The sequence below is a fragment of the Stenotrophomonas sp. C3(2023) genome (assembly GCF_032911385.1).
GTDB lineage: Bacteria > Pseudomonadota > Gammaproteobacteria > Xanthomonadales > Xanthomonadaceae > Stenotrophomonas.
Genome location: NZ_JAWJLO010000001.1, coordinates 346029 through 400495 on the forward strand (window position 1 = coordinate 346029; position 54467 = coordinate 400495).

The 54467-nt window shown below is 67.4% G+C and carries 56 protein-coding genes (2 of these 56 cut by a window edge); 31 read left to right on the forward strand and 25 right to left on the reverse strand.

What is annotated here, in order from left to right; all coding sequences use genetic code 11:
* From RZA67_RS01345 to RZA67_RS01355, 3 genes are all read left to right on the forward strand, one after another.
* A protein-coding gene (locus tag RZA67_RS01345) for a TetR/AcrR family transcriptional regulator (protein ID WP_317210727.1) crosses the window boundary here: on the forward strand, positions 1 to 138 show its 3' portion. 474 nt of this gene lie to the left of the window's left edge; the window shows 138 of its 612 coding nt (coding positions 475-612); the start codon falls outside the window, past its left edge; the stop codon is at positions 136 to 138.
* A 247-nt stretch (positions 139 to 385) separates the two neighbouring features.
* Complete coding sequence (locus RZA67_RS01350) at positions 386 to 904, forward strand: c-type cytochrome (protein ID WP_317210728.1); 519 nt, start codon at positions 386 to 388, stop codon at positions 902 to 904.
* Positions 905 to 1088: 184 nt separating this feature from the next.
* The gene (locus RZA67_RS01355; protein WP_317210729.1) at positions 1089 to 2537 is read left to right on the forward strand and encodes an ExeM/NucH family extracellular endonuclease; all 1449 of its coding nucleotides are present in this window, start codon (positions 1089 to 1091) and stop codon (positions 2535 to 2537) included.
* 1 nt (position 2538) lies between these two features.
* Here the strand turns inward: RZA67_RS01355 and RZA67_RS01360 are convergent, their stop codons facing one another.
* Both RZA67_RS01360 and RZA67_RS01365 read right to left on the reverse strand, forming a co-directional pair.
* Entirely contained in the window at positions 2539 to 2952 is a 414-nt protein-coding gene (locus tag RZA67_RS01360; RefSeq protein ID WP_317210730.1) for a DUF3011 domain-containing protein, read from the reverse strand.
* Positions 2953 to 3226: 274 nt separating this feature from the next.
* Positions 3227 to 4093: an EamA/RhaT family transporter gene (locus RZA67_RS01365; protein ID WP_317210731.1), complete on the reverse strand. Its 867-nt coding sequence runs from the start codon at positions 4091 to 4093 to the stop codon at positions 3227 to 3229.
* Between the two features lie 43 nt (positions 4094 to 4136).
* Between RZA67_RS01365 and RZA67_RS01370 the strand changes: the two genes are divergently transcribed.
* The 11 genes from RZA67_RS01370 to RZA67_RS01420 all read left to right on the forward strand — a co-directional run bounded on the left by RZA67_RS01370 (position 4137) and on the right by RZA67_RS01420 (position 17561).
* Entirely contained in the window at positions 4137 to 4805 is a 669-nt protein-coding gene (locus RZA67_RS01370) for an alpha/beta fold hydrolase (protein ID WP_317210732.1), read from the forward strand.
* The gene (gene zapE, locus RZA67_RS01375) at positions 4802 to 5902 is read left to right on the forward strand and encodes a cell division protein ZapE (protein ID WP_317210734.1); all 1101 of its coding nucleotides are present in this window, start codon (positions 4802 to 4804) and stop codon (positions 5900 to 5902) included. The genes RZA67_RS01370 and zapE overlap by 4 nt, the downstream gene beginning before the upstream one ends.
* A 229-nt stretch (positions 5903 to 6131) precedes the next feature.
* Complete coding sequence (locus RZA67_RS01380) at positions 6132 to 6839, forward strand: fimbria/pilus chaperone family protein (RefSeq protein ID WP_317210735.1); 708 nt, start codon at positions 6132 to 6134, stop codon at positions 6837 to 6839.
* A 30-nt stretch (positions 6840 to 6869) separates the two neighbouring features.
* Positions 6870 to 9299, forward strand: coding sequence for a fimbria/pilus outer membrane usher protein (locus tag RZA67_RS01385; RefSeq protein ID WP_317210736.1), 2430 nt, complete (start codon positions 6870 to 6872; stop codon positions 9297 to 9299).
* A 115-nt stretch (positions 9300 to 9414) separates the two neighbouring features.
* Positions 9415 to 10068 carry a hypothetical protein gene (locus tag RZA67_RS01390; protein WP_317210737.1) on the forward strand — a complete coding sequence of 218 codons (654 nt, stop codon included), beginning with the start codon at positions 9415 to 9417 and terminating at the stop codon, positions 10066 to 10068.
* 9 nt (positions 10069 to 10077) lie between these two features.
* Positions 10078 to 10734: a hypothetical protein gene (locus RZA67_RS01395; protein WP_317210738.1), complete on the forward strand. Its 657-nt coding sequence runs from the start codon at positions 10078 to 10080 to the stop codon at positions 10732 to 10734.
* Positions 10735 to 11404: 670 nt separating this feature from the next.
* Positions 11405 to 13807 carry a ribonucleoside-diphosphate reductase subunit alpha gene (locus RZA67_RS01400; RefSeq protein ID WP_317210740.1) on the forward strand — a complete coding sequence of 801 codons (2403 nt, stop codon included), beginning with the start codon at positions 11405 to 11407 and terminating at the stop codon, positions 13805 to 13807.
* A 126-nt stretch (positions 13808 to 13933) separates the two neighbouring features.
* On the forward strand, positions 13934 to 14953 hold the full coding sequence (locus RZA67_RS01405; RefSeq protein WP_317210741.1) for a ribonucleotide-diphosphate reductase subunit beta: 1020 nt from the start codon (positions 13934 to 13936) through the stop codon (positions 14951 to 14953).
* A gap of 136 nt (positions 14954 to 15089) precedes the next feature.
* On the forward strand, positions 15090 to 15503 hold the full coding sequence (locus tag RZA67_RS01410; RefSeq protein WP_317210742.1) for an acyl-CoA thioesterase: 414 nt from the start codon (positions 15090 to 15092) through the stop codon (positions 15501 to 15503).
* Positions 15504 to 15544: 41 nt separating this feature from the next.
* Positions 15545 to 16381: an NAD-dependent protein deacetylase gene (locus tag RZA67_RS01415; protein WP_317210743.1), complete on the forward strand. Its 837-nt coding sequence runs from the start codon at positions 15545 to 15547 to the stop codon at positions 16379 to 16381.
* A 76-nt stretch (positions 16382 to 16457) separates the two neighbouring features.
* Complete coding sequence (locus tag RZA67_RS01420) at positions 16458 to 17561, forward strand: NADH:flavin oxidoreductase/NADH oxidase (protein ID WP_317210744.1); 1104 nt, start codon at positions 16458 to 16460, stop codon at positions 17559 to 17561.
* Positions 17562 to 17639: 78 nt separating this feature from the next.
* On the opposite strand, the gene RZA67_RS01425 is transcribed toward RZA67_RS01420, so the two are convergent.
* Positions 17640 to 18551 (reverse strand): LysR family transcriptional regulator, encoded by a 912-nt coding sequence (locus RZA67_RS01425; protein ID WP_317210745.1) that lies wholly within the window; start codon positions 18549 to 18551, stop codon positions 17640 to 17642.
* Positions 18552 to 18672: 121 nt separating this feature from the next.
* Here RZA67_RS01425 and RZA67_RS01430 point away from each other — a divergent pair, with 121 nt between their 5' ends.
* Positions 18673 to 18933, forward strand: a complete 261-nt coding sequence (locus RZA67_RS01430; RefSeq protein ID WP_317210746.1) for a DUF2798 domain-containing protein — start codon at positions 18673 to 18675, stop codon at positions 18931 to 18933.
* A gap of 79 nt (positions 18934 to 19012) precedes the next feature.
* Positions 19013 to 19864: a formyltetrahydrofolate deformylase gene (gene purU / locus RZA67_RS01435; RefSeq protein ID WP_317210747.1), complete on the forward strand. Its 852-nt coding sequence runs from the start codon at positions 19013 to 19015 to the stop codon at positions 19862 to 19864.
* Positions 19865 to 20161: 297 nt separating this feature from the next.
* Here purU and RZA67_RS01440 read toward each other — a convergent pair whose 3' ends face one another.
* The 9 genes from RZA67_RS01440 to RZA67_RS01480 all read right to left on the reverse strand — a co-directional run bounded on the left by RZA67_RS01440 (position 20162) and on the right by RZA67_RS01480 (position 28600).
* Positions 20162 to 20788: a nicotinamidase gene (locus tag RZA67_RS01440; protein ID WP_317210748.1), complete on the reverse strand. Its 627-nt coding sequence runs from the start codon at positions 20786 to 20788 to the stop codon at positions 20162 to 20164.
* 85 nt (positions 20789 to 20873) lie between these two features.
* Positions 20874 to 21614 carry an energy transducer TonB gene (locus tag RZA67_RS01445; RefSeq protein WP_317210749.1) on the reverse strand — a complete coding sequence of 247 codons (741 nt, stop codon included), beginning with the start codon at positions 21612 to 21614 and terminating at the stop codon, positions 20874 to 20876.
* Positions 21611 to 22036: a TonB system transport protein ExbD gene (gene exbD / locus RZA67_RS01450; protein WP_317210750.1), complete on the reverse strand. Its 426-nt coding sequence runs from the start codon at positions 22034 to 22036 to the stop codon at positions 21611 to 21613. The genes RZA67_RS01445 and exbD overlap by 4 nt, the downstream gene beginning before the upstream one ends.
* Positions 22037 to 22043: 7 nt before the next feature.
* Positions 22044 to 22760 carry a tonB-system energizer ExbB gene (gene exbB, locus RZA67_RS01455; protein ID WP_317210751.1) on the reverse strand — a complete coding sequence of 239 codons (717 nt, stop codon included), beginning with the start codon at positions 22758 to 22760 and terminating at the stop codon, positions 22044 to 22046.
* 56 nt (positions 22761 to 22816) lie between these two features.
* Positions 22817 to 23209 carry a YbaN family protein gene (locus tag RZA67_RS01460; RefSeq protein WP_317210752.1) on the reverse strand — a complete coding sequence of 131 codons (393 nt, stop codon included), beginning with the start codon at positions 23207 to 23209 and terminating at the stop codon, positions 22817 to 22819.
* A gap of 46 nt (positions 23210 to 23255) precedes the next feature.
* On the reverse strand, positions 23256 to 23843 hold the full coding sequence (locus RZA67_RS01465; protein WP_317210753.1) for a biliverdin-producing heme oxygenase: 588 nt from the start codon (positions 23841 to 23843) through the stop codon (positions 23256 to 23258).
* Positions 23844 to 23967: 124 nt separating this feature from the next.
* Positions 23968 to 26886, reverse strand: coding sequence for a TonB-dependent receptor (locus RZA67_RS01470; protein ID WP_317210754.1), 2919 nt, complete (start codon positions 26884 to 26886; stop codon positions 23968 to 23970).
* A gap of 152 nt (positions 26887 to 27038) precedes the next feature.
* Positions 27039 to 28001: a FecR domain-containing protein gene (locus RZA67_RS01475; protein WP_317210755.1), complete on the reverse strand. Its 963-nt coding sequence runs from the start codon at positions 27999 to 28001 to the stop codon at positions 27039 to 27041.
* 101 nt (positions 28002 to 28102) lie between these two features.
* On the reverse strand, positions 28103 to 28600 hold the full coding sequence (locus RZA67_RS01480) for an RNA polymerase sigma factor (protein WP_317210756.1): 498 nt from the start codon (positions 28598 to 28600) through the stop codon (positions 28103 to 28105).
* Positions 28601 to 28786: 186 nt separating this feature from the next.
* On the opposite strand from RZA67_RS01480, the gene RZA67_RS01485 reads away from it, so the two are divergent.
* The gene (locus RZA67_RS01485; RefSeq protein WP_317210757.1) at positions 28787 to 30664 is read left to right on the forward strand and encodes a patatin-like phospholipase family protein; all 1878 of its coding nucleotides are present in this window, start codon (positions 28787 to 28789) and stop codon (positions 30662 to 30664) included.
* Positions 30665 to 30719: 55 nt separating this feature from the next.
* Here RZA67_RS01485 and RZA67_RS01490 read toward each other — a convergent pair whose 3' ends face one another.
* Positions 30720 to 32087, reverse strand: a complete 1368-nt coding sequence (locus tag RZA67_RS01490; RefSeq protein ID WP_317210758.1) for a short-chain fatty acyl-CoA regulator family protein — start codon at positions 32085 to 32087, stop codon at positions 30720 to 30722.
* Between the two features lie 112 nt (positions 32088 to 32199).
* Here RZA67_RS01490 and RZA67_RS01495 point away from each other — a divergent pair, with 112 nt between their 5' ends.
* From RZA67_RS01495 to mmsB, 5 genes are read left to right on the forward strand one after another with little or no spacing between them, the layout of a single operon-like run.
* Positions 32200 to 33705, forward strand: coding sequence for a CoA-acylating methylmalonate-semialdehyde dehydrogenase (locus tag RZA67_RS01495; protein WP_317210759.1), 1506 nt, complete (start codon positions 32200 to 32202; stop codon positions 33703 to 33705).
* A gap of 28 nt (positions 33706 to 33733) precedes the next feature.
* Positions 33734 to 34900: an acyl-CoA dehydrogenase family protein gene (locus RZA67_RS01500; protein ID WP_317210760.1), complete on the forward strand. Its 1167-nt coding sequence runs from the start codon at positions 33734 to 33736 to the stop codon at positions 34898 to 34900.
* Positions 34897 to 35694 (forward strand): enoyl-CoA hydratase, encoded by a 798-nt coding sequence (locus RZA67_RS01505; protein ID WP_317210761.1) that lies wholly within the window; start codon positions 34897 to 34899, stop codon positions 35692 to 35694. Before RZA67_RS01500 ends, RZA67_RS01505 begins: the two co-directional genes overlap by 4 nt.
* Positions 35691 to 36872, forward strand: coding sequence for an enoyl-CoA hydratase/isomerase family protein (locus tag RZA67_RS01510; protein WP_317210762.1), 1182 nt, complete (start codon positions 35691 to 35693; stop codon positions 36870 to 36872). Before RZA67_RS01505 ends, RZA67_RS01510 begins: the two co-directional genes overlap by 4 nt.
* Positions 36869 to 37759, forward strand: coding sequence for a 3-hydroxyisobutyrate dehydrogenase (gene mmsB / locus RZA67_RS01515; protein WP_317210763.1), 891 nt, complete (start codon positions 36869 to 36871; stop codon positions 37757 to 37759). The genes RZA67_RS01510 and mmsB overlap by 4 nt, the downstream gene beginning before the upstream one ends.
* Before the next feature lie 121 nt (positions 37760 to 37880).
* Here mmsB and RZA67_RS01520 read toward each other — a convergent pair whose 3' ends face one another.
* On the reverse strand, positions 37881 to 38306 hold the full coding sequence (locus RZA67_RS01520) for an organic hydroperoxide resistance protein (protein WP_317210764.1): 426 nt from the start codon (positions 38304 to 38306) through the stop codon (positions 37881 to 37883).
* Between the two features lie 110 nt (positions 38307 to 38416).
* Between RZA67_RS01520 and RZA67_RS01525 the strand changes: the two genes are divergently transcribed.
* Positions 38417 to 39268: an AraC family transcriptional regulator gene (locus RZA67_RS01525; protein ID WP_317210765.1), complete on the forward strand. Its 852-nt coding sequence runs from the start codon at positions 38417 to 38419 to the stop codon at positions 39266 to 39268.
* A 211-nt stretch (positions 39269 to 39479) separates the two neighbouring features.
* Here the strand turns inward: RZA67_RS01525 and RZA67_RS01530 are convergent, their stop codons facing one another.
* Positions 39480 to 40436 (reverse strand): cation transporter, encoded by a 957-nt coding sequence (locus RZA67_RS01530; protein ID WP_317210766.1) that lies wholly within the window; start codon positions 40434 to 40436, stop codon positions 39480 to 39482.
* A gap of 263 nt (positions 40437 to 40699) precedes the next feature.
* Between RZA67_RS01530 and RZA67_RS01535 the strand changes: the two genes are divergently transcribed.
* Positions 40700 to 42178, forward strand: a complete 1479-nt coding sequence (locus RZA67_RS01535; RefSeq protein WP_317210767.1) for a SulP family inorganic anion transporter — start codon at positions 40700 to 40702, stop codon at positions 42176 to 42178.
* 146 nt (positions 42179 to 42324) lie between these two features.
* Here the strand turns inward: RZA67_RS01535 and RZA67_RS01540 are convergent, their stop codons facing one another.
* From RZA67_RS01540 to RZA67_RS01550, 3 genes are all read right to left on the reverse strand, one after another.
* Positions 42325 to 43392, reverse strand: coding sequence for an acyltransferase (locus tag RZA67_RS01540; protein WP_317210768.1), 1068 nt, complete (start codon positions 43390 to 43392; stop codon positions 42325 to 42327).
* Between the two features lie 133 nt (positions 43393 to 43525).
* Entirely contained in the window at positions 43526 to 44401 is an 876-nt protein-coding gene (locus RZA67_RS01545) for a hypothetical protein (RefSeq protein ID WP_317210769.1), read from the reverse strand.
* Positions 44386 to 44646 (reverse strand): hypothetical protein, encoded by a 261-nt coding sequence (locus tag RZA67_RS01550; RefSeq protein WP_317210770.1) that lies wholly within the window; start codon positions 44644 to 44646, stop codon positions 44386 to 44388. Before RZA67_RS01550 ends, RZA67_RS01545 begins: the two co-directional genes overlap by 16 nt.
* 3 nt (positions 44647 to 44649) lie before the next feature.
* Between RZA67_RS01550 and dusA the strand changes: the two genes are divergently transcribed.
* Complete coding sequence (gene dusA / locus RZA67_RS01555) at positions 44650 to 45654, forward strand: tRNA dihydrouridine(20/20a) synthase DusA (RefSeq protein ID WP_317210771.1); 1005 nt, start codon at positions 44650 to 44652, stop codon at positions 45652 to 45654.
* Positions 45655 to 45699: 45 nt separating this feature from the next.
* On the opposite strand, the gene RZA67_RS01560 is transcribed toward dusA, so the two are convergent.
* Positions 45700 to 46008: a hypothetical protein gene (locus RZA67_RS01560; RefSeq protein ID WP_317214059.1), complete on the reverse strand. Its 309-nt coding sequence runs from the start codon at positions 46006 to 46008 to the stop codon at positions 45700 to 45702.
* Between RZA67_RS01560 and RZA67_RS01565 the strand changes: the two genes are divergently transcribed.
* The 3 genes from RZA67_RS01565 (at position 45929) to RZA67_RS01575 (ending at position 48455) form a co-directional block, all read left to right on the forward strand.
* Complete coding sequence (locus tag RZA67_RS01565; protein ID WP_317213770.1) at positions 45929 to 46255, forward strand: hypothetical protein; 327 nt, start codon at positions 45929 to 45931, stop codon at positions 46253 to 46255. The two genes, RZA67_RS01560 and RZA67_RS01565, sit on opposite strands and share 80 nt — an antisense overlap.
* Positions 46256 to 46325: 70 nt before the next feature.
* Positions 46326 to 47009 (forward strand): response regulator transcription factor, encoded by a 684-nt coding sequence (locus tag RZA67_RS01570; RefSeq protein ID WP_004136763.1) that lies wholly within the window; start codon positions 46326 to 46328, stop codon positions 47007 to 47009.
* Positions 47010 to 47030: 21 nt separating this feature from the next.
* Complete coding sequence (locus tag RZA67_RS01575) at positions 47031 to 48455, forward strand: sensor histidine kinase (RefSeq protein ID WP_317210772.1); 1425 nt, start codon at positions 47031 to 47033, stop codon at positions 48453 to 48455.
* 166 nt (positions 48456 to 48621) lie between these two features.
* On the opposite strand, the gene RZA67_RS01580 is transcribed toward RZA67_RS01575, so the two are convergent.
* Together RZA67_RS01580 and RZA67_RS01585 are read right to left on the reverse strand one after the other, a co-directional pair.
* The gene (locus RZA67_RS01580; protein WP_317210773.1) at positions 48622 to 49398 is read right to left on the reverse strand and encodes a zinc-dependent peptidase; all 777 of its coding nucleotides are present in this window, start codon (positions 49396 to 49398) and stop codon (positions 48622 to 48624) included.
* Entirely contained in the window at positions 49365 to 49601 is a 237-nt protein-coding gene (locus RZA67_RS01585; protein ID WP_317210774.1) for a hypothetical protein, read from the reverse strand. Before RZA67_RS01585 ends, RZA67_RS01580 begins: the two co-directional genes overlap by 34 nt.
* A 164-nt stretch (positions 49602 to 49765) precedes the next feature.
* On the opposite strand from RZA67_RS01585, the gene birA reads away from it, so the two are divergent.
* Genes birA through RZA67_RS01600 form a run of 3 tightly spaced genes read left to right on the forward strand, consistent with a single transcriptional unit; the run spans position 49766 to position 52275 of the window.
* Positions 49766 to 50731, forward strand: a complete 966-nt coding sequence (gene birA / locus RZA67_RS01590) for a bifunctional biotin--[acetyl-CoA-carboxylase] ligase/biotin operon repressor BirA (RefSeq protein WP_317210775.1) — start codon at positions 49766 to 49768, stop codon at positions 50729 to 50731.
* Positions 50728 to 51468 (forward strand): type III pantothenate kinase, encoded by a 741-nt coding sequence (locus RZA67_RS01595; RefSeq protein ID WP_317210776.1) that lies wholly within the window; start codon positions 50728 to 50730, stop codon positions 51466 to 51468. The genes birA and RZA67_RS01595 overlap by 4 nt, the downstream gene beginning before the upstream one ends.
* Positions 51469 to 51477: 9 nt before the next feature.
* Entirely contained in the window at positions 51478 to 52275 is a 798-nt protein-coding gene (locus RZA67_RS01600) for an SPOR domain-containing protein (RefSeq protein WP_317210777.1), read from the forward strand.
* A gap of 17 nt (positions 52276 to 52292) precedes the next feature.
* On the opposite strand, the gene RZA67_RS01605 is transcribed toward RZA67_RS01600, so the two are convergent.
* The 4 genes from RZA67_RS01605 to RZA67_RS01620 form a co-directional block, all read right to left on the reverse strand.
* Positions 52293 to 52832 (reverse strand): GTPase, encoded by a 540-nt coding sequence (locus RZA67_RS01605; protein ID WP_317210778.1) that lies wholly within the window; start codon positions 52830 to 52832, stop codon positions 52293 to 52295.
* Positions 52829 to 53797 carry a hypothetical protein gene (locus RZA67_RS01610; protein WP_317210779.1) on the reverse strand — a complete coding sequence of 323 codons (969 nt, stop codon included), beginning with the start codon at positions 53795 to 53797 and terminating at the stop codon, positions 52829 to 52831. The genes RZA67_RS01605 and RZA67_RS01610 overlap by 4 nt, the downstream gene beginning before the upstream one ends.
* A gap of 62 nt (positions 53798 to 53859) precedes the next feature.
* Entirely contained in the window at positions 53860 to 54219 is a 360-nt protein-coding gene (locus RZA67_RS01615) for a roadblock/LC7 domain-containing protein (RefSeq protein ID WP_317210780.1), read from the reverse strand.
* An 80-nt stretch (positions 54220 to 54299) separates the two neighbouring features.
* Positions 54300 to 54467 carry the final stretch of a roadblock/LC7 domain-containing protein gene (locus RZA67_RS01620; protein ID WP_317210781.1) on the reverse strand. 294 nt of this gene lie beyond the right edge of the window, so 168 of the gene's 462 nt are visible here — the last part of the coding sequence; the start codon falls outside the window, past its right edge; the stop codon is at positions 54300 to 54302.

Here is a 54467-nt window from a genome sequence, read left to right on the forward strand (position 1 = left end):
GCGGCCTGCATTGTCGGCGCCTTCACCGAAGCCCTGGTCGGCCCCACCGCACCCAGCCGTCAGCCCCATCGCGACGAAGCCGCCCTTGCCGAAGCGATCAGCGCGTTCTGCCTGCGCGCCGCCGGCGCACGAAGGTAGTGACGGGCCATGCCCGTCATCCGATCGAACCGCGCCCTGCGGCAACGACGGGCCATGCCCGTCATCCGATCGAACCGCGCCCTGCGGCAACGACGGCCCATGCCCGTCGCCACGCGCCGGCCCCGCGCCGGTGCTGCGACGCATCACGCGCCCTGCCTGTTGTGGCCCCGTCCCTGCGCCCTATACTGCACCGGCAGGCACGCTCAGCAGCCGTGGTCCACCGACTACCAGCCAGGGGTACCCAAGAGTGCGCAATCACGATCTGCAGTTCCTGAAACGCTTTTCCATGGTGATCGCCACGCTGGCGACCATCACGGTTGGTCTGATCGCGCTGGCCGCCTGGCTGCACACGCGCATCCCGCCTGAAATATCGCCCACGGCGGCCAAGCGCACCGAGCAGCGCATCGCGCCCGAGGGTGCTGTCTATGCCGGCAGCACCGGTGCTGCCGCACAGGCCGCCGCGCAGGCGGCCGCCCTGGCCAAGGCGGCCTCGCAGGTGGCCTACGGTGGCACCACTGACGGCAAGGTGATCTACGACAACCTGTGTACCGCCTGTCATACCACCGGCGTCGGCTTGGCGCCGACGCTGGACCACGGGCACTGGGATGCGCGCATCGCCCAGGGCAAGGACACCTTGTACAAGCACGCAATGGAGGGCTACACCGGCCCCGATGGCGGGATCATGCCGCCCAAGGGCGGCAATCCGGCCCTCACCGAAGAGCAGATCCATGCCACGGTGGACTGGATGCTGGCCAACCTGAAATAGCGCAACCGGCGCGCCGGGCGGGATGGCGGCCCGGGGACCGGTCGGTGATGAGCCTGGCCGACCTGGTCAGCAGCCCGCCTCCTGTTTTGCCGCTTGCGGTCACCTGCCGTGCGGGCGGCAGCGCGTCATCATTTATCGGTAAAGTGACGGGCTATCCGTCAGACCTGCCATGGAGTTGCTGTCGATGCGCCGTTGTTTCCTTGCCGTCGCCCTGGCCTTCGCGGCCTCTGCTGTTTCCGCGCAGCCTCAGCCCCAGCCGCAGCCGCAACCCGGAGCCCCCGGCAGCCTGGCTCAGGGTGCCGCCAGCATCACGCTGACCCGCGCGCCCAGCGACTGGCGCGCGCTGGAAGGGCAGTACGTGCGTATTGCGGCGCCGCTGACCCTCGTCGGGACCGACGGCCTGGAGCGCCTTGGCGAACTGGCAGTGGCCTTCGACGGCCGCCTGTGGCAGCCCACCGAAGTGGCCGCCCCGGGCAGCGCGGGGTACAGCCAGGTGGTGGCCGACAACCAGCGCCGTCGCCTCGTCCTTGACGACGGCAGCGATGTGCGTGACCCCGCCAGCGTGCCTTATCTCGCGCACGACGCGATACTGCGCACCGGCATGCTGCTGCGCGGTGTCGAAGGGCGCGTGCAGGTCGATGCGCAGGGGCGGCCACGCCTGCAGGTGGGTCGCACGCTGGCGCTGCCGGCGCCCGAGCGCCCGGCGCTGCCGCAGGTGGCCGGGCAGTTGAAGGTAGCGGCCTTCAACCTCGAGAACTTCTTCAATGGCGATGGTCAGGGCGGTGGTTTTCCCACGCTGCGCGGCGCCCGCACCCTTGAAGAACACCAGGCCCAGCTGAAAAAACTGGTCGCCACCATCGTGCCGCTGCAGGCCGACGTCGCGGCATTGATGGAACTGGAAAACGATGGGTATGGTCCGCACTCGGCGATTGCGGAACTGGTGACCGCCCTCAACCGTGCCGAAGGCAGCAGCGGCGATTGGCGCTTTGTCGACGCGGGCGAAGGCCCGGGTGACAACCCGATCCGGGTCGGCATCATCTACCGCAGCGGCCGCGTCAGCCCGCTAGGCACACCGGCCACGCTCACCGGCGGGCCCTTCGTCGAGCACAGCCGGGTGCCGCTGGCGCAGGCGTTCCGTGCCGGGCAGGGCAAGCCGTTCGTGGTGGTCGCCAACCATTTCAAGTCCAAGGGCTGCCGCGACGCCAGTGGCGCCGACGCCGACCAGAACGATGGCCAAGGCTGCTGGAACGCCACGCGGGTGGCCTCGGCCCAGCAGCTGAACGCCTGGCTGCAGCGTGACCCGACCGGCAGCGGCAGCACCGACGCGGTGCTGCTGGGCGACTTCAATGCCTACGCGATGGAAGCGCCGATCACCACCCTGCGCGCGCTGGGCTGGAAGGACGCCTTCGCGCTGGCCAAGGTCGAGCGCCCCTACAGCTATGTCTACAACGGTTACAGCGGCAGGCTCGACCACGCCCTGCTCAGCGCCGGCATGGCGGCCCGTCTGGCCGGCGCGGCCGAGTGGCACATCAATGCCGACGAGCAGGAAGCCAGCGGTTACCAGGGCCGTAATCTGCAGGGGCCGTGGCGCAGTTCCGACCACGACCCCCTGCTGCTGGGTTTCGACCGTTGAGCTAGTCCGCGCGGAAGCTGGCGCGGCAGCCGTTGTCCACCCAGACGGCGCGCCGCTCCACGCCCCAGTCGCGTCCTTCGACGCAGGCCGCGCGTGACAGCTGTCGCCGCAGACGTATCCGCCCATCCGGCGCCGGACAGCGGTTGAACCCGTGGGACTGGCTTTCGCAGGTGAAGTCGCGGCCGCCATACGGATAGGGACGTACGTCAACCAGCGCATCACGCCGCACGGTGGTGCTGCGGTCGAGGGGGATGGCAGGCGCGGAGTCTGGCCTGATCTGGGTCACACGGGGGTCATCATCATGGGGCGGCGCGATCTCCAGCGCCGGTGCGCTCTGGGCACCCGCCGCACCGATGATGGCGAGGGCGAGCAGCGCGACGATGAGGGAGCCGACGTTTCGCTTTGGTCTGGGCATGCCACGTCCTTCCTGAGGGTGTGAAGGCACGCTAGCAGGCAACCGCAGGATGGCAGCCGGCTGCCAACGGCACTCCATGCACCTGCAGCCGGTCGTAGCGGGTGTCATCACCGACGCGCGGCGGCGGAATGCATCACATTCTGATCGCTTGCTCCCCGGCATCGACGTCTCCGGCTTGCTGGCATGCGTCGGCGCGCGATGTTGGCATGCAGCGTGGGTTCAGTGCCTGGCTGCAGAAGCGCGCGCGTTGCAGGCAGAACTCGACACGCGCACTTCAGCCCCAGGCGATCAGGCCGATGGCCAGCACCGCGATCGCCAGGCCGATCCGGTTGAGCAGCCGGGTGGGCTCGCCGAAGACGGCAATGCCGACCACTGCCCCCAGCACCACCACGCCGATGTTCATGCCGGCAAACACCGTGGCCGGACTTTCCGGCAGCGCCTGGTGGGCGTGCACGTAGAACAGGATGTTGCCGCCGTTCAGCAGACCCAGCACGAGGCCGCCGCCCACATTGCGCCAGGCCAGGCGGCTGCGCCCGCGCATGTGCCGCCACAGCTGCAGCGCCAGCATGAGGACGAAGGCCAGACTGAAGCTGACCAGCAGAGCGGCCATTGAAGGGGTGCCGGACAGGGCCACCTGCTTGAGCAGGATGTCCACCGCGGCAAAGCCCACCCAGACCGCCAGCAACCAGCGCCCGCCGCCGGCGCTGGTCTGCGCAGCGCTGGCCGCATCGCTGCGCGGGCGGAGACAGATCGCGGCCATCGCAAACAGACCCAGACCGAGGCCGAACAGCTTCCATGCGCTGGCCTGCTGGCCGAAGAACAGGAACGCGGCGGCCAGCGAGAGCAGCAATGACAGGCGCTGGGCAACGTCGGTGCGCACGATGCCTGCCACCGCCACCGCACGGCCGAGCACCAGGAACAGTCCGGGCAGGACCACCGCCAGCACCAGCAGTGCCGCCCAGGGCGCATGCCCGGTGCGCAGTGCATCAAGCGAGGGCTGCAGCAGCAGTGCGGTCATCGACGCAGCGACAAGGTAGTTCCACGTGACCATCTGCGCGACATCAAGGCGGTGGCGCGCTGCCACTTTCAGCAGCACCGACACCAGGACGCTGCAGATCACCGCACAGACAAGATGGATCATGAGGGGCAGGCAGGGAGGCGGCAGGGGACGCTATCATGGTGCCATGCAAAATCCCCCATTCCCCCAAGAAGCGGCGGCGCTGAGCCTGCAAGGTCCGGTCGGCCCGCTGGACGTGGTCGTCGACCTGCCCCGGCTTGATGATGTGGCCCTGCAACCGGTGGTGGCCGTGGTCTGCCATCCGCTGTCCACCGAGGGCGGCACGCTGCACAACAAGGTGGTGACCATGGCCGCCAGCGCGCTGCGCGACCTGGGCGTCACCACGGTGCGGTTCAATTTCCGCAGCGTCGGTGGTTCGGCAGGCACGTTCGACCATGGCGTCGGCGAGCAGGACGACCTCAAGGCGGTGGTGACGTGGGTACGCCAGCAGCAGCCGCACGCACGTCTGTGGCTGGTGGGGTTCAGCTTCGGCAGCTTTGTCTCGCTCAAGGCCGCCGGCGATCTCCAGCCGGATGCGCTGATCTCCATCGCACCGCCGGCCGGACGCTGGGACTTCAGCGGGATCGCGCCGCCGCCGCGCTGGCTGGTGATCCAGGGTGAGCAGGACGAGATCGTCGATCCGCAGGCGGTCTACGACTGGCTCGACAGCGTCGACGCGCCGCATGAGCTGGTGCGTATGCCCGACACCAGCCATTTCTTCCATCGCAAGCTGATCGACCTGCGCGGCGCCATCACCCATGGGGTCAAGGGCTGGCTGCCGGACGCCATGGCATGAGCGTGGAGGCGATGACCCCGTCGCAGCGCTACGCTGACGGCGTGGCGCAGGGGCTGTGGCAGAACGACCCGGCCCAGCATGCCGCATTGGCCGAGCTCGACCGGATCCACCTGGCGCTGCTCGAAGACGCCGACGACGGCTGGCTGGACCGCCTGTCGTCGTTCTGGAAGAAACCAACGCCGGTCAAGGGTCTTTATTTCTGGGGCGGTGTGGGCCGGGGCAAGACCTTCCTGGTCGACCTGTTCTACGACGGCCTGCCGATCCGGCAGAAGTACCGCACGCACTTCCATCGCTTCATGCGCGGCATCCACGAGCGTCTGCGCGAGCACCAGGGCCAGGCCGACCCGCTGGCGAAGATCGCCCAGGAATGGCGCAGCAAGCTGCGCGTGCTGGTGCTTGATGAGTTCTTCGTCACCGACATCGGTGATGCGATGCTGCTGGCGCGCCTGCTCGAACGTCTGTTTGCCGAAGGGGTGACCCTGGTCACCACCTCCAACACCGAAGTCCGCAATCTCTACCTCAACGGCCTGCAGCGCGACAGCTTCCTGCCGGCCATTGAACTGCTGCAGCGCTTCTGCGTGGAGCTGCATGCCGAGGGGACCGAGGACTACCGCATGCGCGCGCTGACCCGTTCGCCGGTCTACCGTGCGCCGCTGGGTGAGGACAGTGACGGCTGGCTGGCCACGCGCTGGGCCGACCTCAGCGGCGGGCAGGCGGCGGCACCGGGCAACATCGAGATCGAAGGGCGCAGGATTGCCGTGCGTGGACGTGGCAAGAGCATTGCGTGGTTTGATTTCACCGCGCTGTGCGAAGGTCCGCGCGGCCCATCGGACTACATCGAAATCGCGCATGAGTTCAACACGGTGCTGCTGGGCGGCATTCCGGCGTTCGATCGGATGAACGAGGACGCGGCGCGTCGCTTCGTCAACCTGATCGACGAGCTGTACGACCGCCACGTCAACCTGGTCTGCACCGCCACGACCTCGCCGGTCGAGCTGTATAGCGGCACCCGCCTGCAGGGCGCGTTCGAGCGCACCGCCTCGCGTCTGATCGAGATGCAGAGCGCCGAGTATCTGGGCACCCCGCATCGCGCGTGATGCTACGTGCTTGCTGAAGCGGAATCGGGTGAAACTGACATTGCGGTGAGGATAACCCCTGCCTGCTGATTGGTAGAGCGGGGACAGAAAATGTAGTTTTTCCCGATAGTTACACATCCGGTCGACTCTCAGAATACGTCACTCCAGCGACGACGTATGAAGCAATGCGGTATGCGCCAGCAATGGGCATGAACAGCATCTGCTTTGCGTCACACCCAGAGAGAGACCTATGAAAGCCTGCTCATTGTCATGGCGCGCGATGCAGCGTGCCATCGTTGTCACCGTGCTGTCCGTTGCTGCCGTGCTGCCTGTATCTGCGACCAGCTTCATGCTGGAAAGCAACACGATCGTGTTGAAACAGGCAGACGGCCGCGTTGCGTTCACGGTCACCAACCCCGGCGACGAACCCATGCTGCTGCTCAGCCGCCTGGACGACCTCGACGATGCGGCACTGGCAGATGAGGTGCTGGTGACCCCAGCGGTGACGCGCATCGATCCCGGTCAGAGCCAGGTCGTTCTGTTCCAGCTCAAGGACAGCGCGGTGCTGGAACGCGAACACATGTTGCGCGCCTCCTTCGAGGGCGTGGTGCAGCAGGGTGGCAGTGGCATGCGCATGCCGGTGCGGCAGCAGATCGGCTTCATCGTGCAGCCGCGCGGGGTACCTGTCGAGCTGGCCCCGTGGAAGGATCTGCTGCTGGAAGTGCAGGGCAATGAGCTGGTGCTGCACAACCGTGGCCGGCATGTCGTACGTATGGGTCCTGATCTCGAGCTGGACACGGGCGCCGAGGTTGAACCGCTGGACCACCCCTATCTCATGCCCGGCCAGACCGTACGTCGCGCGCTGAAGGCCGAGGGTCCGGTGCGGCAGGCCAGGATCGTACCGCTGAGCCGTTCCGGATTCGCGCTGCAGCGCGTTTCGCTGCCGGTCACGCCCTGATCCCGCCGATGCGGTTCCGAGGGCGTGGCCATGATTCGACACTGCAGACATCACGGTGTGGCCCGCGCGCATCCGCTGGCCGCAGCGCTCACCCCGGCCATCGTGGTGATGGGAGGGATGCCCTGCCTGGCGTCAGCCTTGGAAGCTGCAGCACCGGGCGGCGCACAGTTCGACATCGCACAACTGCAAAGCAGTGGCTACTCGCCTTCGGTTGCTGCGTACTTCAGCAATGGCGCGCGCTTTTCACCGGGATTGCAGGTGGTTTCAGCAAGCGTCAACGGCCGGAAAGGAATACCGCTGCAGCTCGAGTTCGACGGTCAAGGAGAGCCCTGCCTGGACGCGGTGGCACTGGCGCGCCTGGGCATCCGCCCGGCGCCGCCCGGCGCGGGCAGCTGCATCGAGCTGGGCATCGTCCATCCCGGCGGGCGCGTGCATCTGCGGCCGTCGCAGGCCAGGGTAGAAGTGCTGGTGCCGGAGGGCGCGCTGCAGGCAGAGCAGGATGGCCTGCAGCGAGGTGGTGCCGCGCTGATGCTCAACCACGATCTGTTCGTCGTGGCGCAGCGCTCCGCACATGGCATGCGGACGTCAGGCTCGGCCCGAGTGGAGCTTGGCCTGAATGCAGGCGGCTGGGCGTTGCGGGCGCAGGCCAGCGCGAGCACTGGAGTCCGCCAGCAGGCGTTGTTCCAGGATGCCACCTTTGCCGAGCGTGCCGTCGAGCGCTGGGACGCATTGCTGCAGGTCGGCCAGCTTGCCGTGGCGTCGCAGGCCTATGGCGGCCTGCCGTTTGACGGGGTTCAGCTGATTCCCGACCGCGCGCAGGTGGCAGGACGACGGCTCGCAGTGCCGGTAAGCGGCGTAGCACGCAGCCAGGCGGTCGCCGAGGTGCGCCAGCGCGGCCAGGTCATCTACCGCACCATTGTCGGCCCCGGGCCATTCCTGATCGACGACGTCGGCGAGGCGAGCGGTGGCAGTGACCTGGAAGTCGTCGTCACCGAAGACGATGGCACCACGAGGCGGTACCCGGTGCCCGCGCCGCTGTTGTCCGCGCAGGCCCGGCAGGCGGAGCCTGCGCAGACCAGCCTGAGCGTCGGCCGCTATCGTCCCTCGCGGGGGGCGCCGCAGCGGGGCCCGCGGCCATGGATGCTGGTGCTGGAACATGCCAGCGACCTCGGCCCGTCGGGCAGTGTCAGGGTCGCGGGACTGCTGGCTTCCGCCTACCAGGGAGTGGCCACGCAGGCGTCGCTGTCCTTGCCCCACGGTGGCTGGCTTGCCGCGTCCGTCCGGGGCTCACGGCATGCCGTGGCAGGCGTGGGCAGAGAGGTACAACTGCAGGGGAGCCTGCAGTTGCCCGCGCAGTTCAGCGCCGGCCTTTCGTTGAGTCACCGCGATGCGCGCTTCACGGCGTTCGAGCAGGCGGTTGGCCTGGATGCCGGTGAACCGCTCGTGCGCAGGCCGGATGGGGCTGAACGTGCGGTCGGGCTGTTTGCAGGGTGGGCCAGCGCCCGCTGGGGCGCGGCCAGCTACAGCGTCTCGCGCAGCTGTACGCAGGCTGCCTGTGGCGGACATCAGAGTCTGGGGTGGTCGCGTCGTCTCCTCGGGGCCTCGTTCACGGTGTCGGCGCAGCGGTCTTCCCTGCAGGCCGGAACCTCGGTGTGGCTGAACGTGACGGTGCCGCTGGGCGGACGCAGAGGCAGCGCCGGCTTCCGGGCGCAACGTCAGGGCGACGGCCCGCTGCGCCTGGGTGCCAGCCTGCAGCGGGCCATCAGCGATGACGTCGAGGTGAGCGCGGACCTCACACGCAGTGACGGCTCGCGCTACGTCGCCGGCCGCCTGCAGGCACGAACCGCTGTCGGCAGCGTGCAGCTCGGCTGTGCGTCCGGTGGCAGCAGCCCGCGCTGCCATGCCGGCATCAGTGGCGGCGTGGTCGTGTTACCCGGTGGACGGGTGGCGACCTCGACGGCTCGCATCGGCACCACCTTCGCGGTGGTCGATGTGCCGGGTGTTGCCGGGCTCCGCCTGCAGGGTGCGGGCTATGCAAGAACCCTCGTCGGCGGACGTGCTGTGCTGCCCCGCCTGTCGCCCTATCAGAACAACAGGATCCGGTTCGACGGGCGTCACCTGCCGTTGAACCTCCAGCTGGCCACCACTGCGTTCACAGTGAAGCCGGCGCATGCGGCGGTTGTGCTGCGCACGGTGGACGCACGTGAGCGCAGGCAGCTGCTGCTGCAGGTCACGCTTGCAGATGGCACGCCCGCGCCGGTGGGCAGCGTGCTGCACGACCCGCAGGGCGGATTTGCAGGCACCACGGTCAGCGAGGGCAACGTGTTTCTGGTCGACGCCCAGATCGGCCAATCGATGTCAATGGAAGTCAACGGACAGCGCTGCCAGCTGCAGTACGCCGTGCCACCACGCTTCGATCCACAGCGCGCCTATGAGGAAGCGACGGCGCGCTGCAACTGAGCAGGCAGGGAAGACCCGACGCTGCGGCAGGAGTGCCGCCCACCCGGCAGGCGACTGCTGGTCTGCGCCGCAGCGCTCTGCGCGGCGGCGCCTCACACCCACTGGATAGTCAAACATGAAAAGAATGCAGGTCTTACCGTGTGCCATCGCGATGGCACTGCTTGGAGCCAGCGCTGCGCAGGCGGCAGAGATCACACCAACGCCGCTGATGGTGCAAGGCACGATCGACGTGCCCGCGTGCACCGTGGTCGTCGACAATAACGGTCTCTATGAGATCGGCGAGCTGGGGCCCACCGACGTCAAAACCGGGACCAGCACCTCTACGCTCACGCCGATAACGAAGAAGTGGACGGTCAGCTGCGAAGGCGACACCTTCATGAGCTTCAGTGTCACCGACAACCGCAAGGGCACTGCCAGTACAAATGACAACAGCCAGTTCGGCATGGGCCTGGTCAACGGCACCGGCAAACTCGGCTACTACTCGCTCGCGATGAAGAACCCGACCGTCGATACCGTGGCCAGCCACGTCTTTGCGACCAACCGGAAAAATGCGGGCGACAACAAAGGGGCATCCACCGTGGTACGTACGGACGGCTTCGTGATGGGCTGGGCGGCACCCACGTCGGCAACACAGCAGATCGGTCGCGTGTTCGCCGTCGACATGGAAGCGACGCCAGTGCTGGCCGGCAGCCAGACGATGAACGGTCCGATCATCGACGACGTGTCGCTGTCGGGTTCGTTGACCTTCGATTTCGCTTACGGTCTCTAAGGAGCAGACATGAACATCCAGATTTCCGCTGTTGGCGCGCTGCTGCTTGCGCTTGCACCCTGCGCCTGGGCCGCTTTGCCGCAACAGTCGGTGGACATGACAGGCACGTTGAGGGCGCCAGGATGCACCGTTCTGGCCGACAACCAGGGACTGTACGATTACGGCAAGATCAACCCCTCGCTGATTCCCGTTTCAGGTTCCAATCTGACCCTGTCGGTCAAACCGGCGCACTGGACCGTGGACTGCGGACAGGCCTCCACCTATATCGGCATCAAGGTAATGGACAACCGGGCGCAGTCCTCGGGCGGGGCCGGCAACGCCAACTTCGGCCTCGGCCGGATTCCGGGCAACGACACCAGCAAGCTGGGCTACTACACCGTCACCCTGAGCAATCCCAAAGTCGACGGTGTGGCCGCTGCGGTCGGCAAGGGGGCGCCCGGATCAGCCGATGTGACGGGTGCTGCCAGCATCGTCCTGGACACGGGCAGCGTGCACACCTGGGTGAAAACCGCCACAAACAAGCAGACACCGCTGGCCGGCAAGCAGTTCGAGGTGGACATGTCAGTGGGCGCGGTGCTGTTGAACAAGGCGGCGATGGGTGGCGACATCACCAGCGAGGTGCCGTTGGACGGCAACATCACACTCTCCTACACCTTTGGATTGTGATCGGCGACGCTTGAGGCGCTGACGCCCGGACCAGGGCGCACGGCGCTGCGGAGGGCGGCGGCCGGGCCCAGCCCCGGCCGTCGCGCAGTCAGTCTTGTAGAGCGCTTGTGAAGTGCCAGTGTTCCGTTTCTGGAGTGCGTCATTGCATCCAGAAGACGCTTTCCGGTCTTGACTGCGCACGCGGTTCCGGCAGGTTCGCGGCGTCCAGCGAAGGCGTAATCGGCTTGGTCCTTACGCCACAAGGGATTTGGCGATATCCCCATATTTGGCGTTGACGATCACCTGCACCCCCACTATCTTGTGGCCGTCGGTTGCGGCGACCACAAGTCGCCGGGTCCGCAGGCGGAACGCCCACACCTGTCCCGGTGTGGCGCCCGACCCCGCCTGCAGCGGTACTGGGAACGCGTTCGTCGCCGTTGCTGGAGCCGTCCGGTTCCATCTGGAGACGGGTGGGCGGAGGCCTGATGCCTTCGCGCCGATTCCACCAGAACCCTGCTGACTGCCGCACGCCTGCACCCGTGCGGTGCCGGACCGTCGCCGCCAGGCCGCGGGCAGGTCGGCGCACGGTCTCATCACGTGCGACGCCATCGCCGCAGACTGGTGGACCATGGCCCGGGCCTGCGCCCCCGCGCACCGTGCATCCGTCCTATCACGCCAAGAGGAAAACGCCGTGAGCACCGATACCAGCGCCACCATCGAAAAGGAAAGCGAGTTCCTGCTGACTTCGCCGCCGACGGCCAACGCGATGAGCGTGACCAAGCGCAACGGTACGACCGAGCTGGTGGACCTGAACAAGATCGTGCGCGCGGTGCAGCGTTCCTCGGAGGGCCTGCATTCGGTGGACCCGATGCGCGTGGCAACCCGCACCATTTCCGGTCTGTACAACGGCGCCACCACCCGTGAGCTGGATGAGCTGTCCATCCGGACCGCCGCGCTGCTGATCGGTGAGGAGCCCGAATACGGCCGCCTGGCCGCGCGCCTGCTGGCCAACTACATCGCCAAGGAAGTATCGGGCCAGGAAATCTACGCCTTCTCGCAGTCGGTGGGTCGTGGCCATGAAGTGGGCCTGATCAACGACCGTCTGTTGAACTTCGTACAGACCAACGCGCGCAAGCTCAACGATGCCATCGACATCTCGCTGGACCTGAATTTCGATTACTTCGGTCTGCGCACCCTGTATGACCGTTACCTGCTGCGTCACCCGCACACCCGCAAGGTGATCGAGACGCCGCAGCAGTTCTTCCTGCGCATCGCCAGCGCGCTGAGCGAGGACGTGCCGGAAGCATTGTCGCTGTACAAGCGCATGGGCAACCTGGACTATCTGCCGTCCAGCCCGACCCTGTTCAATTCCGGCACCACCCACGAGCAGCTGTCCTCGTGCTTCCTGCTGGATTCGCCGCAGGACTCGCTGGAATCGATCTACTCCAAGTACGGCGACATCGCCCAGCTGTCCAAGTTCTCCGGCGGCATCGGCGTGAGCTACAGCCGGGTGCGTTCGCGTGGCTCGCTGATCAAGAGCACCAACGGTCACTCCAACGGCATCGTGCCGTGGCTGAAGACCATGGACTCCTCGGTCGCCGCGGTGAACCAGGGTGGCAAGCGCAAGGGCGCGGCCTGCGTCTATCTGGAAACCTGGCATGCCGACATCGAGGACTTCCTCGAGCTGCGTGACAACACCGGCGACGAAGCGCGCCGTACGCACAACCTGAATCTGGCCAACTGGGTGCCGGACCTGTTCATGAAGCGCGTCGAGGCCGACCAGGAATGGTCGCTGTTCGACCCGCGCGTGGTGCCGGAGTTCACCGACCTGTTCGGCGAGGCCTTCGAAGCGGCCTACCTGCAGGCCGAGGCCCAGGGCAAGGCCAACCGCACCATCTCCGCGCGCAAGCTGTACGCCCGCATGATGCGTACGCTGGCCGAGACCGGCAACGGCTGGATGACCTTCAAGGACAAGTGCAACCGCGCCAGCAACCAGACCCTGCGTGCCGGCAACGTGATCCACCTGTCCAACCTGTGCACGGAAATCCTGGAGGTCACCTCCAACGATGAAACCGCCGTGTGCAACCTGGGTTCGATCAACCTGGGCAACCATTTCGACGAACACAACGAATTCGATTTCCAGAAGCTGGCCGAGACCGTGCGCCTGGCCGTGCGTCAGCTCGACCGTGTCATCGATCTGAACTTCTACCCGATCGAAACCGCCCGCCGCGCCAATCTGCGCTGGCGCCCGGTCGGCCTGGGCTGCATGGGCCTGCAGGACGTGTTCTTCCGCAAGCGTCTGCCGTTTGACAGCGCCGAAGCCCGCGCGCTGTCGAAGAAGATCGCCGAGACCATCTATTTCCATGCGCTGGAAACCTCCTCGGAGCTGGCCCAGGAACGCGGCAGGCACCCATCGTTCAACGACACCCGTGCCGCCAGCGGCGAACTGCAGTTCGACGCCTGGAACGTGGTGCCGGAAGACACCGCGCGCTGGGACGCCCTGCGGGCACGCATCAAGGAACATGGCCTGCGCAACTCGCTGATGATCGCCATCGCACCCACGGCCACCATCGCCTCCATCGCCGGTTGCTACGAGTGCGTGGAACCGCAGGTGTCCAACCTGTTCAAGCGCGAAACCCTGTCCGGCGACTTCCTGCAGGTCAACCGTTACCTGGTCAACGAGCTGAAGAAGCTGGGCCTGTGGACGGCTGACATGCGCGATGCGATCAAGCTGGCCGAAGGCTCCATCCAGGGCGTGGCGCAGATCCCCGAAGCGCTGCGCCAGGTCTACCGCACCGCGTGGGAGCTGCCGATGCGTGCGCTGATCGACATGGCGGCAGAACGTGGCGCCTTCATCGACCAGTCGGCCTCGCTCAACCTGTTCATGGAAAGCCCGAACATCGGCGCGATGTCCTCCATGTACATGTACGCCTGGAAGCAGGGCATCAAGACCACTTACTACCTGCGCTCGCGTCCGGCGACCAGGATCACCAAGACCACGGTCAGCAGTGGTGGTGCGGCCAGGACGTTCACCACCGACGAAGCCATCGCCTGCTCGCTGGAGAACCCGGAAGCCTGCGAGGCCTGCCAATGAGAGCGGCCGTGCTGGCCTTTGGCCGGCACACCCCTTTGTAGAGTCGAGCCATGCTCGACTGCAGAAAATACCAAGGTGGCGCCGGGCCAAGCCCGGCGTTTTAACCCGAGAATTCAAGGAAACACCATGGCCGACAAGCCCAAGCAGATGCTGCTCGATCCCGGTTTTGAACTGACCCTGCGCCCGATGCGCTATCCGCAGTTCTATGACATGTACCGGAATGCGATCAAGAACACCTGGACGGTGGAAGAGATCAACTTCCAGATCGACATCACCGACCTGCACAGCAAGATGTCGCCGGGCGAGCGCCACCTGATCCACCGTCTGGTCGCGTTTTTCGCCACCGGCGATTCGATCGTGTCCAACAACCTGGTGCTCAACCTGTACCAGCACCTCAATGCGCCCGAAGCGCGCATGTACCTGTCGCGCCAGCTGTACGAAGAAGCGCTGCATGTGCAGTTCTACCTGACCCTGCTCGACAACTATCTGCCGGACCCGGAAGAGCGCGTCAAGGCGTTTGCCGCGGTGGAGAACATCGACTCGATCAAGAAGAAGGCCGATTTCTGCTTCAAGTGGATCGACTCGATCCAGGACCTCACGCGCATCGAGACCCGTGCCGAGCGCCGCCAGTTCCTGCTCAACCAGATCTGCTTCGCCGCGTGCATCGAAGGGCTGTTCTTCTTCGCGGCGTTCGCCTACGTCTACTACTTCCGTTCGCGCGGCTTGCTGCCGGGCCTGGCCTCGGGCACCAACTGGGTGTTCCGCGACGAGAGCGCACACATGGACTTCGCGTTCGAGTCGGTGCGTGTGGTGCGTGAAGAGGAGCCGGACCTGTTCGACGACGAAATGAAGCAGCAGGTCTATGACATGCTGGCCGAAGCCATCGAATGCGAAGTGCAGTTCGCCGAGGACGTGCTGTCCGGCGGTGTGGCCGGCATCTCCACCCGTGACATGCGGCAGTACCTCGAGCATTGTGCCGACCAGCACTTCGCCAAGCTGGGCATGGAAAAGAAGTACAACGTGCGCAATCCGCTGCCCTTCATGGAGCTGCAGGACGTGCAGGAGCTGACCAACTTCTTCGAACGCCGCGTCTCGGCCTACCAGGTGGGCGTGCAGGGCGAAGTAGCCTTCGACATGAACTTCTGACCGTACCGGTCAGATGGCGAAGAAAGACCCGGCTCCGGCCGGGTTTTTTCGTTGCGCCGGAGGCGCCGGCTGCCCATGCAGGGCGCTGCCCTGCTAGGGAGGTAAACTGCCGCCACCCCCGTAGCCGACCACCACCATGACCCCGATCGCCGAGACCGTGCCGCCCATTGAAGTGCGCATGGCTGAAATCGTCTTTCCCAACCACACCAACCACATGGGCACCCTGTTCGGTGGCCAGGCGCTGGCCTGGATGGACAAGGCCGCCTTCCTCGCCGCAGCGCGCTACTCACGCCGTACCGTGGTCACCGCGCGCAGCGACCAGGTCGATTTCAAGCTGCCCATCCGGGTCGGCGAGATGGTGGAAACCATCGGACGCATCGTGGAAGTGGGGCGCAGCTCGATGAAAGTGGAAGTGGAGCTGATCGCCGAGGACCTGCACAGCGGCCAGCGCAAACTGTGCACGCGCGGCCACTTCGTGATGATCGCGCTGGATGAGGAAGGGCACCCGACCAGCGTGCCGGCGCTGCCCGAAGGCATGCCGGCGCCCTGAGCGCGCTTGTGCCGGCGGTTTCACGGCCCCATCTGGCAGAGATGAGCCTGCCTTTGGATGCCTTCATCGACCGCGCCCAGCGCCTGTTCGTGCTGACCGGCGCCGGCTGCAGCACCGCCTCGGGCATCCCGGACTACCGCGATGCAGCGGGGCAGTGGAAGCGCACCCCGCCGGTGACCTACCAGGCCTTCATGGGCGAGGCCGCCACCCGGCAGCGCTACTGGGCGCGCAGCCTGCTGGGCTGGCCGCGTTTCGGCTTTGCCCAGCCCAATGGCACCCACCAGGCGTTGGCTGCGCTGCAAGCGGCCGGCAAGCTGCGCACGCTGCTGACCCAGAACGTCGATGGCCTGCATCAGCGCGCCGGCAGTACCCATGTGATCGACCTGCATGGCCGCCTCGACCAGGTGCGCTGCATGGGCTGCGGCGAGCGCAGCGACCGCCAGGACCTGCAGCTTCGCCTGCTGGCGGCCAACCCGGGCTGGGAGGCGCTGACCGCGGGCATCGCCCCGGACGGTGACGCCGACCTGGAGACCGACTTCGGCGCCTTCGTCGTGCCCGATTGCATCCGCTGCGGCGCGCTGCTGAAGCCGGACGTGGTGTTCTTCGGCGAAAACGTGCCGCGCGAGCGCGTGGAACAGGCGTATGCCGAGCTGCAGCAGGCCGATGCCATGCTGGTGGTCGGGTCCTCGCTGATGGTCTATTCCGGCTTCCGCTTCGTGCAGGCGGCAGTCAAGGCCGGGTTGCCGGTGGCCGCACTGAACCGCGGCGTGACCCGTGCCGATGAGCTTCTGGTCTTCAAGGACGAGCGCGACTGCGCCCAGGCCCTGTCCCGCTGGCTGCAGCCAGCGGCCAGCCAGCCCGCTGCCGCGAAAGTGTGATCCAACAAAACAGTTGATCCGAAGCGCCAGCAGCGCTGCAATACCCACCCCTTCCCCCGTCTGTGGATACCTCTTCGTGAGCCAGCTGTTCTCGCCCGTCACCTTCGGTCCGTTGACCCTGTCCAATCGCATCGTCATTGCGCCGATGTGCCAGTACTCGGCCGAGGAGGGGCGCGCCAGCGACTGGCATACGATGCACTTGGGCCAGCTGGCGCAGTCCGGCGCAGGCCTGCTGATCCTGGAAGCCACTGCGGTGGAACCGCGCGGGCGCATCAGCTATGCCGACCTTGGCCTGTGGGATGACAGCACCGAGCAGGCGCTGGCCCAGGTGCTCGCGTCGGTGCGGCGCTGGTCGTCGATGCCGATCGGTGTGCAGCTGGCCCACGCCGGGCGCAAGGCCTCCACCGCGCGGCCCTGGGACGGTGGCGGCCAGATTGCCGCCGCCGATGCCAATGGCTGGACCACCGTGGCGCCGTCGCCGCTGCCGTTCCATGCCGGCAACCCGGCCCCGGAGGCGCTGGACGAGGAAGGCATCGCCGCCATCGTCGCCGCGTTCGCCGACAGCGCCCGCCGCGCCGAGCGGCTGGGCCTGGAACTGATCGAGATCCACGCCGCGCACGGTTACCTGCTGCATCAGTTCCTGTCGCCGCTGAGCAACAAGCGCACCGATGGCTACGGCGGTTCGTTGCCGAACCGGCTGCGCCTGCTGATCGAAGTGTTTGACGCCGTGCGTGAAGCGGTCTCGGACAAGGTCGCCGTGGGCGTGCGCATCTCGGCCAGCGACTGGGTGCCCGGTGGCTGGGACCAGGAGCAGAGCGAGACGCTGGCGATGATCCTCGAGTCGCGCGGCTGCCACTTCCTGCATGTCTCCAGCGCGGGTCTGGACGAACGTCAGAAGATCGAGGTGAGCCCGGGTTACCAGGTGCCGTTCGCTGCGGCGATCAAGGCCAAGGTACAGCGCATGCCGGTGATCGCCGTGGGCCTGATCACCGAACCGGAGCAGGCCGAGTCGATCCTGCGCCACAACTACGCCGACGCGATCGGGCTGGCCCGCGGCATTCTCTACGATCCGCGTTGGCCGTGGCATGCCGCCGCCGCGCTGGGCGACAGCGTGGTGGCCGCACCGCAGTATCTGCGCTGCGAGCCACGCACGGCACGCGGTGTGTTCAGCGCCGGCTGAGCCGTTGCGGCGCTCGCAACGCCGCTTTCAGCACGCTCAGGTCGCACCTCGAAGCGACACGGGTGATGGTCCGCCCTGTTACACCTGCCATGCCGATGGCAGGTGTGCCTGGATGTGCTGGTGCAGCGCGCGCACGCGCGGTGTGAAGTCACGCCGGTCGCTGACGCAGAACGCCACCTGCATCCGCTCGTGCGCCCAGCCGGGGCCGTCGGCCAGCACCGCCTGCAGGCGACCGTCGCGCAGGTACGGCTCGGCCACGAACTGAGCCAGCCGGGTGATGCCGGCACCGGCAGCGGCCAGCTCGGCCAGCGCGTCGATGTCATCGCTGACCATGGCCGGCGCGAGTGACGGCTCGTACCGCCCGTCCTCACGGGTAAATGCCCAGCGCAGCAGGCGGCCCTCGGTAGGGAAGCGATACAGCAGGCAGCGATGCGTGGCGAGCTGCTCCGGCGTCTGCGGCACGCCGGCCTGCGCGAGATAGACCGGTGCGGCGCAGAACACGAACGGAATGCGCGCCAGCGGCCGCGCCACCAGCCCGTCGTGCATCTGCTCGCCGATGCGGATGCTGGCATCGACGGCCTCCTCGGCATGGCGCACCGCGCGGTCGGAAAGATGCAGCTCGATCTGCAGTTGCCGATGGCGCCGTTGCAGGCCCGGCAGCATCGGGGCCAGTACGTGCCGGCCGAACGCACGCGTGCAGGCGATGCGCAGCGGCCCGGCGGGCTCGTTGGCCTGTTCGCTGGCAGCGGCGTGGGCGCGGGCCAGGTCGGTTTCGATGTGCGCCACCTGCTGCAGATAGCGCGCACCGGCGTCGGTGAGCGCCAGCGCCCGGGGGCTGCGGTTGAACAGGCGCACGCCCAGATGGGCCTCAAGCCGGGCGATGTTCTGACCCACCGCTGCTGCACTGATGCCCAGCACGCGGGCACCACCGGCAATGCTGCCGGCCTCGGCGGTACGGGTGAAGCTGCGGATGAGCTGCAACAGGTTCATGGACCTGCCAGCTTGCCACGGAATGTCCGCAAGGGGCGCTTGGGGCTGTGCCAAGCGTGCGGGCACTGACGGCACTGCGTCGGGGCGGGCATGCTGCCCGGCCCTTGATGCAGGAAGCCCGATGAACGCCTCCGTCCTCCGTCCCCGCTGGAAGCTGCCCGCGCGCAGCACCCCCTTCGTGTTCGCCTTCTTCATGGCCGGCATCATGGCCATGCTGATGTGCATGGTCATCACCGCCGCCAATGCCGGGGTGCAGGCCGACTATCCGGCACGCGTGCTGCAGGCCTATCTGCTGGCGATGCCGGTGGCGTTCTGCTGCGTGCTGCTGGTGCGCCCGCTGGTGATGCGGCTGGTCGCGATCACCGTGCACCCGCACCGCTGAAGACCGCGACGTCGGTCGCATCGGTTGCAGGTGAGAGCATCGCTACCGCAGCGCAGCATGCTCGCCTACACTCGAGCCGATGCGACCTGACTCCATTCTCACGCTGTCCTGCCCGGACCGCACCGGTATCGTCTACCGCGTCTCCGGCCTGCTGTTTGAACACGGCTGCAATATTCTCGACGCGCAGCAGTATGGCGATGAGGAAAGCGGCCGTTTCTTTCTGCGCGTGCACTTTGACCGCGATGCGACCCTGCCGCTGGACGTGATCGATGCCGGCATGGGCGCGCTGGCCAGCGCGTTCGGCATGCAATGGCAGCTGCATGACGGTCGCCGCCGCGCGCGCCTGCTGGTGCTGGTCAGCAAGCAGGGCCACTGCCTGAACGATCTGCTGTTCCGCACCCACAGCGGCCAGCTGAAGGTGGATATCGCGGCGGTTGCCTCCAACCACGCCGACTTCGCGCCGCTGGCGGCCTCCTACCAGGTGCCGTTCCATCATCTGCCGGTGAGCAACGAAAACCGGGTCGCGCAGGAGCAGCAGATCATTGATCTGGTCGAGCGCGAGAACATCGACCTGGTGGTGCTGGCGCGCTACATGCAGATTCTTTCGCCCGATCTGTGCCGTGCGCTGGCCGGCCGCGCGATCAACATCCATCACAGCTTCCTGCCCAGCTTCAAGGGTGCCCAGCCCTACCACCAGGCCCACGCGCGCGGGGTCAAGATCATTGGTGCCACCGCGCACTATGTCACCGAAGACCTCGACGAAGGTCCGATCATCGAACAGGACGTGGCCCGGGTGGACCACGCGATGACGCCGCGCGATCTGGTACGGCTGGGCAGCGATATCGAATCGCAGGTGCTGGCGCGCGCGGTGCGTCGCCATGTCGAGCACCGCATCCTGCGCAATCGTCATCGCACGGTGGTGTTCCGCTGAGCACGCGCTTGGCAGGTGATCCGACCGGCCGTCTGGCTGTGGCCTGTGGTAGGTGACGACCGTTGGTCGTCACACGTTTGAGTCACCGCAGAGCCAGAGCAGGAGCGTGACGACCAACGGTCGTCACCTACCGGGTTCACGGCGCTGTGGCCTGGCTGTGTCTTGTGGTAGGTGACGACCGTTGGTCGTCACACGTTTGAGCTACCGCAGAGCCAGAGCAGGAGCGTGACGACCAACGGTCGTCACCTACCCTGTGGCTGTGGCTTCGGGGAAGTGATGACCCTGCTCTGCGCGGCGTCAGAGCAGGGTGACGCCGGCCGTCGCCAGGGCCTGCCGGGTGGCATCGTCGTTGGCCGAGGTCACCGGGCGGGTCAGCGCCCACAGGTAGCCCACGGCGAACCCGGCGGTGGCCGCGTCCTGTGCCGTCCACAGCACGCAGTAGTCGCGCGCCAACCCGCACACATGCACTTCGGTGATGCCGCGCTCGCGCAGCCAGGCGGCCAGCCCGGTCGAGGCGCGCCCGCCCTCGGGGCCGAAGTTCTCGCGGAAGGCACTGTAGGAGTCGACCTGCTGGCGCGTGCCCTTGCGCAGGATCAGCTGGGCCGCATTCCAGTCCACGCCCGCATGCAGCGCGGCACCTGCACTGCCTTGCACACAATGATCCGGCCACAACGTCTGCGGCTGCGCGTGCAGCAGGATTGCTTCAAACGGCAGGTGGCCAGGATGCTCGCTGGCAAACGAGGCGTGCCGTGGCGGGTGCCAGTCCTGGGTAGCAACAACGGTCTGGTAGCGGCGCTGCCGCAGCAGCGCGTCGATCGGCTCCACCAGCGCATCACCGTCCTCGCAGGGCAGCGCGCCACCAGGCATGAAGTCCGGCTGCAGGTCGACCACGATCAACGCAATATGGGCAGGCAGTACGGTCATCGACGCAGTATCGGCAGGCGGGGCCCACAAGGGTGGCCTCGCCACCGCCGCAGGTCAATGCAGATGTCCGCGCAGCGCGGCGGGGTCACCGCCGGTGCAGGAAAAACTCCACCGGCACCATGACCTCGACCGGATCACCCGCCACGTCCGGTGGCGGCGCTGGCAGGGGGCTGCCACGCTGCACCGTAGCCAGCGTCTCCTCGTCCAGCAGCGGATGGCCGCTGCTGCGGCCGATGCGCACGTGGCTGGCGTTGCCCTGCCGGTCCACGCTGAAGCGCACATAGGCCACGCCCTGCTGGCGCAGCCGCTCGGCCTGGCGCGGGTAACGCCGGAACTGCTGCAGATGGCCAAGCAGCCGCGCCTGCCAGGTGGCCGCCGCGTCGCCTGGGCTGCCGGTAACGGTCTGCGCCGCAGCGTAGCGCGTGGCCTCCTGCGCCTGTATCGAGGGCGGCGCCAGCGACTGCGCCACGTCCTGCGTGTCGGTTGCCTCGGCCGGTTCAACCACCTCACGGCGCCGCGTCGCGTGCGTCTGTGCGGTTTCGTCGGCCGGAAGCGTGAGTTTCGGCACGGGCGCCGGCGACGGCTCGGGCTCGGCCATCGTCTGCTGGCGCATCAGCGGGCCGGGCGGCAGCGCGCGCGGCGGCACGGGCGGCGCTTCGGGCGCAGCCGCCAGCTCGACCATCAAGGCGTCCGGAGCCAGCGCCTGCGGCGGCACAGGCGCGCGCGCGGTCCACCACAGCGCGACGGATACCAGCACCCCATGCACGGCCAGCACGATGGCCAGGCTGCTGCACCAGCGCAGCAGCCCGCGGTGGGGCGCGCTCATGGCGCCTGCTGTTCCAGCCCGACCAGCGCCACCTTGCGGTAACCGGCCGCGCGCAGGGCGTTCATCGCCTGCATCAGGTCACCATAGGCCACGCGTGTGTCCGCGCGCAGGTAGACCCGCCGCTCGCTGTCCGCGCCGGTGGCCGCATCCAGCGCTGCCTTCAGGCCGACCGCGCTGACCGGCACATCGTTGAGGTGCATCGACAGGTCGGCCTGCACCGACAGGAACACCGGCGCCTCGTCGCGCGGCTGCGGCGATGCACTGCTGGCCGGCAGCTCCACCGGCGTATCCACGGTCGCCAAGGGCGCGGCCACCATGAAGATGATCAGCAGCACCAGGATCACATCGATGAAGGGCGTGACGTTGATCGCGTGGCTTTCCTGCGGTGCATCGTCGTCGTGGCGTGCGGTCCTGATCGCCATGCCGCCCTCAAACGCCGTCGCGCGCCGCAGCGCGGTCCAGGTCACGCGACACCAGCTGCTGCACGGCCGCGGAGAGGTCGCCATGCAGGCCGCGCAGCGTGGCCAGCTTGCGGGTGAAATGGTTGTAGATCACCACCGCAGGAATCGCGGCCACCAGGCCCAGCGCGGTGGCCAGCAGGGCTTCGGCAATGCCCGGCGCGACCACGGCCAGGTTGGTGGTGTTGGCCTGCGCGATGCCGACGAAGCTGTTCATGATGCCCCACACCGTACCGAACAGGCCGACGAACGGGGCGATGGCACCGATGCTGGCGAGCAGGCCCACCCCCGTGCGCAGCTGCCGTGCCTGCTCCAGCTCGATGCGTTCCAGCCGCGAGCCGACACGTTCCTTGATGCCCTCGGCCTGCGGTGTGTCGTGGGACAGGCGCAGCTCGGCACGCGCGGCCTCCAGCAGTGCCTGTGCAGCGCCTTCATCCAGCGGCGCGCCGCTGCCTGGCGCCGGCAGGTGCGCCGAAGCCAACAGGGCGCTGCGCGCCTGGCGAAGCTGGCGCGCATGGCGGCCCAGCTCGCGCTGCTTGGCCAGCAGCACGGTCCAGGTGGCAATCGAGGCGATGGCCAGGCCGATCATCACGGTCTTCACCACCACATCGGCAGCGAGGTACATGCCCCACGGGGTGAGGTGGGCGGGCAGCGGCGAAGCAGCGGCAGCAGGCAGAATCAAAAACATGGGGCGTTGTCGAAGTCAGAGGTTAGGGGCCAAGCCGCACCTGATCGCGGTCGCGTTCAATCGGCAGCCGGGGGCGGAGGAGGATCCAGCGGGCGCGGGCTTGGCCGCGACAGCACGAAGGCCGCACTGGCGATGAAGAACAGACCCACGCCCAGCAGCAGGGGCCAGGAGGGGCGCGCGCCCCAGCAGAACATCGCAAACCCCAGCGCCATGCCGCAGCCGGCGAACAGCTTGCCTTTGCGGCTCACCGCGCCCTGTTCGCGCCACTCGCGCAGCGAGCGGCCGTAGCGCGGGTGCTCAAGCAGCATGCGTTCAAACCGCGGCGAGCTGCGTGCAAAACAGCCAACGGCCATGATCAGAAAGATGGTGGTCGGCATCACCGGCAGCAGTGCACCGATGACGCCCAGCGCCACCATCAACCAGCCTGCGCAGAACCACAGCCAGCGCATCAGTGCTCACCGTGTGGGGCGACCGTGGCGGGCGGGCGCGAAAGCATCAGGCGAACTCTAGCTCGACGTGGCCATGTACGCTGCGGAACGCCGCATCGGCGGCGTCGATCATCTGTTGTTCCTGTTCGGAGGTCAGCGCCACGCTGTCCAGCGCGGCAGTGAACTCACGCCAGTGGCGCGCAGCGCCATCGGGGTGGGCAGCCAGGTGGCGGGCGCCGAAGCCTGCGTCCAGGCCGAGGCGGGCGGCCATCTTGAACAGGATGGTGCCGCCCAGGTTCGAGCCCTCGGCCACGTACAGCCAGCCAAGCGCCGCCGGCAGCGGCAACGGCGCGGGGACTGCGGAGGCGGCCGGCGCGGGCAGGGCCTGCTCCAGGTCGGCCAGGTCGCGCGCGATCTGTGGCAGTCGGCGGCGTTCGTCCAGGTCGGGCAGCAGCGCGTCCAGTTCGGGGTTGGCGTACAGCGCCTCGATGTCGCGGTGGAAACGGTACTGCACACGCAGGAAGCGGGCGAACTGGGCGCGGCTGGCGAAAATGTCGCCAGCCATGATGCGCTTGTCCAACGCATTGTGGCTGTCGCGGGTTGCAGCCTTCAGGCGCTGGCTGCGGGTGGCGTCGAGGATGGCGGTGTCGGTCATGGTGAATATGCGGGAGTGAAGGGCCTGGCTCCGCGGGTGCGGCTGCCATGATGCCTCGTGACAGGTGAACCTGCAGCGTGGGCGTCGGCAGCGGGCCGGCCAGGCCAGCCCGCTGCTTGCCGGATCAGTAGCGGTAGGTCAGCGCCAGCCGCGCGCTGCGTCCCGGCGCGGGCAGCACGCCCAGCGCGAGCGGGTCCAGGTAATAGCGGTCGGTGACATTGTCGATGTTGAAGTCCACCGCGAACTGGTCACTGGCCTTCCAGCTGGCGAACACATCGACGATGGCCGCCGGGTTGTACAACTGCTGGATGGCCGACAGACCCTCGTTCCAGGGTTTGTCCAGGCGACTGATCGGGCCGGAGTTGTAGACCACGCGTGTGCCCACCCTCAGCCGCTGCTCGAACAGGCGCGCGCCGAGCGTTGCGTTGACGTTGCGCTTGGGCGGGTTCTGGGTATTGCTGTAGGAGCCCTGGAAACCACCGTCCACGCAGTCCGGTGTTGCCGCCAGTGCCGCATTGTTGCGCGAGGCACCATAGGCGCGGCGTTCGGCGGCGATATCCGGTGCGCAGGTTTTGGCTTCGATGTAATAGTGCGCCGACAGATCGGCGAACACGCTGCCGTTGTCATAGCTGGACTGCAGTTCGATGCCCGAGACCTTGAAGCGGTCGATGTTGCGGATCAGCCCTGCCGACAGCGTGCGGTAGTCGCGGGTGATCAGGTCATCGATGCGGGTATTGAAGTAGGCCAGCTTGAGCGCCGCCTGGTCACCCTCGCTGAAGAGACCGTGGACCACGGTGCTGGCGCCCACCTCCCAGGTGCCGGCGCGCTCGGGTTTGAGCTCGCTGGTCGGACGTGCGGCGGTGAACAGCCCAAGCGTGGTTTCAAACAGGCTGGGCAGCTTCACACCCTCGGCATATTTCACGTAGAGCAGGGTGTCTTCGTTGAAGCGGTAGGCCACGCTGGCGGTGGGCATGAAGGCATCGTCGCGACGGCGGATCGGCCTGGACCAGGTCCAGCGGGTCGGCACCACCAGGTCCTGTGCGTCGTCGGCGTCGTAGAAGTTCCAGCCGCCCAGATCGGCCACCGTGCCCTTCTTGTATGGCGAGGCGAGCAACGAGGCTTCGGTGAACGCACCACTGGCATCGGGGTACCAGTTGAGCATGGCGATGCGCGTCGCGCGCCACGACGGCAGGTCCGGGTTGCCGTTGAGCAGCTGGGTGTAGCGGTACTGGCCGATCACCTCGCTGCCGGCAACGGTGGCCAGCCGGTTGCGGTCACGCACATTGACCCGGTTGTAGCGCCCGCCCAGCACCACTTCCCAATGTTCATCAGACTGCCACTTGACCGAGGCCACGGCGCTGTATTCCCTGCGCGCGGCGTTGCGCAGGAAGCGGTTGTTGACCAGGTCATCGTGCTTCACCGGCGAGTGCGGGCCGGGGCCGATGTCCTCATCGCTGAAGGACAGGCCGTAGTCGAGGCTGAACAGGCCGGCGCCGGTGGACAGGTGGGTGGTGTTGCCCACGTCCATGCCCAGCCGTTTCTGGGTCAGCTCGTTGCGGTAGGCGTCCTTGTAACCGGGATCGGTGTTGAAGGTCGGGCCGTCGTACCACTCGGTGCGGCGGTCGAAGTACCACGGGGTGATCCCGGTCAGGCCGTTGTACATCAGGCTCTCTGCCTTGGTGTACCAGAGGTTGGCCTTGAGGTCGACGCGTTCGTTGTCCGGGTTGAAGCGGTAACGCAGGTTGTAACTGTCCATGTCGACGTGGCCCGGCTCCCACTGCGGCACGCGGTCGCGGTTCACCCGGATGATCTGTGAGGCCATGATCTCGCCGGCGTCGCCCTCATAGCGGCGGTAGCCCGCTTCCAGGGTCTGGTTCTCGTCGATGCGCCAGGTGCCCTTCAACAGGATCGACTCCGAGCGCGAGGAGGTGTTGAACACCTCGGTATCCTGTGGGTTGAGCGGGGCCAGCGTGCGGCGGGCCTGCGGGAAATCGTGGTAGCCGTGCTTGCCGGAGAAGTAGTTGCCGTTCTCGCGCCAGGCATAGGCCGCGACGAGGTCGAAGCTGTCCCACTGTCTGCCGCCGGCGATGTTGAAGAACTGGCTGCCCAGTGCGCTGCGGTCGGTGCGTGGCTCGGCGCTGTAGCTGGGCACATTGTTGGTGCTGCCGCTGGCCACGCCGGTGCGCACACGCAGGCCGCTGCTGCGGCCTGCGCGCAGCACATCGTCAAGCTTCAGGGTTTCCATTTCCACCACGCCACCGATGCCGCCGGAGGCATTCACGCCCAGGCTCGGCCCCTTGGTGATGGTGACACTGGAGATGAGGTCGGGGTCGAGGTAGGTGCGCTGGGACTGGCCGGCATAGCCGCGGTAGGTATCCATCGTCGACTGGCCACCGTCGATGATCACCGGGATGCGGCTCTGGCCCTGCACGCCTCGGATGTTGACGTCCAGCGCATTGGCCACGCGCGGGTCACCGGCGGTGACGCCGGCCACGCCTTTGACCATGTCGGCGGTGGAAGTGCCACGGAAGCGTTCGATGGTGTCGCGTGCGATGAAGGCGGTGGAACCGGTGTTGCGGTAGACGTCCAGCGCGCGGGCCTGTGCGCTGCCACCTTCGCCGCCGTCGCCATTGCCGGCCACGCTGAGCGCGTCGGTCACGATCACACCACCGGCGGCGCCCGGCGCCCGTTCCAGGCTGACAGCGGCGGTGCCGACGCGCCGTGCGAGCAGGCCACTGCCCTGCAGCAGACGGTTCAACGCTACATGCGCGTCGAGCTCACCGCTGACCGGGCGGGAGGTGATGCCATCGGCCAGCGATGCCGGATAGGCCACCTGCACGCCGGACTGGCGCATGTAGCTGCGCAGCGCATCGGCCAGCGGCTGGGCGGGAATGTCAAAGCGCACGTTGGCCGCGCGGACAGTGCTCGCGTCGGACTGGGCCACGGCGGGCAGGGCGGTGGCGCCGAACAGGCCCGCAGCGATCAGGGCGAGACAGAGACGGGTCGGACGCGGAGGGTGGCCCGTGCGGAAAGCAGTACGCATGAAGAAACCTGTGGAGTGATCGATGCCAGAGCAGCGGAGAACCCGCACGGCGGTGCGGGCACGTCGAACGCGCATGGCGGCGGCGAGAACGTTCTATGGATGAAGACGAACCAGGCATGCAGATCCCCAAGGCGATCTGCCTGCTGTGTTGATCACGGCCTTGCAGTCGCCGCTGCCCGCACAATCGCCACGCCCATGGGCAGCCGGGTGATGCGCAGTCCCGCCGTGCTGGCCAGCGTGTCCAGCGCCTGTTCCGGCCGGTCCAGGCGCAGGGCCGCGCTGACAGCCGGCAGCACCGACAGGTCGCCCTGGACGAAGGTGGGCCCCGCGCGATAGCGGGCAATGCGCGCGACGGCCTCGGCCACCGTGCTCGATTCCAGCAGCAGTTCGCCCTGGCGCCAGCTGGCAATGCGGTCCGGTGCCACGTCATCGAGGCGGGTGACAAGGCTGTCCGGGGTGTAGCGGGCCCGCTGGCCGGCGTCCAGATAGGTCCAGCCGCCCATCCGGTGCGACGCCACGCGCACGCGGCCCTGCTCGACCATGGCCTCGACCTGCCCATCGCGGCGCGAGACCGCGAAAGCGGTGGAGATGTCCTCGACCACACCGCCTGCGGCCGTTACCTGGAAGGGGCGCTGCGGCTCTGGCTTGACCTCGAACCAGGCCTGCCCGCGCAACAGTTCCACGCGTCGCTGCCCGGCGCTGTAGTGCAGCGCGATGGCACTGTCGGCGTCGAGCACGGCATGGCTGCCATCAGGCAGCGTCACCGCGGCAAGCGTGGCACCACTGCGATGATCGGCCTGCCAGCGCAGCGATGCTTCGGGCAGCAGCGCTGCCAGCGCCAGCACCGCGGCGGTGGTGACCCCGACGCGCTGCCAGAGCCGGCTGCGGCGGCGCGGCGCAGACTCGGGCTGCGCCGAACCGGGCTGCCGGTGCGGACCAAGGCTGCGCCAGAGCTGTCGCTCGTACTCGAACACCCGCCGATGGCCGGGCTGGGCAAGCCAGTGCTCGAACGCTTCCAGCTGGGCCTGGTCGATGCGCCCGGAGGCCAGGCGGGTGATCCAGACGTGGGCCTGTTCGGCGAGGGGCAGAGTGGTCGAAGGGGAATGCGGGCACATGGGCTGGCGGTGAGAAGCGGAGGGCGGGCAGGCGGAGGGCGATGCGCCCTCATCCTGGACATGACGCCTGCAGTGGTCGCGTCCCCAACCCCGATTGTGGGTCAGCGCCCACGCCGGGCCCAGGCAAGGCGCTGCAACGCACTGCGCAGATGATTCTCCACCGTGGTGACCGAGACGCCATGGCGGCGGGCGACCTCGGCCTGGGTCAGGCCCTGCAGCCGGTTGAGCTGGAACATGCTGCGGGTGGGTTCGGGCAGGTGGCTGGCCGCCGCCAGTACACGCTGCAGTTCGTCCTGCGCCATGACCTGTTCTTCGGTGGAAAGCACCTCGTCGGGCCCCCACAGGTAATGGTCGGCCAGCAGGCGGTTGCGGCGGGTGCGCTCGCGGCCATGGTCGGTCGCCAGGTTCGCCGCCAGCCGGTACAGATAGGCGCGCGGATTGCTGATCTGCTGGCTGCTGTCGACGCTGCGCGCCTTGAACCACACTGACTGGATGACATCTTCGGCACCGCCGTCGCTGCCCAGGATCGAGCGCACCAGGCGCAGCAGCGCCGGGCGTTCAAGGATCAGCAGTTCGGTCAGGGTCGAGGCGTTGGACATCCGAAGCGACGGCGGTTTGCCGGGGAGGAGGGGGACGGCGCGGCATCTTACGCCGTAAATGCGAATCAGTCACATTTGGCCCGTTTGTGGATTCGTGTCGTATCCAGCATCAAGGTGTCGCGTCTGTCTCATTCCTTGCGAGACCCTCCGGCCATAATCAAGCTCACGGCGAACCGGGAGACGCACATGTCAGGCAAGTACTGCGATCTGGTCATGAAGGGGGGCATCACCAGTGGCATCGTCTATCCCAACGCGGTCCTGGCACTGGCCCGGGACTACCGCTTCAAGAGCATTGGCGGCACGTCCGCCGGTGCCATCGCCGCGGCGGTGGCTGCCGCGGCGGGGTTGGGTGACCGCCGTCAGCACGACGGCCAGACCCTGCCTGCCGGGGCCGGCTTCGAGGGGTTGGCCGGAGTGTCGGCCGAGCTTTCCCGCCGCGGCTTCATCTACAGCCTGTTCCAGCCGGCGCGTGGGGCGCGTGCGGCATTCCGCCTTGTGGTAACGCTGGCCGGCGACGCCCGCTGGCCGCGCAAGGCGGTCAGCCTGCTGCTGGCCGTGTTCACCATCGCGCCGCTGGAAGTCGCGCTTGCGCTGGCCCTGCTGCTGACGCTGGCGGGCAGCATCGGCGGTGTGTCTGCGGTGCTGGGCACGCTGCTGCCCTCGCTGCTGTGCGCGTATGGCGCCGGCGTGGCTGCCTCATTGCTGCGGGTGGCCCGGGTGGCCCGTGGCAACCTGCTGGGACTTTGCAGCGGGCGCAGCGAGGATGCCCGCCGACCGGCGATGACCGACTGGCTGCATCTGCGGCTGCAGCAGTTGGCCGGCCTGCCGCTGGAGGCACCGCTGACCTTTGCCGACCTGCACAACGCGCCGCGCTATGCCGATGAACCGGCTGATCCGCGCGCGATCACCCTGCAGATGATCAGCACCTGTGTTTCCCACAACGAGCCGCGCACGCTGCCGTTCACCGACGCGCGGTTCTGGTTCCTGCGTGAGGAGTTCGACCGGCTGTTTCCTGCCAGCGTGGTGGACTGGCTGGTCGCCCATGCCGGCCCCCCGCTGCGCGTGGATGACAAGGAATACCATCGGCTGCCTCCGGATGCGCAGCTGCCGGTGCTGGTGGCCACGCGCATGAGCCTGAGTTTTCCATTGCTGATCAGTGCGGTGCCGTTGCATGAACTGGTCCATCAGCAGCACCGCCAGGCCACCCATGCACCACAGCCCGGCCGGGCCGGTCACAACGTGGCCGACAGCATGGAAGGGTTGGCTGCCGGTGGCCAGCCGGCAGCCAGCGCTGCCGAAGGCTTTCGTCTGTGCTGGTTCTCCGATGGCGGCATCAGCAGCAATTTTCCGATCCACCTGTTCGACGCCGCCTTGCCGCGCTGGCCGACCTTCGCGCTGAATCTGGTCTACCCCGGCGGCGAGGAGGAGGTGCCAGCCGGCGAGGATGAAGCGCAGGCCCTGCAGCGCGCGGTGCGTCGCGCGGTCGGCAACCGGCAGGGCTGGCAGCGGGGTTACCACGCCATTGCCGCGCCGCTGGCCGCTGCCGAACTGGTGCGCTTCGTGTTTGCGGTACTGTCGACCATGCAGAACTGGCGCGATCTGCTGCAGGCCCGCGCGCCGGGATATCGCGACCGCATCGTGCACGTCAGGCTCGATGGCAACGAAGGTGGCATGAACCTGGACATGCCGCAGGAGGTGCTCAGCCGCATCGCCGAAAAGGGCGTACTGGCCGGGCAGCGGTTCTGTGCGTTTTCGTTCGAAAACCACTACTGGGTGCGCTGGCGCAACCTCGCCTCGGCCTATCAGCGGCATGCGCTGGAGGTATCGCGCACTGCTGATCCGGCCCAGCAGGTCATGGCGTACCGTGCAGCCTATTCCATGGTTGCCCGGGGCGAGCCGCCACCGCCGTCCTACGCACTTGGCGCGCAGGACAAGCGCCGTGAATCGCAACAGTTGTACCGCACGATGGTCGAGCAGGGCGCCACCTGGGAAGACCTCGGCCCGGACCTGACCGACGGCGCCCCGCGTCCGTTGCCGCAGATGAAGGTCACCCCGATCTACTGATCGTCGGTCGCGATTCGGCCAGATCGCGACGACCTTTCCGCGCTGACCGGAGGTCTCACCGGCCGGGCAGCTGCGCGAACGCGCGCTGCATGCAGTCCTCGCGCGGGCACACCCGGCAGCCGGGGCCGATGGAAACCGAATTGCCCGGGCTCTGGATGTCCAGCCCGCGCGAGTACACCAGCCGCTCGGCATGCTGCAGGTCGCAGCCCAATGCCACGGCGAAGGTCTTGCGCGGTTTGCCATGACCCACCGGCCCGCTGCTGACCTGGCGTGCCAGCCAGAAGTGGCGGCGACCATCGGGCATGCGCGCGGTCTGGGTGAGGATGCGCCCTGGTTGGTTGAAAGCCTCGTAGACGATCCACAACGGGCAGGAACCGCCGACCTGAGAGAAGTGGAAATCGGTCGCGGAGTGCCGCTTGGACACGTTGCCCGCACGGTCGACGCGGATGAAGAAGAACGGCAGCCCGGGTGCGCTGCGTCGCGCCAGCGTACTGAGCCGGTGGCAGACCGCTTCGAAGCCGACCCCGAACTGGTGCGCCAGCAGCTCGATGTCATAGCCGTTGTGTTCGGCTGCACGCAGAAAGCGCCCATAGGGCATCACCAGCGCGCCAGCGAAGTAGTTCGACAGCCCGATGCGGGCCTGCGCGATGCGTGCGTCGTCGTGGAAGCCTGCGCGGGCGATCACCGCATCGATGCGCTCGCCATGCCCGCGCAGGGCCAGCTCGGCGGCCATCTGGAACGCCTGCTGGCCCGGCTCAAGGTAATCCGGCAGCCACAAGGTGCGGCCGCTGGCATCGAGCAGGCGCTTCTCGCGGCCGGCCTGCAGTGGTGCCACTTCCACCAGCACGCCATGCCGGTCGGCCAGCACCTGCTGCAGCCGCGGGGCGACGTGGCCCGGCTGCAGGCCCCAGTCGTCGAACAGTGCCTCGGCCAGATCGTCCAGTTCGGGAATGTGGTTGTGCATGCGGTTGAAGAAGTCCCGCACCTGGTCGCCCGCAGGCAGGCTCAGGCCGGCCCCGGGCTCGCCAAGCTGGAACTCCAGCGCAGCGGCATGCTCGCGCAGCGCCAGATGGCGACGATGCAGCTGCAGCAGCGCCTGGCTGACCTGCGGCAGGTTGCCGGCCAGTGCCCGCAGTTCGGTCGGGCTCACATCGGCCAGGCCAAGGTCGCGCAACGTCTCGTCCAGCGCCTGCTGCAACGCGGCCGGATCATCGGCGTCGAACAGGCTGCTCAGGTCGCCCAGCGCACCGCGCAGGCGCTGCTGCACCCCGGCGGTGAGCGGGCGTTTGTTGCGCTCGATCTGGTTGAGGTAGCTGGGTGAAACGCCAAGCTGCTGGGCCAGCTGGGCCTGGCTCAGGCCGTGCGCCTCGCGCAGCTTGACCAGACGCAGGCCGAGATGCCGATGTGAGCTTTCCGAATTCACTGAATTAACAAAAATCGACGTGTTGTTGGCCAGATTAAGCGCAGATCGTAGGGATTACGAGTGGCGGCTTGTGAATAATGCCAAGTATCTTTCGTACCCCGGGATTGTCGTCATGACTGTTGCAGCGCCCCGTATCCGCATGCTGATCGATGGCCAGTTCGTCGAGTCGGCCAGCAAACACTGGCAGGACGTGGTCAACCCGGCCACCCAGGATGTGCTGGCCCAGGTGCCGTTCGCCACCAGCAGCGAAGTGGATGCGGCCGTTGCTGCCGCCAAGGAGGCGTTCAAGACCTGGCGCAAGACCCCCATCGGCACGCGGGCACGCATCTTCCTGAAGTACCAGCAGCTGATCCGCGAGAACATGAGCGAGCTGGCACACACGCTGAGCGCCGAGCAGGGCAAGACCCTGCCCGACGCCGAGGGCGACGTGTTCCGTGGCCTGGAGGTGGTGGAGCATGCGGCGGCGATCGGCAATCTGCAGCTGGGCGAGCTGGCCAACAACGTGGCCAACGGTGTGGACACCTACACCCTGATGCAGCCGCTGGGCGTCTGCGCGGGCATCACCCCGTTCAACTTTCCGGCCATGATTCCCCTGTGGATGTTCCCGATGGCCATCGCCACCGGCAACACCTTCGTGCTCAAGCCGTCCGAGCAGGACCCGATGGTGACCATGCGCCTGGTGGAACTGGCGCAGGAAGCCGGCATTCCCAAGGGCGTGCTGAACGTCGTCCACGGTGGCGAAGCGGTGGTCAATGCGATCTGCGACCACCCGGACATCAAGGCCGTCTCGTTCGTGGGCTCGACCCGCGTCGGCACCCACGTCTACAACCGCGCCTCGCTGGCCGGCAAGCGCGTGCAGTGCATGATGGGCGCCAAGAACCACGCCGTGGTGCTGCCCGATGCCAACAAGGAGCAGACCCTCAACGCGATGGTCGGCGCTGCCTTCGGCGCGGCTGGCCAGCGCTGCATGGCCGCCTCGACGCTGGTGCTGGTGGGCGAGGCACGCAGCTGGGTGCCCGAGCTGGTCGAGAAGGCCCGTACGCTGAAGGTGAGCGGCGGCACGGTCGCCGGCACCGATGTCGGCCCGGTGATTTCCTGCGCGGCGCGCGAACGGGTCGAAGGCCTGATCGCCTCGGGCGTGGAGCAGGGTGCACAGCTGGTGCTCGATGGCCGCAACCCGCAGGTCGATGGCTTCGAGAAGGGCAACTTCGTTGGCCCGACCATCTTTGCCGGTGTCACCACCGACATGCGCATCTACCAGGAAGAGATCTTCGGGCCGGTGCTGGTCATCCTGGAAGCCGAAACGCTGGAGGAGGCCATCGCGCTGGTCAACAGCAACCCCAACGGCAACGGCACCGCGCTGTTCACCCAGTCCGGTGCGGCCGCGCGCCGCTTCCAGGAAGACATCGATGTGGGCCAGGTCGGCATCAACGTGCCGATTCCGGTGCCGGTGCCGCTGTTCTCCTTCACCGGCTCGCGCGCATCCAAGCTCGGTGACCTGGGCCCGTACGGCAAGCAGGTGGTGATGTTCTACACCCAGACCAAGACGGTGACCGCGCGCTGGTTCGACGATGAAACGCTGAGCCATGGCGTCAATACCACCATCAGCCTGAAGTAAGCGCGCAGCGGAACTACGGAGTTTGACCATGAGCCACTCGATGACGACGGAACTCGAAGAAGCGCAGCAGGCCTATAGAGAGGCAGCGCGTGACTTTGCCCAGGCCGAACTGGCGCCGCACGCCGCGCGATGGGATGCGGAGGGCATCTTTCCGCGCGAGGCGATCGCCAAGGCAGGGGAACTCGGGTTCTGTGGCCTGTACATGGACCCCGAGGCAGGTGGCAGCGGCCTGAGCCGTCTGGACGCCGCCGTCGTCATCGAGGAGCTCGCCTATGTGGACCCGTCCACGGCGGCCTACATCAGCATCCACAACATGGCCTCGGCCATGCTGGCCAACTGGGGCAGCCCGGCGCTGCGCCAGAGCTGGGCAGCCGAGCTGGCGGCAGGGGTCAAGCTGGCCTCCTACTGCCTGACCGAGCCCGGTGCCGGTTCGGATGCCGGCTCGCTGAAGACCTCGGCCACGCGTGATGGCGATCACTGGGTGCTCAACGGCGCCAAGGCCTTCATTTCCGGTGCAGGCGCCACCGACCTGCTGGTGGTGATGGCGCGCACCGGTGGACCGGGCGCGGGCGGCGTCAGCGCGTTTGCGGTGCCGGCCGATGCGCCGGGCATCAGCTACGGCCGCAAGGAAGAGAAGATGGGCTGGAACAGCCAGCCCACCCGCGGCATCACCTTCGAGAACGTGCGCATTCCAGCCGACCACCTGCTGGGCGAGGAAGGCGGCGGCTTCAAGCTGGCGATGAAGGGGCTGGACGGTGGCCGCATCAACATCGCCGCCTGCTCGCTGGGTGCAGCGCAGGGCGCGCTGGACGCGGCGCGCCGCTACATGGGCGAACGCCGCCAGTTCGGCAAGGCGCTGGCCGAGTTCCAGGCCCTGCAGTTCAAGCTGGCCGACATGGTGACCCAGCTGGTGGCGGCGCGGCAGATGACCCACACCGCCGCACGCAAGCTCGACGCCGGTGCCAGCGATGCCAACGTGTGGTGCGCGATGGCCAAGCGCTTCGCCACCGATGCCGGCTTCAACGTGTGCAACGAGGCGCTGCAGATCCACGGTGGCTACGGCTATATCCGCGAGTACCCGATCGAGCGGCTGTTGCGCGATTGCCGCGTGCACCAGATTCTTGAGGGCACCAACGAAATCATGCGGGTGATCGTGGCACGACACCTGCTCAACACCGAAGAGGAACTGCGATGAACGATTGGCGCAACCAGCAGCATGTCGGCCTGGCGGTGAAGGCCGAAGGCCACACCGCGGTGATCACCCTGCAGAACCCGCCGGCGCACACCTGGACAGTGCACAGCCTGGCCGCACTGCGCGACCTGGTGGGCGCGCTCAATGCGGACCGCAGCATCTACGCGCTGGTGATCAGCGGTGACGGCGAGAAGTTCTTCTCCGCCGGCGCCGACCTCAACCAGTTCGCCTCTGGCGACAAGGCCGCAGCGCGCGAAGCAGCCCGCCGCTTTGGCGAGGCCTTTGAGGCGCTTTCGGCCTTCCGCGGTGTGTCCATCGCGGCGATCAACGGCTATGCAATGGGCGGTGGGTTGGAATGCGCGCTGGCCTGTGACCTGCGCATCATCGAAGAGCACGCCCAGGTGGCGCTGCCTGAAGCGACCGTCGGCCTGCTGCCGTGTGCCGGTGGCACCCAGAACCTGCCACGTCTGGTCGGCGAGGGCTGGGCCAAGCGCATGATCCTGCTGGGCGAGCGCATCGATGCTGACACCGCCGTGCGCATCGGCCTGGCCGAGCAGAAGGTCGGCAAGGGTGAGGCCAAGGCGCTGGCGATGGAGTGGGCGGCCAAGGTCGGCAAGCAGAGCCCGACCAGCGTGGCAGCGTGCAAGACACTGGTGCAGTGGACCCGCAGCGGCAGTCACGCCTCGGCACTGGTGGCCGAGCGCGAAGCGTTTGTTGATCTGTTCGACACCGCCGACCAGGGCGAGGGCGTCAACGCCTTCCTGGAAAAGCGCAGCCCGCAGTGGAAGAACGCATGAGCAGCGACAGCGCGCTCACGGCCCAGACGGCACCGGTGCTGTTCGAAGAACGCGCCGCCGGCAATGGCATGCGTATCGGCTTTGCCACGCTCAACGCGCCGCGCACGCTCAATGGTTTCTCGCTGCCGATGGCGCACCTGCTGCTGACGCAGCTGCGCGCCTGGGCCGATGACACGCGCATTGCCATGGTCGTGCTGCAGGGAGCGGGCGAGAAGGCGTTCTGCGCCGGTGGTGACCTGCACAGCCTGTACCAGGGCATGCGCGCGTTCGCCGACGCGGGCCACCGCGACATCCGTGACAACACCTACGCTGCCGAGTTCTTCGACGTGGAATACCGCGTCGACCATCTCATCCATACCTTCCCCAAGCCGATTCTGTGCTGGGGCCATGGCATCGTGATGGGCGGTGGCATCGGACTGATGTCCGGCGCCAGCCATCGCGTGGTGAGCGAGCGCTCGAAGCTTGCCTTCCCGGAGATCACCGTAGGCCTGTTCCCGGACGTGGGCGGCAGCTGGCTGCTGCCGCGCGTGCCCGGCAAGGGTGGGTTGTTCCTGGCGCTGACCGGCGCCCTGCTGAACCCGGGTGATGCGATCTTCGCCGGCCTGGCCGACCTGCATGTGGCCGAAGAACGTCGTGGCGCCGTGCTGGACAGCCTGCTGCAGGTTGACTGGTCGAGCGACGCCACTGAAAACCACGCACAGCTGGACGCGGTGCTGCAGGCCCATGCCAGTGGCACGCCGGCCGGCCCGCTGCAGACCCATGCTGCTGCGATCGATGCGCTGTGTGCGGGCGACGATCTGGAGGGAATCGTCGCCCGCATCACGGCGCTGCAGACCGACGACGCCTGGCTGCTCAACGCGCAGAAGACGTTGGCGGCCGGCGCGCCGGGTTCGGCGCGATTGGCCTTCGAACTGCAGCGCGCGGTCGGCGAGGCCAGCCTGGCCGATGCCTTCCGGTTGGAATACATCGCCGGTCTGCACTGCGCCGCGCACGGCGACTTTGCCGAGGGCATCCGCGCATTGCTGGTGGACAAGGACCGCAACCCGCAGTGGAACCCGGCCCGCCTGGGCGAGGCGGACGCCGCGTGGGCGCAGGCCTTCTTCGTTTCCCCATGGCCGGCCGACCAGCATCCGCTGGCCGACCTGGGCACTTCCCATCTTGAGAGGACTTCGGCATGAGCCGTATTGCGTTCATTGGTCTGGGCAACATGGGCGGCCCGATGGCGGCCAATCTGGTCAAGGCAGGTCACGCCGTGCGCGTGTTCGATCTGGTGCCGGCCGCACTGCAGGCCGCCGTCGATGCCGGTGCCAGCGCGGCAGGCTCCGCGTTGGACACGCTGACCGACGCCGAGATCGTGATCTCGATGCTGCCGGCCAGCCGCCACGTCGAAAGTGTCTATCTGGGCGAGGCCGGATTGCTGGCTGCCGTCCCTGCTGGCGCGCTGCTGATCGATTGCAGCACGATCGCACCGGCCAGCGCACGCAAGGTGTCCGAAGCGGCCGCCGCGCGCGGCCTGCAGATGCTCGACGCACCGGTATCCGGCGGCACCGCCGGTGCCCAGGCGGGCACACTGACCTTCATCGTCGGCGGTGAGGAAGACGCGCTGGAACGTGCACGTCCAGTGCTGCAGGCGATGGGCCGCAACATCTTCCATGTCGGTGCCAGCGGCGCCGGCCAGGTGGCCAAGCTGTGCAACAACATGGCACTGGGCGTGATCATGGCGGTAACCGGCGAGTCCATCGCACTGGGCGTGGCGCATGGCCTGGACCCGAAGGTGCTGTCGCAGATGATGGCGGTGAGCACCGGCCGCAGCTGGGCCACCGAAGTGTGCAACCCCTGGCCGGGCGTGCTGGAAAACGCGCCTGCATCGCGCGGCTACAGCGGCGGCTTTGGCAGCGACCTGATGCTCAAGGACCTCGGCCTGGCGGTGGAAGCGGCGATGGGCGTGGGCGCCTCGATCCCGCTGGGTGAGCTGGCACGCAACCTGTACTCGATGAATCACCAGGCCGGTCGCGGCAAGCTGGACTTTTCCAGCGTCGTGCAGCTGGTCAGCAACGAAACGTAACCCGGTCTACGGGTTCAACCGCGGTGGGATGGGTGGATGCACGGCTTCGGCCGGCATCCGCCCATTTTTTTGACCGCAGCTGCGGCAGGCACCGGGCAGAAGCCCGGCACCGGCAGCAGGGTCAGGCCACGATCAGGCTGACATCGATGTTGCCGCGGGTGGCGTTGGAATACGGGCACACCACGTGCGCCTTTTCCACCAGCGCCTCCACCTGCGCGCGCTCGATACCCGGCACGCTGATGGTCAGCTCGACCTCGATGCCGAAGCCGGTCGGGATCTGGCCGATGCCCACCTTGCCGGCAACGGTGGTTTCCGCCGGCAGCGCGACCTTGGCCTGGCCGGCGACGAACTTCAGCGCGCCGAGGAAGCAGGCCGAGTAGCCTGCGGCGAACAGCTGTTCCGGGTTGGTGCCCGGGCCGCCCGCACCGCCAAGCTCGCGCGGGGTGGAGAGCTGGACGTCGAGCACGCTGTCCGAAGAGACAGCGCGGCCTTCACGACCGCCGGTCGCGGTGGCTTGGGCGGTGTACAGAACCTTTTCGATGGACATGGCAGAACTCCTGAGGGGTGATGAAGGCCGGTGGCCGGTGAAGCCTACTTTGCCGCAGCCGGGTGGACGTGTGGCAACATGAAGTCCTGAAAACTTGATGGAACGTCCAGATGCTCGACCGCCTTGAGGCCTTGTTGGACCGGTTTCCGCTGAGCGCGCACCTGCTGGAGGCCGCGCAGGACGCGCAGGACGCGGCGGGCGGCCCGCTGCTGGCCGCACCTGCGCAGCCGGTGCTGCACCTGTTGCGCGGCGGCAGCGTATGCATCCTCCCCGAGCGCGGTGATGCACTGCGTATCGACGTGCCCAGTCTGGTCCTGTTCGCCCGTGCGCAGCCGCATCACCTGCAGTTGGCACCCGGGACGACGCTGGACCGCATCACCGCCGCGGTGCACTTTGAAGCGGGCGCGGGCAATCCGGTGGCCGAAGCCCTGCCATCGCCGGTGTGTCTGCCACTGGCCGCGCTGATGGGCGGAGACGCTCTGCTGGAGGTGCTGTTCGATGAGGCCTTTACCCGGCGCTGCGGCCGCCAGGTGCTGCTGGAGCGGCTGTTGGAGGCGGTGCTGATCCAGCTGCTGCGCACCTTGATGGAAGGCGGGCAGATCCAGATCGGCCTGCTGGCGGGCATGGGCCACCCGCGGCTGCGCCACGCGCTGGTGGCGATGCATGAACATCCCGCACAGGACTGGTCGCTGCAGGCCCTGGCCGAGCGTGCCGGAATGTCGCGCAGCGCCTTCGCCGAAAGTTTCCGCGCGGTGATCGGCAGTACGCCGGGTCACTATCTGCAGCTGTGGCGTACCCGCCTAGTGCAGCAGGCACTGCGCCGCGGGCACCCGCTCAAGCGCATCGCCAGCGACGTCGGCTACGGCAGTGAAGCGGCGCTGTCGCGCGCGTTCAAGGCGCAGACCGGGCAATCCCCGCGGCAGTGGAAACAGGCCAGCCAGCGCGCCGCTTCCGGTAGGTGACGACCGTTGGTCGTCACGCTCTCGCGGCGCAGCCGTGCGTTCGTAGCGCCGGGCTCTGCCCGGCGAGCACGCAGACGCCGCAGCGGCAACAGCTACAGCGTGACGACCAACGGTCGTCACCTACCGAGAGCTGCGGCCGGCCGAGCGTGGGTCAGCGCATCATGAACCCGGTAGGTGACGACCGTTGGTCGTCACGCTCTGCCGCTGCCCGTCAGATCGCCCATTCCCGATCGGTAGTAAACACGATGGTCAGCCAGCGGTCCGGTGACTCCTCGCCAAGCGCCTCGCCGATCTCGTCGCGCAGCGCATCCCACTCGGCCAGCGCACGCGGCGGATCGTCGGCCGGCACCACGAAAAACAGCTCGATCTGCTGGCCGCGCCCGACCTGGGCCACGTAGCTGCGGTACTCGCGGAAGCCGTGCCGTGCCACCACCGCACCGGCAACGGCATCCACATGAGCCTGCAGCTCGCTGGGCGTGACCAGCAGAATGCCCTCCAGTGCCCGCTTCACCGTACCCAGCGGCGCCACCACCACGAACAGGCAGACCACCGCCAGGATCGTCGGGTCGATGTACGGACCGATCCAGTCCCAATGCGTGTCCTTGACCAGCACGCCGGCAGCAAAGGCCACCACATAGCAGGCCGACATGCTGGCGGCGATCAACCAGTTCTTCGCGTCCAGACCGAGGAACTCCGAGCCGATGCGACGGTTGGCGCGCAGCACGAACGCGCCGAACAGGCCTTCGGCCACCAGCGACACCACACCAAAAACGATGGCTGGACCCAGCGCGATCAGCCGCCCGCCGGAGGTGAGTGCGTCGATGGCGTTGATCAGTGCATACAGCGCCGCGCCGATCATCAACGTGCCGCTGACCCCCAGCACGATCGGTTCCAGGTGCCAGAAGCCCATGGTGAAGCGCTGGTTCAAGCGCGACTGCAAGGTGTCGGTCTGGGTGGACAGCGCGATCAGGCGGGCGACCAGCAGCGACAGCCACGTCATCACCACATCGATGAGGCCGTACACGCCGTCGAAGATGATCAGCGAGGAATTGGCCAGAATGCCGAACACCACCGCGGCCACCGCCATCAGCAGGGTGGCGGCGATGGACAGGCGCAGCACGCCCTGCTCGGTGCGCGGGTTGAAGTAGCGGGATCTGAGCGGACGCATGTCATGCCGGTGGCGCCGTGGCCACCGCCGTGGGGAGACCGCAGCAGTATAGGCAGCCCGTGCAGCGACCAGGTGAGGCCCCGCGTTGAGCCGCCGCGGCCCATGCCGTAGACTGCGCGCCTTCTCGATTCTATCTGGACCTGCGCAGTGACCACGCCGCCCTGAATCCTGCTTCCCAGGCAGCCGCGTCCGCGGCTTCAGGCGATCGTCGTTTTTCCACTGCAGCGCCACGTGGCCCTTGTCCGTGCGCGCGGAGTTCCACCATGCAAACCCATTACCCGCTGCGCCAGCAGTGGCTCGGCAACGTCCGTGGCGACGTGCTGTCGGGCATCGTGGTTGCGCTGGCCCTGATTCCCGAGGCCATCGCGTTTTCCATCATCGCCGGGGTCGACCCGCGCGTTGGCCTGTATGCCTCGTTCTCGATCGCGGTGATCACCGCCATTGCCGGCGGCCGGCCGGGGATGATCTCCGCAGCCACCGGCGCCATGGCGCTGGTGATGGTCGACCTGGTCAAGGACCACGGCCTGCAGTACCTGTTTGCCGCCACCATTCTCACCGGCGTGCTGCAGATGCTGATCGGCGCCCTCAAGCTGGGCGCGCTGATGCGCTTCGTGTCGCGCTCGGTGATCACCGGTTTCGTCAACGCACTGGCGATTCTGATCTTCATGGCCCAGCTGCCCGAGCTGGTCGGTCGCGGGCCGGCAGTCTACCTGCTGTGCGCGGCCGGCCTGGCCATCATCTACCTGCTGCCACGGCTGACCCGCGCGGTGCCGTCGCCCCTGGTGTCGATCGTGCTGCTGACCGCCGTGGTGATCGGCTTCGGCATCGAGGTGCGCACCGTGGGTGACATGGGCCAGCTGCCCGACCGGCTGCCTGCGTTCTTCATTCCCGACGTGCCGCTGAGCTGGGAAACGCTGCGCATTCTGCTGCCGGTGTCGGCGACGCTGGCGGTGGTAGGGTTGCTCGAATCGATGATGACCCTGCAGATCGTGGAGGACATCACCCAGACGCCCAGCCAGCGCAACCGCGAATGCGTCGGCCAGGGCCTGGCCAACACCGCCACCGGCTTTCTGGGCGGCATGGCCGGCTGCGCGATGATCGGCCAGTCGGTCATCAACGTCACCAGCGGTGGGCGCGGACGGTTGTCCTGCCTGGTGGCCGGCAGCCTGCTGCTGGTGCTCGTGGTCTACGGCAGCGACCTGGTACGGCAGATTCCGATGGCCGCTCTGGTGGCGGTGATGATCATGGTCAGCATCGGCACCTTCAGCTGGCGCTCGCTGCGCGACCTGCGCACCCATCCGCCCGGTTCGTCGGCGGTGATGCTGCTGACCGTGGTGGTGACCGTGGCCACCCACGACCTGGCCAAGGGCGTGCTCAGCGGCGTGCTGCTCTCGGCGCTGTTCTTCGCCCGCAAGGTCGGCCGTCTGCTGGTGGTGGAGCAGGTGGCGCAGGAGGTAGAAGCCCCCGGCGACGTGCAGACCTACGTGGTGCGCGGACAGGTCTTCTTCGCCTCCGCCGGGCAGCTCGCCGCCGCCTTTGACTACCAGCACGTGGCACCGCGTGTGGTCATCGACCTGCGCGACGCCCACCTGTGGGACCTGACCGCCGTGGACGCCCTGCAGCGCGTACAGCAGAAGCTGGCCGCGCACGGCGCGCAGGTGCAGCTGATCGGCCTCAACGCCGCCAGCCAGACCCTCATCGAACAGGTCGGCAGCCGCCAGCCACCCGGCTCCGGTAGGTAACGACCGTTGGTCGTCACGCCTCAGCCTGCCCGGGCCCGGTAGGTGACGACCGTTGGTCGTCACGCCTCAACCTGCCCAGGCCCGGTAGGTGACGACCGTTGGTCGTCACGCTTCAGCGGCGCAGTCGTGCCGTGTCAGCCTCGGCCCTATCGGCCCGCATGCACCGCGCTGCGCCGGCGTCGTTGCGGCAACAGCAGCAACGGCTGCTCCACCCAGCGATGCACCAGCCAGCCCACCACGCAGCAGGCGAGCACGTTGGCGATCACGAACGCGGCATGATTGAGCGCAGCGTCCGAGGGCCACAGCATCATCCAGACGCGCCCCACCGCCGAGAGCACGAAGATGTGCGACAGATACAGCGCGTAGGACGAATCACCCAGTGCTGCCAGCCAGCGCGGCACAGCGCGCCGTTGGCGCGCCTCGACCAACACGGCGCCGGCCACGAGCAGCGCACTTGCCGTGCCGAACAGCAGCACCCGTGTCCACACGCTCATGCTGGCCGGCCCCGCCGCTGGCAGCAGGGCCGCCGCCGCTACTGCCAGCACCAGCCCGCCGCCCAGCAGCGGCAGACCCAGCGCGACGGGCAGGCGCCGCCAGTACAGCCCCAGCAGGCCGCCAGCGATGAACTCCAGGGTCAGCGGGTTGCTGACCAGCTGGTACGCCGGGCTGGCATCGGCTGGCATCACCGCGCGCAATACCCCCACCGCGCCCGCCCACAGCAGCAGGTAGCCCGGCACCGCACGCTCGAGAATGAACGCGATTGCCGCGGCGAACATCAGGTAGAACCACGCCTCGTGCACGAGCGTCCAGCCGACGGTGAGCACCGGCAGCTGCGCGTGCGGCAGCAGCAGGTAGGAGGAAAGAATGCTCTGGCCCTGGTAGGAGCTGTTGACCATGCCCGGTGCCAGCAGCATCAACACCACCACCAGCGTAGTGAACAGCCAGTACGGCGGCAGCACCCGCCACCCGCGCCGCACCAGGAAGCTGCCCGCCGCCCGCAGGCCGCCGTAGCGGCCCGCAGTGATCGTGGTCATGACAAAACCGGAAAGCACGAAGAACAGGTCCACACCCGCATCCGCATAGCGCGCCACCGCCTCCAGCAGGGCAGGGCCGGGCAGGTACTTCAGCTCGGTGCCTCGCAGGTGGAACAGCACGACGGCAAGGGCGGCCAGGCCGCGCAGGGCCTGCAGCGAAGCAAAGCGGTTCTGGTGCATGGCGATCGGTCCGGCAGGGTCGCCCATCCTACAGCGCGGCGGCGCGGCGGACAGCGCGTGGCGCCAGGTGCCTGGCACGGCTCCAGATCATCGGCCTCAACAAGGCCGGCGCTCGTACTCGAGCAGGCCGGATTCACCGGATCACATACTGCACGTCGCAGGTCTTGGCCGCACCTGCGCCACTGCACACGATGGCGCGTATCGTTCCCGAGTTCGAGGGGCCTGATGAGGTCAGGGTTGCGCCCAGTGTCCGCAGATGCGTGACCATGCGGCTCAGGTTTTCACCACCATGGTCTGACCATTGCCCACGAACTGCCTCAATGTCGGCTGGTATGAGCTGTCCCGCCGGCGTGCGCTCACTGCCCGGCTCGGTCTTGCCGTTCTGATAGTTGAGATCAATGATGACCGTTACGTAGGATCCATCCTTGAACACGATCCGCATCAACAGCCTGGCCTGATCCCGCAGCCCGGTGTAGTTGGTGACATGGTGGAGCAGGTCGGTCATGGCCGTAAGCACGGCGGCGCCCACGACCCGGCTGATGACATCCGCTCGCCCTGCTGCAGACTCAACCATCGCACGCAGATTGTTGTCCAGGACGTAGTCATACGCGGTCTTTGCCGAAGCACTCGCATTCAGTCCCAGTACCGCCATCGGAACGACAAACGTAGGACGGATCGTGCCTCCTCCTTCGACCATCACCTTGTTGGCGCGCTGGACTTCTTCGATGGCGCCAGCAGGTGCCGTCTGCAGCATGACCACCGGCCCGGCGCCGCGGGGCACCGACCCGTCGGCCCCACCGCCCCCGTTTGACCCGATGTAGTACTGCTGGATCCGATTTGCTGCAACGTTGAAGATCAGGTGCGTGCCAGCGCCCTGCCGTATGGCTTCGTTGCGATAGTCGATGTCCCTGGTACACGTGTCGCAACGGACGGCAGTAGCGTGCGCATCGCACGCGCCGGCCACGAGGGCCAGAAGGCTGAAAAAGCGGAGCATCAGATGTTTCGACATGGGTTGATCTCGTCGGTCCATGGGGCATCACGCGGGGTAACGCCTCGCCATGGCGTGCCTGGCCTGGCAGTGCCAGCGTGGCGCGGGCGCACCGTTTTGTCTCTGGGAAAGCGCTTGAGCCGATCGTCGGGATTTCGCCATGAGGCGGGGCGCTCGATCACGGGCAGCCGCCACGATGCCGGGTCGGATTCAGCCGTCCGGTGTAAACTGTTGATCTCACTGGCAATGCCGGTTTTCACGCTCATTCCATGACTTCCGCTGCTGCTCGCTACGCCGATTCCCTGCGCCTCTCCGTTGCGCCCATGATGGACTGGACGGACCGCCACTGCCGCGTGTTCCACCGGCTGCTGGCACCGGGTGCGCGCCTGTACACCGAGATGGTCCATGCCAACGCGGTGATCCATGGCGACCGCCAGCGCCTGCTGGGCTTCGACCCGGTGGAGCAGCCGCTGGCCCTGCAGCTGGGCGGCAGCGAGCCGGCGCTGCTGGCCCAGGCGGCGCGTATCGCCCAGGACTGGGGCTATGACGAGGTCAACCTCAACTGCGGCTGCCCGTCGGACCGGGTGCAGGCCGGGCGCTTCGGCGCCTGCCTGATGCGCGAGCCGGTACTGGTGGCCGACTGCGTGGCCGCGATGGTCGCGGCGGTGAAGATCCCGGTCACGGTGAAATGCCGCCTGGGTGTCGATGAGGACAACGATTACGATGCGTTCGCGGCCTTTGTCGACCGTCAGGTCGATGCCGGCGCGGCCATGGTGGTGGTCCATGCGCGCAATGCGTGGCTCAAGGGGCTCTCGCCGAAGGAAAACCGCGAGGTCCCGCCATTGCGCTATGACTGGGCCTACCGCCTCAAGCAGGAGCGCCCGGCGCTGCCGGTGGTGCTCAATGGCGGGCTGGCCTCCGTGGAGGCCGTACAGGCGCAGGCTGGCAAGGTGGACGGGGTGATGCTGGGGCGGGCGGCCTATCACGACCCCTACCTGCTGCATGTGCTGGACAGCGCTGACCGCGGCCAGCCCGTGCAGACCCGGCAGGCACTGCTGCGCGCGCTGCGGCCCTACGTGGAGGCGCGCCTGGCCGAGGGGCTTGCGCTCAAGCATATCACCCGCCATCTGCTGGGCCTGTTCCATGGCCAGCCCGGTGGTCGCGCCTTCCGCCAGATCCTCAGTGAGGGCGCGCACCGCCCGGGTGCCGACTGGTCACTGCTGGAGCAGGCGATGGCCGTAACTGAACGGGACGGCGAACGCAGCGCGGCGTGAACGTCGCCAACGGCTGCGGCTGCGGGTAGTATTCAGCCAGTGCATTCACTTATCTGAACTGGACAGGCTGCAGCCCGGAAAGTTCAGATCGGATTCACTGCTGAAACCCGAAATTTGCAAAAGAAACGTAAAGGTCGATCCCCCGTTCAACGGGTCGGCTTCACGACTTTTGAACGAATCGCCGACCTCGGCTAGGATCGTACTGATGGTTTCCGCTGCTACCACCTGCCGTCTTGCCTGCACCGCCGCCGTGGCGGTTCTGGTAGTTGCCTCGATGCCGATGGCATCGGCGCAGCAGCAGCCGCCACGCCCGCGTGAGCCGGCCGCGCAGGTGCAGATGCGGATGGAAGCCAATGCGCGTCCGGCGCCGAGGGGGCAGGACCGTTCGCTGTCCGATGCAGTGCGGCATGTCCAGCGCACCACCGGCGGCCATATTCTGGGGGCAGAGCGTGTTCCGTACGACGGTGGCAGCATCAACCGTGTGAAATACATGGACGAGCGCGGCCGTGTCCGCTACATGGACGACCCCGTCCAGCGTGAGCGTTCACAGCCCCGCACACCGCGATCGGATATGTCTTCACTACGCGGCGATAACCCCTGAACAGGGATAGTTGCCGCATCACCCCCTACCCACTGGCCTGAGTGCCATACCCAGCTATCAGGGAGAGTTCATGCGTATCCTTCTGGTCGAAGACGAAGCCCCGTTGCGCGAAACCCTTGCAGCCCGGCTCAAGCGCGAAGGCTTTGCCGTCGACGCTGCGCAGGACGGCGAGGAGGGTCTGTACATGGGCCGCGAAGTTCCCTTCGATGTGGGCATCATTGATCTGGGCCTGCCGAAGATGTCCGGCATGGAGCTGATCAAGGCGCTGCGCGACGAGGGCAAGAAGTTCCCGGTGCTCATCCTGACCGCCCGTTCCAGCTGGCAGGACAAGGTGGAAGGCCTCAAGCAGGGTGCCGATGATTATCTGGTCAAGCCGTTCCACGTCGAGGAGCTGCTGGCCCGCGTCAACGCGCTGCTGCGCCGCGCCGCCGGCTGGAGCAAGCCGACCCTGGAATGTGGCCCGGTGGCTCTGGACCTGGCCGCGCAGACCGTGAGTGTGGCCGGCAGCAATGTCGACCTGACCAGCTACGAGTACAAGGTGCTGGAATACCTGATGATGCACGCCGGTGAACTGGTCTCCAAGGCCGACCTCACCGAGCACATCTACCAGCAGGATTTCGACCGCGACTCGAACGTGCTGGAGGTCTTCATCGGCCGCCTGCGCAAGAAGCTGGACCCGGACGGCGAGCTGAAGCCGATCGAGACCGTGCGTGGCCGCGGCTACCGTTTCGCGATTCCGCGCAACGAAGGCTGAGCCCGCTACGAAGGGATCATGATGTCCGGCCGTCTGTGGTTTTTCCGACGCTGGCGGCCGCGTTCACTGCAGGCACGCCAGCTGCTGGCTGCCTCGGTGGGCCTGGTGGCCTTTCTGGCCCTGGCCGGTTATGCGCTGGACGCTGCCTTTGCCGATACCGCGCGCGCCAATCTGCGCGAGCGGATGAAGAACTACGCCAGCGCGTACATCGGCAGCATCGATTTCACCCGCGACCGCTCGGTCTACATCGCCGACCAGCCACCGGACCCGCGCTTCGACGTGCCCGGCAGCGGCCTGTACATGGAAATCGTCTCGCCGTACGGCAAGCGCCAGTCGATGTCGGCCGAAGGGCCGATGCTGCCGGTGCAGGGCGGTGGATTGTTGCCGCCGGTGCACGAAGTATTCGAAGGCCCGCTGCCGATGATCCAGATCGACGGCAGCGAGGGCTCGGTCTACCGCTACGGCATGGGCCTGGTCTGGGACGCCGATGCGGACCCGGCAACCGAGTTCCCGTACACCATCTACGTGATGGAAGACTCGCGCGCCCTCGGTGCGCAGCTGCGTGTGTTCCGCAGCCGGGTCTGGTTCTATCTCGGCGGCATCGGTCTGATCCTGCTGCTGCTGCAGACCGTCATCCTGCAATGGAGCCTGCGTCCGATGCGTCGCGTGATCACCGAGCTGACCAAGGTGCAGCGCGGCGAGAGCGCCCGCATGAGCGAGCGCCACCCGCGCGAACTTGAGCCGCTGACCGACAGCATCAACGCCTTCATCGAAAGCGAGCGCGAAAACCTCGAGCGCCAGCGCAATACGCTGGCCGACCTGGCGCACAGCCTGAAAACACCCATCGCGGTGCTGCGCACGCAGCTGGACAGCGGCTCGGATGACGCAGCGCTGCGCGAAGAGCTGGACGTACAGCTGCAGCGCATGAACAACCTGGTGTCCTACCAGCTTGCCCGCGCCGCTTCCTCGGGCCACAAACTGTTCTCCGCGCCGTTGCCGATTGAATCCAACGCCGAGGAGATCGTACGCGGGCTGGAGAAGGTCTATGCGGCCAAGGGTGTGTTCTGCGAGTTCGACATCGATGAGAACGCCCGCTTCCACGGCGAGCCGGGCGACCTGCAGGAACTGCTGGGCAACCTGCTGGAGAACGCCTTCAAGTGGGCCAAGCGGCGTGTGCTGCTGACCGCCCAGCCACTGCCCGCGCCGAACGCGCGACGTCCCGGCCTGCTGCTGGCGGTGGACGATGATGGCCCCGGCATCGCGCCGGAAGACATCGGCAAGGTGCTGCAGCGCGGCGTGCGCGGCGATGAGCGCGTGCAGGGACATGGCATCGGCCTGTCGATCGTGCAGGATCTGATCAAGGACTACCGCGGCGAACTGCTGGTGGCCCGCTCCAGCGAGCTGGGCGGCGCCCGCTTCGAAGTCCGCCTGCCGCCGGGCCCGTAAGCGCCGCCCAGGCTCCCGCGCAACCGAGAGACGTCACGTAGCGCCGGGCTCTGCCCGGCGAGCGCGCAGCGCGGCGGTTTGCGCAGAGCAGCCGGGCAGAGCCCGGCACTACGAGGCGAGCGCGCAGCGCGGCGGTTTGCGTGGAGCAGCCGGGCAGAGCCCGGCGCTACGCGCTCGGCCCGTAGAACCGCCGCAGATGCGCGGCGACGTCCGGCAGCGCTTCGGCCAGCACCTGCGGGGCGCTGAAGTGGTACTCGGTCGCCACGGCAAAGAACTCCTCGGGCGCCTCGGCGGCGTAGGGGTCGATCAGCACTTCCTCGCCCGCATCCACCTGCGCGCAGAACGCATCGTAGGCCCGCTGGAAATCCGCAGCCCACTGCCGCTGCCACGCGCGCGGCAACGGCGGCGTGCCATCCATCGCGCCGTCCAGTGCGTCGATCTTGTGCGCCATCTCATGCACGGCCACACAATACCCGTCTTCCGGTGCGGCCAGATCGGCCAGCACATCGGCCCAGGAAAGAATCAGCGGGCCACTGTCCCACGATTCGCCGATCAGCTCGTCGTCCCATTCGTGCAGCACGCCGGCCGCATCGATATGGCTGCGCTGCACGCGGAAGGCATCCGGATAGACGATCAGTTGCGACCAGCCCTGCAGGCCCGCCTCACCCAGCTCCAGCAGCGGCAGGCAGCACAGCGCGGCAAGCAGCACGCCATCGTCGATGGTCAGCTGAAGGTCGCCAGCGGTGCTGATGGTTTTCTCATGCAGGAAGCGCGAGGCCAGTGCCTGCAACCGCGCGTTGCGATCGGGCGAGAGCCGCTGCAGCCACACCGCGCGTTGGCAGGCCCGCTGCCACTGCTGCGCATCAATCGGCTGGGGCGTGGGCCGCAGCCACCGCAGCAACGCCTGGATCAGCGGAACATCCCGGGCAGGAAGCTGTGCCACTTCGGGGCACGCATGCGCTGCAGCACATCGTCTTCGCCGCCGCCACCGGCACTTGCCGCTGGCGCCGGTGCGGCCTTGTTGGCCACCGGCACAGCCGCCGCCGCGCTGCGTGCAGAGGGGGCGCGTTCGGCTTCTGCAGTCAGGCAACCGCCTTGCCCTTCGCCGCCCACCGCAGCAGCGGCAAAGGCAGACATCGGGGCCATCAGCAGGACCAGGCAATGGGCAGCACAGCGCATCGACGACATCCAGAGTGAAGGGCGGGTGAGTTCCCGATTCTAGCCCGATTTGATTTGTGAATTGGAAGCCCCTCCGGGCAAGTTGCGCGCCTTTGCCGCATAATTTTGCCGTTGATCCGTTGGAAGCTGCTGTGGACGATCGCCAATTGCTGGCCAAACTGGCCGCTGGACCGCTGTCCGGCGATGCGCTGGCACGCGAGCTGGGCCAGACCCGCGCCGCCATCTGGAAGCGAATTCAGGCACTTAGGGCTGCTGGCGTCGACATCCAGGGCCAGGCCGGGGCCGGCTACGGCATCACCCGCCGCGTGAGCCTGCTGGAGGCCGAGGCGATCCGGTCGCAGCTGCCAGCAGAGGTTGGCACGTTGATCGACGACCTGCAGATCGCATGGACGGTGGAGTCCACCAACGGCGAATTGCTGCGTTGCAACGCACCTGAACAGGGGGTTCGCGTCCTGCTCGCCGAGCGCCAGACCGGCGGCCGCGGTCGTCGCGGCCGTACTTGGGCCTCGCCGCTGGCGGCCAATGTCTATCTGTCGGTGCTGCGTTCCTTTGCTGGCGGCCTGGTGCGGCTGAGCGGACTGAGCCTGGTGGCGGGCGTGGCCGTGGCCGAGGCGCTGCACGACCTTGGTTTCACCCGCGCCGGTTTGAAATGGCCCAACGACCTGCTGGTCGACGGCCGCAAGCTGGTCGGTCTGCTGGTCGAGGGCGGCGGCGAATACGCCGGCCCGGCACGGGCGGTCATCGGCATCGGCATCAATGTGCATATGCCGGCAACGGCAGCCGAACAGATCAGCCAGCCATGGGTCGACCTGGACACGCTGCAGGGCAGTGCGGTCGAGCGCAACACCGTGGTGGCTGCCGTGCTGACGCGGTTGCTGCCGGCACTGGAGCTGTTTGATGCGCAGGGCCTGGCCCCGTTCCTGCCGCGCTATGCCGGGCTGGACCTGCTGGCCGGGCGCGAGGTGCGCGTGGAACTGGGCGGGCAGTGGCGCGACGGCCAAGCGCTGGGGCTTGCCGAGGATGGCGCGTTGCGCGTCCTCATCGACGGCCACGAACAACGCGTGCATGCCGGCGACGTCAGCGTGAGGGTGTCATGAGCGATTGGCTGTTCGATCTGGGCAACTCGCGCTTCAAGTACGCGCCGCTGGTTGCCGACCGCGCCGGTGATGTGCAGGCGTGGACGCATGGTGCCGAGGATCTGCGCGGCGAAGCCCTGCGCGCGCTGCCGCAGGGACGCACTGCCTACGTGGCCAGCGTCGCCGCGCCGGGGCTGACGGCGACCATGCTGGAGATCCTGCGCATGCGGTTCGAGCACGTGCACGTGGCACGCACCGAAGCGCGTCTTGCCGGTGTGCGCATCGCCTATGCCGCGCCGGAGCGTTTCGGGGTGGACCGCTTTCTTGCGTTGCTGGCCGCCGCACGCAGCCGCCAGCATGTGCTGGTTGCCGGGGTGGGTACCGCGCTGACCATCGACCTGCTCGACGCCGACGGCAATCACCATGGCGGCCGCATCGCCGCTTCGCCAACCACCATGCGCGAAGCATTGCACGCGCGTGCCGTGCAGCTGCCGGCCACCGGCGGTGCGTATGCGGAGTTTGCCAATGACACTGCCGACGCCCTGGCCTCGGGCTGCGATGGCGCGGCCATCGCGCTGATCGAGCGCAGCCGCCAGCAGGCCGAGCAGGTGTTGCAGGCGCCGGTGGACCTGCTGCTGCATGGCGGCGGCGCGCCCGCGCTGCTGCCGCAGCTGCCCGCCGATGCCGGACACCGCCCGCTGCTGGTGCTGGATGGTCTGGCCCGCTGGGCCGTGCATCGGCCCGCCGATGCAGGCTAGGATCGGCGCATGCTGACACGCGCTCTAATTGTCGTTCTGGTTCTGCTGAACATCAGCGTTGGCCTGTGGTGGATGCTGCGCGGCGAGCCTGCTGAACAACCAATACCCGCCGCCAGCGGCGTAGCCCAGCTTGAGCTGATCGCTGCCGGGCAGGCACCAGCGCGTGCGCCTGCGGACACCGCATTGGCCGACGCCACCACCGAGCCTGCCGCCACCGCGCCAGCCCAGCCAGCCGCACCGGCCGAGCCCGTACCGGTCGCGCCGGCAGCGGATCAAGCCACGGCCGCCGCGCCCGCCGTGGCAGCTGCCCCTCAGTCGCCGCCCGCGCCGCGGGCAGAGGCTGCGCCTGCGCGCTGTGCCGCCTTCGGACCGTTTGCCGACCAGGCTGCTGCAACCGAGGCACAGCAGCGCCTGGGCACCGACCTGCTGCAGGCCCGCCGCGTGTCCGAGCCGGGCAACGCCGCCGACACCCGCTACCGGGTGATGCTGCCCCCGGCCGCTGACCGCGCCGCTGCGCAGGCCATGGTGCAGCGCATCCAGGCGGCCGGGTTGGGCGATTACTACATCATTGCCGACGGCCCGCAGGCCAATGCGATTGCATTGGGCCAGTACCGCAACCGCGAGGGCGCACAGCGTCGGCTGGCGGCGGTGCAGGCCGCTGGCTTTGCCGCTGAACTCACCGGCGGTGAGCCACCGCCGCGCTGGTGGCTGCAGGGGCAGCTGGCCACCGCTGCCGACGCCAATGGCCTGCGTCAGCGCAGCGGCGCCGCCCAGCAGCGTCGGCTGGAGTGCAGCGTGCTGCGCTGAGGCTGCGTCAGCTGCATTCAATCAATCCGGGCGTAGCGGTAGGAGAGCAGCGATTTCACCAGGAAGGTGACCTGGGTAGCCGAGCGTGCATCCACGCGCAGTACCGGCAGTCTCATACCTGCGTCGAACAGCGCGTCGCGGAACGCTGGGAGCAGAAAGCCAGCCTGTTCGTCGGTGCGGGTCACACCCACCGCAAGGCTGGCTTGCGGGGCAATGCGTGCGAACTCCTGAAGAAGTTCAAGCGTCTCGGACACCGGCTCGTTGGAAGCGGCGCTGACCAGCACCACGACCCCCAGTGCACCATCGCAGACCAGCGGCCACATGAAATCCAGATAGCGTTGACCCGGCACGCCGTAAACATGGAGCAGTTCGCCGTCATCCAGCTCGATGGAGCTGTAATCCATCGCGACGGTGGTCTCGCTTTTCTCCGCCGTTGCATGCTCGCTCAGCGGCATCTCGGTACTCACCGGTTCCACGTCGGAAATCGCGCGGACGGCGGTGGTCTTGCCCGCCCCCATGCCACCGACAAACACCAGCTTGTTGGCCGCCAGGCTCATGCCAGGCTCCTGCGCAGCAGGCCCAGGCCAAACCGGCGCGCCAGGCGTGCCATGAAGCGGTTGTCGGCGGTATCGAGGTGGGGAACGGTGACAGGCACGCTGCGCTCCTGGGCAAGGGCCAGTCCGCTGCAGGACGCGGCGGCAAAAAGGGAGGCTATGGTCGCACGTGGAACCTGGCAGTGTTGGGCCAGCGCATCCTGGGTCCAGGCCGCTGCATGCAGCAGGGCGATGGGCTGCAACCAGCTCGTCGGAAGGTCGGTGGCATCCACGTCCGGCCAGTGCCGCAGGCGCAGAGAGGCAGGCGGCTCGGCCAGCAGCTCTGGACGATGGTGGCCAATGGCAAAGTACAGCGCTTCAAATGACTGGCGCTGTGGCAGCCGGTAGGCGTACTGGTGGTGGAAATCAGCCTCGCTGACCTCGCTCGTTGACCAGGACTGACCGTCCAGCTGCTGACATACGTCCATCAGCCGGATGCTGGCAGGCAACGCGATGGTGTGGCGTGCGGGGTCGACCAGAAGCCACAGTGCACCGCGCTGCAGCAGATGCAGACGGTCGGATGGTTCACGATCGGCGGCGGTCAGCTGCAGCAGCACAGGCGCGGGGGAGGTCGTGTCGCTGGCCGCCAGTGCGGCAGCCGGCTCACTGTCGCTCAGCAGCGTCCGCAGTTGCGCGTTGAAATCGCGGACGGTCGCGCCGTGTGGCAGTACGCCCTGCCCTGGCCGGGCCGCATGCCGCGACACGCGCAGTGTTCGGATCGCATCGGCTGACGGGTCGGCCAGCGTGGTACCACAAGCCTCATGAGCAGGCCCGGTGACCAGCAGGTCGGCGCCGGTGCAGGGCCACGACGTCACGGTGACGTCCATGCGCTCTGACAGCAGCAGCGAACAGGCAAGTTTCAGGCGCGTCGTGTGCAGCAGGTCCAGGCCTGCAACGGCGACGGTGAAGCTGCGGATCGGGGTCTTCATCGGCGGCGGTCATACGCAGGCACCGCCCGGCAACCGTGCCGGGCCGGCGCCTGCTGCAGGGATCAGCTGAAGTCCAGGGTCTTCTCGAAGCTCTTCAGTTCGTGCCGCGCCATTGCAAGATTCGACTTGCTCCGGTCCATCACCACGTACAGAAACAGCAGCGGGTTGCTTTCCAGCGGACGGATCAGGTGGTATTGGCTGCTCAGCGTGATCAGTACATCTTCGATGCTGTCAGCCATGCCGAGCTGCTCGGCGACGCGACGCTTGGCACGCACGACTTCGGTGTTGCCGGCAGCGGCCAGCTCGAGGTTGATGCCGCCACCACCGCTTGTGGCCAGCGCCATGCCGCTATCGCTGTCGACCAGGGCAGCACCGACGAAGCCGGCGAGGGTGTTGAGTTTTTCCAGCGTCAGGTTGGACATGCAGATCCTTTTCAGTCACGGGTGAACAGCGCCCACGTACACGCGGGCCGGGCAGGGCGGAAGCAACGGGATGACGGGTGTCAGGCGGGCTGCGTTTGCAGCAGGTCGGCCAAGCGCTGCGCAGTGTCGCGTGCATGGAACAGCAGCACCGCCAGATTGAGCTCGGGTCGGCCAACGGCGGTCAGCGTCAACGGTTTGCTGCCTGCGATACGAATCAGTACGACGTTCCCGGCACGCGTACAGATGGT

What these genes read in the sequence shown, in the direction of transcription:
- RZA67_RS01355 (WP_317210729.1), top strand. Translation starts at nt 1,089, where the DNA reads ATGCGCCGTTGTTTCCTTGCCGTCGCCCTGGCCTTCGCGGCCTCTGCT.
- RZA67_RS01360 (WP_317210730.1), bottom strand. Translation starts at nt 2,952, where the DNA reads ATGCCCAGACCAAAGCGAAACGTCGGCTCCCTCATCGTCGCGCTGCTC.
- RZA67_RS01365 (WP_317210731.1), bottom strand. Translation starts at nt 4,093, where the DNA reads ATGATCCATCTTGTCTGTGCGGTGATCTGCAGCGTCCTGGTGTCGGTG.
- RZA67_RS01370 (WP_317210732.1), top strand. Translation starts at nt 4,137, where the DNA reads ATGCAAAATCCCCCATTCCCCCAAGAAGCGGCGGCGCTGAGCCTGCAA.
- zapE (WP_317210734.1), top strand. Translation starts at nt 4,802, where the DNA reads ATGAGCGTGGAGGCGATGACCCCGTCGCAGCGCTACGCTGACGGCGTG.
- RZA67_RS01380 (WP_317210735.1), top strand. Translation starts at nt 6,132, where the DNA reads ATGAAAGCCTGCTCATTGTCATGGCGCGCGATGCAGCGTGCCATCGTT.
- RZA67_RS01385 (WP_317210736.1), top strand. Translation starts at nt 6,870, where the DNA reads ATGATTCGACACTGCAGACATCACGGTGTGGCCCGCGCGCATCCGCTG.
- RZA67_RS01390 (WP_317210737.1), top strand. Translation starts at nt 9,415, where the DNA reads ATGAAAAGAATGCAGGTCTTACCGTGTGCCATCGCGATGGCACTGCTT.
- RZA67_RS01395 (WP_317210738.1), top strand. Translation starts at nt 10,078, where the DNA reads ATGAACATCCAGATTTCCGCTGTTGGCGCGCTGCTGCTTGCGCTTGCA.
- RZA67_RS01405 (WP_317210741.1), top strand. Translation starts at nt 13,934, where the DNA reads ATGGCCGACAAGCCCAAGCAGATGCTGCTCGATCCCGGTTTTGAACTG.
- RZA67_RS01410 (WP_317210742.1), top strand. Translation starts at nt 15,090, where the DNA reads ATGACCCCGATCGCCGAGACCGTGCCGCCCATTGAAGTGCGCATGGCT.
- RZA67_RS01415 (WP_317210743.1), top strand. Translation starts at nt 15,545, where the DNA reads ATGAGCCTGCCTTTGGATGCCTTCATCGACCGCGCCCAGCGCCTGTTC.
- RZA67_RS01425 (WP_317210745.1), bottom strand. Translation starts at nt 18,551, where the DNA reads ATGAACCTGTTGCAGCTCATCCGCAGCTTCACCCGTACCGCCGAGGCC.
- RZA67_RS01430 (WP_317210746.1), top strand. Translation starts at nt 18,673, where the DNA reads ATGAACGCCTCCGTCCTCCGTCCCCGCTGGAAGCTGCCCGCGCGCAGC.
- purU (WP_317210747.1), top strand. Translation starts at nt 19,013, where the DNA reads ATGCGACCTGACTCCATTCTCACGCTGTCCTGCCCGGACCGCACCGGT.
- RZA67_RS01440 (WP_317210748.1), bottom strand. Translation starts at nt 20,788, where the DNA reads ATGACCGTACTGCCTGCCCATATTGCGTTGATCGTGGTCGACCTGCAG.
- RZA67_RS01445 (WP_317210749.1), bottom strand. Translation starts at nt 21,614, where the DNA reads ATGAGCGCGCCCCACCGCGGGCTGCTGCGCTGGTGCAGCAGCCTGGCC.
- exbD (WP_317210750.1), bottom strand. Translation starts at nt 22,036, where the DNA reads ATGGCGATCAGGACCGCACGCCACGACGACGATGCACCGCAGGAAAGC.
- exbB (WP_317210751.1), bottom strand. Translation starts at nt 22,760, where the DNA reads ATGTTTTTGATTCTGCCTGCTGCCGCTGCTTCGCCGCTGCCCGCCCAC.
- RZA67_RS01460 (WP_317210752.1), bottom strand. Translation starts at nt 23,209, where the DNA reads ATGCGCTGGCTGTGGTTCTGCGCAGGCTGGTTGATGGTGGCGCTGGGC.
- RZA67_RS01465 (WP_317210753.1), bottom strand. Translation starts at nt 23,843, where the DNA reads ATGACCGACACCGCCATCCTCGACGCCACCCGCAGCCAGCGCCTGAAG.
- RZA67_RS01470 (WP_317210754.1), bottom strand. Translation starts at nt 26,886, where the DNA reads ATGCGTACTGCTTTCCGCACGGGCCACCCTCCGCGTCCGACCCGTCTC.
- RZA67_RS01475 (WP_317210755.1), bottom strand. Translation starts at nt 28,001, where the DNA reads ATGTGCCCGCATTCCCCTTCGACCACTCTGCCCCTCGCCGAACAGGCC.
- RZA67_RS01480 (WP_317210756.1), bottom strand. Translation starts at nt 28,600, where the DNA reads ATGTCCAACGCCTCGACCCTGACCGAACTGCTGATCCTTGAACGCCCG.
- RZA67_RS01485 (WP_317210757.1), top strand. Translation starts at nt 28,787, where the DNA reads ATGTCAGGCAAGTACTGCGATCTGGTCATGAAGGGGGGCATCACCAGT.
- RZA67_RS01495 (WP_317210759.1), top strand. Translation starts at nt 32,200, where the DNA reads ATGACTGTTGCAGCGCCCCGTATCCGCATGCTGATCGATGGCCAGTTC.
- RZA67_RS01500 (WP_317210760.1), top strand. Translation starts at nt 33,734, where the DNA reads ATGAGCCACTCGATGACGACGGAACTCGAAGAAGCGCAGCAGGCCTAT.
- RZA67_RS01505 (WP_317210761.1), top strand. Translation starts at nt 34,897, where the DNA reads ATGAACGATTGGCGCAACCAGCAGCATGTCGGCCTGGCGGTGAAGGCC.
- RZA67_RS01510 (WP_317210762.1), top strand. Translation starts at nt 35,691, where the DNA reads ATGAGCAGCGACAGCGCGCTCACGGCCCAGACGGCACCGGTGCTGTTC.
- mmsB (WP_317210763.1), top strand. Translation starts at nt 36,869, where the DNA reads ATGAGCCGTATTGCGTTCATTGGTCTGGGCAACATGGGCGGCCCGATG.
- RZA67_RS01520 (WP_317210764.1), bottom strand. Translation starts at nt 38,306, where the DNA reads ATGTCCATCGAAAAGGTTCTGTACACCGCCCAAGCCACCGCGACCGGC.
- RZA67_RS01525 (WP_317210765.1), top strand. Translation starts at nt 38,417, where the DNA reads ATGCTCGACCGCCTTGAGGCCTTGTTGGACCGGTTTCCGCTGAGCGCG.
- RZA67_RS01530 (WP_317210766.1), bottom strand. Translation starts at nt 40,436, where the DNA reads ATGCGTCCGCTCAGATCCCGCTACTTCAACCCGCGCACCGAGCAGGGC.
- RZA67_RS01535 (WP_317210767.1), top strand. Translation starts at nt 40,700, where the DNA reads ATGCAAACCCATTACCCGCTGCGCCAGCAGTGGCTCGGCAACGTCCGT.
- RZA67_RS01540 (WP_317210768.1), bottom strand. Translation starts at nt 43,392, where the DNA reads ATGCACCAGAACCGCTTTGCTTCGCTGCAGGCCCTGCGCGGCCTGGCC.
- RZA67_RS01545 (WP_317210769.1), bottom strand. Translation starts at nt 44,401, where the DNA reads ATGTCGAAACATCTGATGCTCCGCTTTTTCAGCCTTCTGGCCCTCGTG.
- RZA67_RS01550 (WP_317210770.1), bottom strand. Translation starts at nt 44,646, where the DNA reads ATGAGCGTGAAAACCGGCATTGCCAGTGAGATCAACAGTTTACACCGG.
- dusA (WP_317210771.1), top strand. Translation starts at nt 44,650, where the DNA reads ATGACTTCCGCTGCTGCTCGCTACGCCGATTCCCTGCGCCTCTCCGTT.
- RZA67_RS01565 (WP_317213770.1), top strand. Translation starts at nt 45,929, where the DNA reads ATGCCGATGGCATCGGCGCAGCAGCAGCCGCCACGCCCGCGTGAGCCG.
- RZA67_RS01570 (WP_004136763.1), top strand. Translation starts at nt 46,326, where the DNA reads ATGCGTATCCTTCTGGTCGAAGACGAAGCCCCGTTGCGCGAAACCCTT.
- RZA67_RS01575 (WP_317210772.1), top strand. Translation starts at nt 47,031, where the DNA reads ATGTCCGGCCGTCTGTGGTTTTTCCGACGCTGGCGGCCGCGTTCACTG.
- RZA67_RS01585 (WP_317210774.1), bottom strand. Translation starts at nt 49,601, where the DNA reads ATGGCCCCGATGTCTGCCTTTGCCGCTGCTGCGGTGGGCGGCGAAGGG.
- RZA67_RS01595 (WP_317210776.1), top strand. Translation starts at nt 50,728, where the DNA reads ATGAGCGATTGGCTGTTCGATCTGGGCAACTCGCGCTTCAAGTACGCG.
- RZA67_RS01600 (WP_317210777.1), top strand. Translation starts at nt 51,478, where the DNA reads ATGCTGACACGCGCTCTAATTGTCGTTCTGGTTCTGCTGAACATCAGC.
- RZA67_RS01605 (WP_317210778.1), bottom strand. Translation starts at nt 52,832, where the DNA reads ATGAGCCTGGCGGCCAACAAGCTGGTGTTTGTCGGTGGCATGGGGGCG.
- RZA67_RS01610 (WP_317210779.1), bottom strand. Translation starts at nt 53,797, where the DNA reads ATGAAGACCCCGATCCGCAGCTTCACCGTCGCCGTTGCAGGCCTGGAC.
- RZA67_RS01615 (WP_317210780.1), bottom strand. Translation starts at nt 54,219, where the DNA reads ATGTCCAACCTGACGCTGGAAAAACTCAACACCCTCGCCGGCTTCGTC.